The 57,671-nt window shown below is 37.0% G+C and carries 53 protein-coding genes and 1 pseudogene (1 of these 54 only partly in view); 36 read left to right on the top strand and 18 right to left on the bottom strand.

The genetic code is table 11. The features are described 5' to 3' along the window. The 3 genes from CKJ95_RS15540 to coaA all read left to right on the top strand — a co-directional run. On the top strand, positions 1-606 hold the 3' portion of the coding sequence (locus tag CKJ95_RS15540) for an acetyl-CoA C-acyltransferase (protein ID WP_099354473.1). Its footprint begins 552 nt before the window's first position; only the last 606 of its 1,158 coding nucleotides appear in the window; its start codon lies off the left edge, out of view; it ends in the stop codon at positions 604-606. A gap of 171 nt (positions 607-777) precedes the next feature. Next, the gene (locus CKJ95_RS15535; protein ID WP_099354363.1) at positions 778-1,395 is read left to right on the top strand and encodes a YczE/YyaS/YitT family protein; all 618 of its coding nucleotides are present in this window, start codon (positions 778-780) and stop codon (positions 1,393-1,395) included. A 63-nt stretch (positions 1,396-1,458) separates the two neighbouring features. Then, positions 1,459-2,382, top strand: coding sequence for a type I pantothenate kinase (gene coaA / locus CKJ95_RS15530; protein WP_099354362.1), 924 nt, complete (start codon positions 1,459-1,461; stop codon positions 2,380-2,382). Between the two features lie 292 nt (positions 2,383-2,674). Here coaA and CKJ95_RS15525 read toward each other — a convergent pair whose 3' ends face one another. Continuing rightward, positions 2,675-3,865, bottom strand: a complete 1,191-nt coding sequence (locus tag CKJ95_RS15525) for a DUF418 domain-containing protein (protein WP_099354361.1) — start codon at positions 3,863-3,865, stop codon at positions 2,675-2,677. Positions 3,866-4,016: 151 nt separating this feature from the next. Between CKJ95_RS15525 and CKJ95_RS15520 the strand changes: the two genes are divergently transcribed. From CKJ95_RS15520 to CKJ95_RS15495, 6 genes are all read left to right on the top strand, one after another. Further along, a complete protein-coding gene (locus CKJ95_RS15520; RefSeq protein WP_099354360.1) occupies positions 4,017-4,733 on the top strand; it encodes a response regulator transcription factor in 717 nt (238 codons plus the stop codon). Beyond that, on the top strand, positions 4,730-6,499 hold the full coding sequence (locus tag CKJ95_RS15515) for a sensor histidine kinase (RefSeq protein WP_099354359.1): 1,770 nt from the start codon (positions 4,730-4,732) through the stop codon (positions 6,497-6,499). Before CKJ95_RS15520 ends, CKJ95_RS15515 begins: the two co-directional genes overlap by 4 nt. Before the next feature lie 239 nt (positions 6,500-6,738). Beyond that, complete coding sequence (locus tag CKJ95_RS15510) at positions 6,739-7,047, top strand: TIGR04104 family putative zinc finger protein (RefSeq protein WP_306475367.1); 309 nt, start codon at positions 6,739-6,741, stop codon at positions 7,045-7,047. 140 nt (positions 7,048-7,187) lie between these two features. Further along, entirely contained in the window at positions 7,188-7,394 is a 207-nt protein-coding gene (locus CKJ95_RS15505; RefSeq protein WP_099354357.1) for a helix-turn-helix transcriptional regulator, read from the top strand. Positions 7,395-7,435: 41 nt separating this feature from the next. Next, positions 7,436-7,813 (top strand): permease, encoded by a 378-nt coding sequence (locus CKJ95_RS15500; RefSeq protein WP_099354356.1) that lies wholly within the window; start codon positions 7,436-7,438, stop codon positions 7,811-7,813. Positions 7,814-7,960: 147 nt separating this feature from the next. Then, complete coding sequence (locus tag CKJ95_RS15495) at positions 7,961-9,229, top strand: hypothetical protein (RefSeq protein WP_099354355.1); 1,269 nt, start codon at positions 7,961-7,963, stop codon at positions 9,227-9,229. A gap of 70 nt (positions 9,230-9,299) precedes the next feature. Here the strand turns inward: CKJ95_RS15495 and CKJ95_RS15490 are convergent, their stop codons facing one another. Then, positions 9,300-10,496 carry a DUF4085 family protein gene (locus tag CKJ95_RS15490; RefSeq protein WP_099354354.1) on the bottom strand — a complete coding sequence of 399 codons (1,197 nt, stop codon included), beginning with the start codon at positions 10,494-10,496 and terminating at the stop codon, positions 9,300-9,302. Between the two features lie 269 nt (positions 10,497-10,765). On the opposite strand from CKJ95_RS15490, the gene CKJ95_RS15485 reads away from it, so the two are divergent. The 4 genes from CKJ95_RS15485 to CKJ95_RS15470 all read left to right on the top strand — a co-directional run bounded on the left by CKJ95_RS15485 (position 10,766) and on the right by CKJ95_RS15470 (position 14,054). Continuing rightward, complete coding sequence (locus CKJ95_RS15485) at positions 10,766-12,040, top strand: M20/M25/M40 family metallo-hydrolase (protein ID WP_099354353.1); 1,275 nt, start codon at positions 10,766-10,768, stop codon at positions 12,038-12,040. 1 nt (position 12,041) lies between these two features. Beyond that, positions 12,042-12,848, top strand: a complete 807-nt coding sequence (locus tag CKJ95_RS15480) for a DUF3100 domain-containing protein (protein ID WP_099354352.1) — start codon at positions 12,042-12,044, stop codon at positions 12,846-12,848. Beyond that, positions 12,829-13,317, top strand: coding sequence for a hypothetical protein (locus CKJ95_RS15475; protein WP_099354351.1), 489 nt, complete (start codon positions 12,829-12,831; stop codon positions 13,315-13,317). Before CKJ95_RS15480 ends, CKJ95_RS15475 begins: the two co-directional genes overlap by 20 nt. Before the next feature lie 188 nt (positions 13,318-13,505). Next, complete coding sequence (locus tag CKJ95_RS15470; RefSeq protein ID WP_099354350.1) at positions 13,506-14,054, top strand: cupin domain-containing protein; 549 nt, start codon at positions 13,506-13,508, stop codon at positions 14,052-14,054. A 91-nt stretch (positions 14,055-14,145) separates the two neighbouring features. Here the strand turns inward: CKJ95_RS15470 and CKJ95_RS15465 are convergent, their stop codons facing one another. Then, positions 14,146-15,810 carry a BCCT family transporter gene (locus CKJ95_RS15465; RefSeq protein WP_099354349.1) on the bottom strand — a complete coding sequence of 555 codons (1,665 nt, stop codon included), beginning with the start codon at positions 15,808-15,810 and terminating at the stop codon, positions 14,146-14,148. 227 nt (positions 15,811-16,037) lie between these two features. On the opposite strand from CKJ95_RS15465, the gene CKJ95_RS15460 reads away from it, so the two are divergent. Further along, positions 16,038-18,095, top strand: a complete 2,058-nt coding sequence (locus CKJ95_RS15460) for a catalase (RefSeq protein WP_180271543.1) — start codon at positions 16,038-16,040, stop codon at positions 18,093-18,095. A gap of 385 nt (positions 18,096-18,480) precedes the next feature. On the opposite strand, the gene menC is transcribed toward CKJ95_RS15460, so the two are convergent. Together menC and CKJ95_RS15450 are read right to left on the bottom strand one after the other, a co-directional pair. Further along, entirely contained in the window at positions 18,481-19,596 is a 1,116-nt protein-coding gene (gene menC, locus CKJ95_RS15455) for an o-succinylbenzoate synthase (protein WP_099354347.1), read from the bottom strand. Positions 19,597-19,617: 21 nt separating this feature from the next. Then, entirely contained in the window at positions 19,618-20,424 is an 807-nt protein-coding gene (locus CKJ95_RS15450) for a GNAT family N-acetyltransferase (protein ID WP_099354346.1), read from the bottom strand. A gap of 672 nt (positions 20,425-21,096) precedes the next feature. On the opposite strand from CKJ95_RS15450, the gene CKJ95_RS15445 reads away from it, so the two are divergent. From CKJ95_RS15445 to CKJ95_RS23465, 7 genes and pseudogenes are all read left to right on the top strand, one after another. Then, entirely contained in the window at positions 21,097-22,260 is a 1,164-nt protein-coding gene (locus CKJ95_RS15445; RefSeq protein WP_099354345.1) for an ABC transporter substrate-binding protein, read from the top strand. A gap of 79 nt (positions 22,261-22,339) precedes the next feature. After that, entirely contained in the window at positions 22,340-23,221 is an 882-nt protein-coding gene (locus CKJ95_RS15440) for a branched-chain amino acid ABC transporter permease (protein ID WP_099354344.1), read from the top strand. A 12-nt stretch (positions 23,222-23,233) separates the two neighbouring features. Continuing rightward, entirely contained in the window at positions 23,234-24,172 is a 939-nt protein-coding gene (locus tag CKJ95_RS15435; protein WP_257215814.1) for a branched-chain amino acid ABC transporter permease, read from the top strand. Then, positions 24,159-24,690, top strand: a pseudogene (locus tag CKJ95_RS15430) (ABC transporter ATP-binding protein); the annotation flags it as partial. The gene CKJ95_RS15435 and the pseudogene CKJ95_RS15430, both read left to right, overlap by 14 nt. A gap of 5 nt (positions 24,691-24,695) precedes the next feature. Beyond that, the gene (locus CKJ95_RS24115; protein ID WP_445079848.1) at positions 24,696-24,926 is read left to right on the top strand and encodes a hypothetical protein; all 231 of its coding nucleotides are present in this window, start codon (positions 24,696-24,698) and stop codon (positions 24,924-24,926) included. Beyond that, the gene (locus tag CKJ95_RS15425) at positions 24,927-25,631 is read left to right on the top strand and encodes an ABC transporter ATP-binding protein (RefSeq protein ID WP_099354342.1); all 705 of its coding nucleotides are present in this window, start codon (positions 24,927-24,929) and stop codon (positions 25,629-25,631) included. Positions 25,632-25,826: 195 nt separating this feature from the next. Continuing rightward, positions 25,827-25,985 (top strand): hypothetical protein, encoded by a 159-nt coding sequence (locus CKJ95_RS23465; protein ID WP_180271542.1) that lies wholly within the window; start codon positions 25,827-25,829, stop codon positions 25,983-25,985. A gap of 577 nt (positions 25,986-26,562) precedes the next feature. Here the strand turns inward: CKJ95_RS23465 and CKJ95_RS15415 are convergent. Next, positions 26,563-27,990, bottom strand: coding sequence for a YfcC family protein (locus tag CKJ95_RS15415; protein WP_099354340.1), 1,428 nt, complete (start codon positions 27,988-27,990; stop codon positions 26,563-26,565). A gap of 470 nt (positions 27,991-28,460) precedes the next feature. Here CKJ95_RS15415 and CKJ95_RS15410 point away from each other — a divergent pair, with 470 nt between their 5' ends. Next, complete coding sequence (locus CKJ95_RS15410; protein ID WP_099354339.1) at positions 28,461-29,642, top strand: amidohydrolase; 1,182 nt, start codon at positions 28,461-28,463, stop codon at positions 29,640-29,642. Between the two features lie 296 nt (positions 29,643-29,938). On the opposite strand, the gene CKJ95_RS15405 is transcribed toward CKJ95_RS15410, so the two are convergent. Next, on the bottom strand, positions 29,939-30,826 hold the full coding sequence (locus CKJ95_RS15405) for a LysR family transcriptional regulator (protein ID WP_099354338.1): 888 nt from the start codon (positions 30,824-30,826) through the stop codon (positions 29,939-29,941). 241 nt (positions 30,827-31,067) lie between these two features. Here CKJ95_RS15405 and CKJ95_RS15400 point away from each other — a divergent pair, with 241 nt between their 5' ends. The 5 genes from CKJ95_RS15400 to CKJ95_RS15380 all read left to right on the top strand — a co-directional run bounded on the left by CKJ95_RS15400 (position 31,068) and on the right by CKJ95_RS15380 (position 38,585). Then, positions 31,068-32,792 carry a urocanate hydratase gene (locus tag CKJ95_RS15400; protein ID WP_218962754.1) on the top strand — a complete coding sequence of 575 codons (1,725 nt, stop codon included), beginning with the start codon at positions 31,068-31,070 and terminating at the stop codon, positions 32,790-32,792. 90 nt (positions 32,793-32,882) lie between these two features. Further along, positions 32,883-34,136: an imidazolonepropionase gene (hutI, locus tag CKJ95_RS15395; protein WP_099354336.1), complete on the top strand. Its 1,254-nt coding sequence runs from the start codon at positions 32,883-32,885 to the stop codon at positions 34,134-34,136. A 16-nt stretch (positions 34,137-34,152) separates the two neighbouring features. After that, positions 34,153-35,307 carry a M20/M25/M40 family metallo-hydrolase gene (locus CKJ95_RS15390; protein ID WP_099354335.1) on the top strand — a complete coding sequence of 385 codons (1,155 nt, stop codon included), beginning with the start codon at positions 34,153-34,155 and terminating at the stop codon, positions 35,305-35,307. 323 nt (positions 35,308-35,630) lie between these two features. Beyond that, positions 35,631-37,136 carry a histidine ammonia-lyase gene (hutH, locus tag CKJ95_RS15385; RefSeq protein WP_099354334.1) on the top strand — a complete coding sequence of 502 codons (1,506 nt, stop codon included), beginning with the start codon at positions 35,631-35,633 and terminating at the stop codon, positions 37,134-37,136. Between the two features lie 111 nt (positions 37,137-37,247). Further along, the gene (locus CKJ95_RS15380) at positions 37,248-38,585 is read left to right on the top strand and encodes a Na+/H+ antiporter family protein (RefSeq protein ID WP_099354333.1); all 1,338 of its coding nucleotides are present in this window, start codon (positions 37,248-37,250) and stop codon (positions 38,583-38,585) included. Between the two features lie 91 nt (positions 38,586-38,676). Here the strand turns inward: CKJ95_RS15380 and CKJ95_RS15375 are convergent, their stop codons facing one another. From CKJ95_RS15375 to CKJ95_RS15360, 4 genes are all read right to left on the bottom strand, one after another. Beyond that, a complete protein-coding gene (locus CKJ95_RS15375) occupies positions 38,677-39,945 on the bottom strand; it encodes a TRAP transporter large permease (protein WP_099354332.1) in 1,269 nt (422 codons plus the stop codon). Further along, complete coding sequence (locus CKJ95_RS15370) at positions 39,945-40,421, bottom strand: TRAP transporter small permease (protein ID WP_257215812.1); 477 nt, start codon at positions 40,419-40,421, stop codon at positions 39,945-39,947. Before CKJ95_RS15370 ends, CKJ95_RS15375 begins: the two co-directional genes overlap by 1 nt. Before the next feature lie 204 nt (positions 40,422-40,625). Continuing rightward, positions 40,626-41,663 carry a TRAP transporter substrate-binding protein gene (locus tag CKJ95_RS15365; protein ID WP_099354331.1) on the bottom strand — a complete coding sequence of 346 codons (1,038 nt, stop codon included), beginning with the start codon at positions 41,661-41,663 and terminating at the stop codon, positions 40,626-40,628. Positions 41,664-42,358: 695 nt separating this feature from the next. Continuing rightward, entirely contained in the window at positions 42,359-44,575 is a 2,217-nt protein-coding gene (locus tag CKJ95_RS15360) for an outer membrane protein assembly factor BamB family protein (protein WP_099354330.1), read from the bottom strand. A 240-nt stretch (positions 44,576-44,815) separates the two neighbouring features. Here CKJ95_RS15360 and CKJ95_RS15355 point away from each other — a divergent pair, with 240 nt between their 5' ends. Next, positions 44,816-45,382, top strand: a complete 567-nt coding sequence (locus CKJ95_RS15355; protein WP_099354329.1) for a tyrosine-type recombinase/integrase — start codon at positions 44,816-44,818, stop codon at positions 45,380-45,382. Positions 45,383-45,423: 41 nt separating this feature from the next. Here the strand turns inward: CKJ95_RS15355 and CKJ95_RS15350 are convergent, their stop codons facing one another. Further along, positions 45,424-46,116, bottom strand: coding sequence for a universal stress protein (locus tag CKJ95_RS15350; RefSeq protein ID WP_099354328.1), 693 nt, complete (start codon positions 46,114-46,116; stop codon positions 45,424-45,426). A 345-nt stretch (positions 46,117-46,461) separates the two neighbouring features. Between CKJ95_RS15350 and CKJ95_RS15345 the strand changes: the two genes are divergently transcribed. The 7 genes from CKJ95_RS15345 (at position 46,462) to mnhG (ending at position 52,309) form a co-directional block, all read left to right on the top strand. Beyond that, a complete protein-coding gene (locus CKJ95_RS15345; RefSeq protein ID WP_099354327.1) occupies positions 46,462-48,876 on the top strand; it encodes a Na+/H+ antiporter subunit A in 2,415 nt (804 codons plus the stop codon). Further along, positions 48,860-49,285 carry a Na(+)/H(+) antiporter subunit B gene (locus tag CKJ95_RS15340; RefSeq protein WP_099354326.1) on the top strand — a complete coding sequence of 142 codons (426 nt, stop codon included), beginning with the start codon at positions 48,860-48,862 and terminating at the stop codon, positions 49,283-49,285. Before CKJ95_RS15345 ends, CKJ95_RS15340 begins: the two co-directional genes overlap by 17 nt. Next, on the top strand, positions 49,285-49,623 hold the full coding sequence (locus tag CKJ95_RS15335; protein WP_099354325.1) for a Na(+)/H(+) antiporter subunit C: 339 nt from the start codon (positions 49,285-49,287) through the stop codon (positions 49,621-49,623). The genes CKJ95_RS15340 and CKJ95_RS15335 overlap by 1 nt, the downstream gene beginning before the upstream one ends. Beyond that, on the top strand, positions 49,616-51,106 hold the full coding sequence (locus CKJ95_RS15330) for a Na+/H+ antiporter subunit D (RefSeq protein WP_099354324.1): 1,491 nt from the start codon (positions 49,616-49,618) through the stop codon (positions 51,104-51,106). The genes CKJ95_RS15335 and CKJ95_RS15330 overlap by 8 nt, the downstream gene beginning before the upstream one ends. Before the next feature lie 87 nt (positions 51,107-51,193). After that, positions 51,194-51,670: a Na+/H+ antiporter subunit E gene (locus tag CKJ95_RS15325; protein ID WP_099354323.1), complete on the top strand. Its 477-nt coding sequence runs from the start codon at positions 51,194-51,196 to the stop codon at positions 51,668-51,670. After that, on the top strand, positions 51,670-51,957 hold the full coding sequence (locus CKJ95_RS15320; RefSeq protein ID WP_099354322.1) for a Na(+)/H(+) antiporter subunit F1: 288 nt from the start codon (positions 51,670-51,672) through the stop codon (positions 51,955-51,957). Before CKJ95_RS15325 ends, CKJ95_RS15320 begins: the two co-directional genes overlap by 1 nt. Then, the gene (mnhG, locus tag CKJ95_RS15315; RefSeq protein ID WP_099354321.1) at positions 51,932-52,309 is read left to right on the top strand and encodes a monovalent cation/H(+) antiporter subunit G; all 378 of its coding nucleotides are present in this window, start codon (positions 51,932-51,934) and stop codon (positions 52,307-52,309) included. Before CKJ95_RS15320 ends, mnhG begins: the two co-directional genes overlap by 26 nt. Before the next feature lie 53 nt (positions 52,310-52,362). On the opposite strand, the gene CKJ95_RS15310 is transcribed toward mnhG, so the two are convergent. The 6 genes from CKJ95_RS15310 to CKJ95_RS15285 all read right to left on the bottom strand — a co-directional run bounded on the left by CKJ95_RS15310 (position 52,363) and on the right by CKJ95_RS15285 (position 56,601). Further along, positions 52,363-52,824 (bottom strand): hypothetical protein, encoded by a 462-nt coding sequence (locus tag CKJ95_RS15310; RefSeq protein WP_099354320.1) that lies wholly within the window; start codon positions 52,822-52,824, stop codon positions 52,363-52,365. Positions 52,825-52,882: 58 nt separating this feature from the next. Then, the gene (locus tag CKJ95_RS15305; RefSeq protein ID WP_099354319.1) at positions 52,883-53,131 is read right to left on the bottom strand and encodes a hypothetical protein; all 249 of its coding nucleotides are present in this window, start codon (positions 53,129-53,131) and stop codon (positions 52,883-52,885) included. Positions 53,132-53,252: 121 nt separating this feature from the next. After that, positions 53,253-53,864, bottom strand: a complete 612-nt coding sequence (locus CKJ95_RS15300) for a hypothetical protein (RefSeq protein WP_142353957.1) — start codon at positions 53,862-53,864, stop codon at positions 53,253-53,255. A 134-nt stretch (positions 53,865-53,998) separates the two neighbouring features. Beyond that, positions 53,999-54,460 carry a hypothetical protein gene (locus CKJ95_RS15295; RefSeq protein ID WP_099354317.1) on the bottom strand — a complete coding sequence of 154 codons (462 nt, stop codon included), beginning with the start codon at positions 54,458-54,460 and terminating at the stop codon, positions 53,999-54,001. Positions 54,461-54,478: 18 nt separating this feature from the next. After that, positions 54,479-55,807 carry a hypothetical protein gene (locus tag CKJ95_RS23860; protein WP_257215811.1) on the bottom strand — a complete coding sequence of 443 codons (1,329 nt, stop codon included), beginning with the start codon at positions 55,805-55,807 and terminating at the stop codon, positions 54,479-54,481. Positions 55,808-55,830: 23 nt separating this feature from the next. After that, a complete protein-coding gene (locus CKJ95_RS15285; RefSeq protein WP_099354316.1) occupies positions 55,831-56,601 on the bottom strand; it encodes an enhanced serine sensitivity protein SseB C-terminal domain-containing protein in 771 nt (256 codons plus the stop codon). 221 nt (positions 56,602-56,822) lie between these two features. Between CKJ95_RS15285 and CKJ95_RS15280 the strand changes: the two genes are divergently transcribed. Then, positions 56,823-57,359 (top strand): ribonuclease H-like YkuK family protein, encoded by a 537-nt coding sequence (locus CKJ95_RS15280; protein WP_099354315.1) that lies wholly within the window; start codon positions 56,823-56,825, stop codon positions 57,357-57,359. The last annotated feature ends 312 nt before the right edge of the window (positions 57,360-57,671 follow it).

Genomic DNA, 57,671 nt, shown 5'->3' with positions numbered 1-57,671 from the left:
AGTGCACAAAGTAATGGAGTTTTCAAGGATGAAATAGTTGGAGTTCATGTTTCCGGTCAGCTTATTACCGAGGATGAATGTATTCGACCTCAAACCTCCATTGACAAGCTACAAAAGCTTTCCCCAGCATTTGAAGTAGGGGGAACCATTACTCCTGGAAACGCTAGTCCGATGTCAGATGGTGCGAGTGCAGGTCTGATTTCAAGTTTAGACACATGTGAAAAGATTGGTAAGTCACCGCTAGCAACCATTGTTGACTGGTCATTTGTAGCAGGGCCTGATCCATCATTGCACCTCCAGCCGGCAAATGCTATACGGGCTTTATTGGATCGTAGAAATTTACGCCTTTCAGATATTGATTTGTTTGAGATTAATGAGGCTTTTGCAAGTGTTGTGATTGCAAGTCAGCAAGAGCTCGGGCTTCCTTCAGATGTGGTTAACGTAAATGGGGGAGCAATAGCTCTTGGTCATCCTCTAGGTGCTAGCGGATTCCGACTTGTGTTAACACTTGCTCGAGAACTTAAACGACGCGGTGGCGGCCGAGGCATTGCATCTATGTGTGGTGGTGGAGGCCAAGGAGCAGCCGTCTTAATAGAAGTAGAATAAGTATTTCATAATATATCAAAAATACTCAATATGTAAAAATAAGAGTCTAGGAAATGTTTTAAGGCTTCTGTCCTTTTGGTGGCAGATGCCTATTTTTTTGGGTGCAATTTTTCATGAAAGTGTTATAATTGAATAATTATTTTGAAATGTCCATTAATATCGAGGTGCAACATGGGATTACGTATAGGAATTTATTTTGGAGGTCTCGCTCTTACCGCATTAGGAATTGCATTTATTATTAAATCATTGATCGGAGCGGGGCCATGGGATACCGTATCTGTAGGGCTTACAGAGCATTTAGGCTTGACGATTGGAACGTGGTCAATTTTGACACAGTTGACTTTTATATTGATTACATGGATTCTTGAAAAAAAGAGATTGCGTATCGAATCGGTTATCCCAATTTTTATCCGAAGTGTTTTTGTGGATTTTTGGTTTTATATTGTATTAGCGAGTGTTGACTTTACATCAACTTGGGAGTTACAAATTGTCAGTTTCGTTGTTGGTCTTGTTATCGCTGGAATTGGTATTGGCATTTATATGGAGGCAAATTTACCTAAGACACCAATTGATGGAATGATGGTGGCGTTCTGCAATCGGTTCGGTTTGAGCTTTAATATTGTAAGAATGGGTATTGAAGGTACAGGAGCCTGTCTCGGATTTCTTTTAGGAGGACCGGTTGGGCTTGGTACTCTGGTGATTGCGTTGTTTTTAGGTAAAATCATTCAAGTTGTGAATAATAGAATGAAGAAAATCTTGCAAGTGTCGAGCGCAAGTCATTCTTTTTAAAACATATGAATTCAAGTAACAATCTGATAAAATGAACATGAATCTAAAATAGAGGTAAATACTATGAATCCGTTAACAAACTATATTGAATTTAACAGAGAAAAGTGGGCGGAACTGCGCAATAAAACTCCTTTGTTACTGTCAGAAGAAGAACTCGAGAGCATTCGCGGTATAAACGAAGAAATCTCTCTTCAGGAAGTAAAAGAAATTTATTTGCCATTGACCCGTTTGATCAATCTAAAGGTAAAGGCATCACAACAGCTACAGGGAGCAACGAATTCGTTTTTAGACTATAAAGCTAAGAAAATTCCATATATTATCGGAATTGCAGGTAGTGTAGCAGTAGGGAAAAGCACTGCAGCAAGGGTGATCCAAACCCTATTATCACGGTGGGACGAGCATAAAGAAGTAGGGTTAGTTACGACAGATGGATTCTTATATCCAAACGCAACCTTGGAAAGTAAGGGATTGATGAGTCGAAAAGGATTTCCCGAAAGCTATGATACTCAAAGATTAATTGAGTTTATGATGAAGGTGAAGTCTGGTAAATCAAAAGTGGAGGCTCCACTTTACTCTCATTTAACGTACGATGTGCTATCCGACAAGGTAGAGGTTATTAAGCAACCAGATATTTTAATTGTTGAAGGAATTAATGTCCTTCAAGTCAGCAAGTCCCATTCGGTTTTCGTCAGCGACTTTTTTGATTTCTCAATTTATATTGATGCGGACGTAAGAAATATCAAAAAATGGTACATTGAGAGATTTTTGACACTGCAAAAGACGGCGTTCCAGAACCCGATGTCTTATTTTCATCGCTATACTTCGTTATCAAAAGACGAAGCGATCAAAAAGGCAACCGACATCTGGGAGGAAATCAACGCCAAAAACTTACGAGAAAACATTCTCCCTACACGTCGTCGTGCAGACATCGTCTTCAAAAAAGGCCCTGACCACATAATGGAAAAAGTTCACCTTAAGAAATTTTAAAGGGGACAAAACGGGTCGCCGGGCTTTTGTCCCGGCGCATCATGGGACACGCGCGAACAGGTCCCTTGTCCCGGGTGCTTCGCTATATTACGCCGCAGCAGTGCATAGACACTCGCGGCGTTTTTTTATTTATGGCTATTAATTTGCAAATACGGCTGTTACTGAAAATTTATGGCCAATAAATAAAAAATATGGCTGATAAAATATTTTTATGGCTGATAGCCCAAATGTTAAGGTGAAAAACTCATTCGAACGCCATACTCAGCTCATGCCATTTTACAACTAAACCACATTAATGCGTAACTTTTTCATGTAATCTAATTTTTGCCTTTTTGGATTTGGGAATGCCTCGCCATGTCATGTAGGTGCCGATTCTCATGGTTTTTTCAAAAGGTCCCATCTTCCAGATTTTAAGATAAAAATGGCTTAAGATAACCTGGAATAAGTAAATCACGATTGCTAATAAAATTCCGTTAAGAACACCCATCTTTCCGAATAATCCCAAACCGTATCCATAAAAAATAAGAGTACATATCATACTTTGAGCTAAATAATTTGTCATGGATAGACGTCCTACATTTTCAAAAAGAGTTAAAATGACGGATTCTCCTTTTGTATAAAAATATGCAAATAGGAAGATGTAACCGACTGAGAGGATGGGCGCACCAATTGTATAAATCGATTCCGTCCATATATGTTCCTGAAACAGATATGGTAAAGACTTTAACCCTAAACCCATCGGTAGAAATAACCATGCTAACCAACTATATTTCCGTTTTTCCTTTTCAGGAGATGTGAACCATCCACTTTTTGCAGCATACATTCCCAATAGAAATATTGGGCAGATCACAAGTGGCATTAGCATCAACATGATAATGTATACATAGCCAGGATAACCAAATGGATCTTCTCCACTATTACGAAACTCTAAGGCCTCCCAATAATCTCCATTTGAGTAGGCATCATATTCCTTTTGGATATAGGAAGTTAAATTCTTTGGTTCCTCCATTTTTTCATTTGCTCCTATTACACCTATCAATGTAGTTAAAGAAAATAACGTCACAGTCCAAATTAGTATCGTCTTTTTCTTTCGTTTAACAAAGATAATCATAAGTAAGCCAATCAGCCCATAGGAAAATAAAATATCACCTTCCCAAACAAAAATAGAATGTAGCAAGCCGAGTGTAATTAACAAAATAAACCTTCTTACTAAATGACGTTTCACTTTTTTACCATTGCCTACAAGTTTCTCGGATAATTTAACCATAGAATAGCCAAATAAAAACAAAAAGATAGGCATGAAGCTACCTTCTATAAAGATTTTGATCCAAATGTAGGATGATTGATCAGTAGCTAATGTTTGATAGTTTTCCATTTGCTCTTTTCCAAACATCCCATATTGAAAAATTAGTAGATTCGCTATCAATATCCCAATTAAACTAAATCCCCTCAGTCCATCAATCAACCTAACTCGTTGTTTCATCTTCTTCTCCCTTTCATATTGAACTACCTACAGTTTATATGGAGGAGTTTTCTCTAGATTGAACGTTACATTACGAACGCATAAAACTTTATTTGATTTGTTCAACTGTTCGTAAAGTTGCTTTGTTATGATAAGGATGAGGTGGAAACTTATGTATAATGAGACAAAAGTTTTAATAGTTGATGATGAACAAGCTATTGTAAAAATGTTAGAAATGATGCTAAAAAAGGAAGGATTTCAAAATATATATACTGCTTATAAAGGAGAAGATGCGCTTACTATTCTAAAAAAACAACAGGTTGATATTGTTATCCTTGATGTGATGCTCCCAGATGGCAGCGGGTTTGACTTTTGTCCGAAAATCCGTGAAATATCGTCAGCCTATATTTTATTTTTAACCGCTAGAGTATCAGATTTGGACGTACTAACGGGATTTGCAACTGGCGGTGATGATTATGTGACAAAGCCGTTTAATCCATTAGAGGTGGCCGCAAGAATTAAAGCATATTTAAGAAGGAGTTCTAAATTAATGGAGCCTACAATCCAATCGAAGTCTAAGCAGTTTGATTTTGGTCGATTTATGTTAGTTGAAAGCGCAGGAGAATTGTTGGTAAACGGGCAGCCCGTACCATGTCCAACTCAAGTTTATTTGTTGTTGCTTTACTTATGCAAGCATCCGAATATCGTCCATTCTAAGTCTGCACTCCTTGAAGCAGTCTGGGGTTTTGACAATTATGTTGATGAGAATACTGTTTCGGTACATATTAGAAGAATTAGAGAAAGAATCGAGGAGGACCCAAGTAACCCTAAATATTTACTAACAGTAAGAGGTCTTGGATATAAACTTGTAAAAGGAAACCAATCATGAAAAAGCTTAGATGGCGTTTATTTTTGCATTTCTCATTACAGTTTTTGTCAGTAGCTGCCTTAATGGTTATTGTCATTTTTCTAACCCTAATAATAGGTATAGGTATTTATGCAGAAGATGTTTCTCAATCTAATTATTATCAGGCAAAGTTAGAGGCGATTTCAGTAAATACGGGATTTTCGTTTTCAGAATTCAAGATGAACAAGGATTGGGATAAAGATTTAGAAAAGGAACAAATTTGGGTACAAATAATTGATCATGAGGGAACTGTGATTGAATCAGGAAATGTACCAGATGAAATACCAAACAAGTATACATATCAAGAATTGAAAATGATGAAGGAAACAAAGCAATTACAAGATTATTCACTTGCCTTTTACTTAGAAACATTTTACGAGATACCTTACTTATTTGTTTTAGGCTACCAAGATCAAGCACAGCTTTTACTAAAGCAAATTGTTAAGGGGTATGGGGAAAGTGGGACAGTAGCTGATGCAGACCAAGGTGAAGTTGAGAAACTATTAATAAAGCAAAAAGGCACTCTGAAAATATTTCGTACGGATGGGTCATTGCAACAAATGCTTGGGTTACAAAACCGTGAAGAAGAGAAGCCTTTGGATGTTTTTATGAGGGATGTTGCGCCTGATATTTATTCATCAAAAAGAACGACTTATGAAGACCCTAAGAATGGATTGGTTTGGGAGCTTTATACACCAAATGAAACGAACAATGAAGTGAAACTAGAAACGTATCTCGATGTAGCACGAGGATTTCTCATTACTGGGGCAATTGTCCTCCTTATTACTATCGCGATTTCAATATGGAATGGTTTTCGCTATGGAAATCCACTGTTTATTTTTGCGAACTGGCTTGGCAGGATGGGAAATGAAAACTATGGTGAAGTACTAACAGAGCGAGAAAAGAAGAAAGTGTATCGTAAGAATGGAAAGATCCGGTTACGATTTAAGTTATATCAAGAGGTATTTGAGGCATTTTATGATATGGCAGGTAAACTTGAAGCCTCACGGAAAGAACGCGAGCAATTAGAGAAAAACCGTACAGAATGGATGACCGGAATATCTCATGATTTACGCACACCTTTATCAACTATGCAGGGATATGGAAACTTACTAGAAAGTGGACAATATGATTGGACTAAGGATGAGTTAGAAGAAATAGGGAAAACGATACGTGAGAAAAGTGATTATATGCTACATTTGATAGAAGATTTTTCATTAAGTTTCGAGTTGAAAAATGGTGGAAATCGAGTTCAGTTGGAGACAGTTGAAGTAAGTGGGTTTATTAAGGAAATCTTAGGAAAATATAAAAGGGACCGGATAATGAACGACTATCCCATATCCTTTGTCCCTTTACACAATAACAGTTTTCTAAATGTAAACAGACGGTTGTTTGAAAGAATGCTAGATAATCTTATATATAATGCAATGAAACATAATCCGCCTGGCACAAGCGTTGATGTTATTTTGGAGGGAAATAACGACAACGGTGAGATAAAAATAGTCGTCAAGGATAACGGTATTGGGATGGATGAGCCGACTAAGAAACATTTATTTGATAGGTATTATCGTGGAACAAACACAGATGAACGTGTAGAAGGCACAGGGCTTGGCATGAGTATAGCGATGCAAATTGCAAAACTGCATAGCGGAGAAATTAATGTCGAATCGTGGGAAAACCTCGGAACAGAGATTACCGTAACCTTGCCGGGACACAGGGACAGGTCCCGCGTCCCACAACAGGATTAAACTGGGACAAGGAACCTGTCCCTCCGACCCACTTGAACGGGAAATTGTGGAAAGCTGTTTCTCGTTGCCGCAGTTTCTTGGGGAACTATTATGATTTTAAAGGCAGCCTTTGTTGGGCTGCCTTTGTTATACTAAGTTAGAGTAATTAGATTTGTTTTTATAATATACATACCAAAATATGAATCTTTTTTTATAATTATTACGTATTAAGCAATAAGAGGAAAGCTTCTAAAAAGGAGATGATTTTAATGCCTACTTGTATGAATTGTGGAAGAAAATGGTCTTGGTTGAATTCACTGAAAAAAATATTTTCATTCCGTAAAAGTATGAAATGTAGCCACTGTGGGGAAATTCAATACCAAAGCTCAGCCTCAAGAAACGTAACATCACTATTAGTATTGCTCCCAATTATTACGCTCCCAATTTCTGCATTGTTTAACTTAAACCTGATACATATTTTACTATTTAACCTTTCTTTATTCGCTGTAGTTATATTACTCATTCCATATTTTCTAAAATTATCAAACAAAGACGAACCGTTGTGGTGACGCGTGCATACACTTTGTTAATTTTGTAAAAAGGGTTAGTTAAAAGAGACTAACTCTATATTTTTGCCCTTAAATGTAAAGGAAACTTGACGTAAAGGAGGCTTTACATTATGATGAAAATATAAGAGGTGGTGAATGGGTTGCAAAATAAAGTATCAGAGTTTAGGAAAAAACATGGTTTTTCGCAGGATCGACTGGCTGAAAAATTGGGTGTTTCCAGGCAAACAATTATTTCGATTGAAAAGGGCAAATACAACCCATCTCTTCCTTTAGCATTAATTATGGCTGAAGTTTTTGAGACGAAGGTTGAAGACATTTTCACTTTAGAGGAAGAAGACTATAAATAAGGTTTTATGCTACGTGAAAATTTTTAAAAGGAGGAAAAAAGATGGGGAATTCGCGAGTTCCATTTGTCATTTTGGGTATTTTGTTTACCGTGATGTCGGTTTTTTTACTATTTGTAGGGATCATGGCCAAATCATCACCTGCACCTATGGTTTATATGACACTGGCTATGGCAGTCATGAGTTTTTGTTTGGCATACTTGTATCCACAATTTAAGCAAAAAGATGAACGCATGAAACTTATCCGAGAGAAAGGTATTTTCGCTTCGTTTTTTGCGATGATGATTTTTCTTATTTTGTTTAACATTGGTTTGCAATTTAACATCATTGCGTTAACCGCTGCTCAACTAATCAACATCCTCACAACATTACTAATCTCTACAATGTTTATCTCCTTTGTCATTTATTCGAAAATATACTAGGGTCAGATCTACAGTTGTCTAGACTCAAAATTAATACCTGCACTTAAACAAGTGCAGTTTTTTATTGACGAAAAATTGGAAGAATGTGAAACCGTTGGGTGAGTAATTCGTAGTAAGTAGAAAAGCAATATGTTGGAGCTGACAAATATGTTTAAAAGAACTCAGGAGTTAGTTGATTTTACAAAAGAGAAGTTTGGATTACGGGACTATTATTTAGAGACTTATAGTTTCAATCGAAGTGTCAATATTTTTAATGAGACAGTTTATACTATGTCAATGGAATGGTTTCCTACTCATTGTGTGGGACAAGAGTATGAGGATGAAAATCCAGATGGAACGGCAGTAATCACAATAGATGTGAAGAGTCGTAACTTTGAAAGTGTAATTTTCGTGATGGGGCAGACGTTCGCCACAAACGGGGTAAACTTCTCGGATAAAAATGACATTATAAAATGGATTGAGCAGGAAACAGGATTAACGTTTGAGCAGCAATTCCAGTTGCATAAGGAAGAAGAGGGAGAGCTACATTTTAAAGAATGCATGAATGGTGTTGCTGTATCGCCTTCTGGAATGATCGAGGTCAATTTTGATCAAGATGGTAGGCTAACTTTGTTTTCTGCGCATGGCCATTTTCCTGCGAAGGAAATGGTGAAAATAGAACCTTACACATTGACATTTGAAAAAATTGAGGACATAGCAAAGAAACAAGTGAAGTTGATTGAATTTCCGTTAATGGAAGAACAACGACTGGTCTCCGCTTATGCGGTAGAAGAAATCTATGTAAGAAATGACCAAACGGCCACAATCCCTTTTGAAGTTATCGTGGATGTTAGGGGTTATATGAAAATAGATAAAACGTTGGTGTGGGATGAGCCAATTGGGGATTCTTCATTTGAAAGAAAAGAGATAACTTGGCATGAAGAGGTTTCGGCTGAACAAGCATTCTCAGGCGAGCCCTCACCTGATACACTACCAATCACAGAGACAGAGCAAGAAAAATGTATGATCGAGGTCCGAGATTTTTTACGAAGAGTATATCCTAGTGATTCTGGAGTCTGGATATTAAAATCACTTCATCGCGAGTCAGGGTATATTCATGCGATAGTAAGAGCGAACAAGCAGGATAAACGCGTATTTCAGCGGAAAATAAATATCATGATTGATTCTGAAAGTCTTCAGGCTGTGAATTATATGGATAACCAGATGATGTTGGATATGTTTGATGAATATGAAGAACCCGAGAAAGTGATGATAAGCAAAGATAAAGCCTTTGAAAAGATCAAAGGAAAGTTCGAATTAGAGCCTTACTACGTGTATGACTTTGACCAAAACCAATATGTCCTGTGCGGGAAAGTAGATAGCCAATTTGCAGTTCATGCATCAACAGGAGAAGTTCTACCGTTAGATGAATTATAAGGAGGAAAGGTTGCTTCCTCATGGGTAGCAGGTCCCTTGTCCCAAACCAGGACGAGGAACCTGTGTCCCCTTAATTTATCAGTGAACGATATTTTTCAATGACGTCATCTGTTAAAATACCTAATTCAAAAAAGTGGTTCGCATAAACGCTTGCCATCATATCGTTTTCCTCGGTTATCTCCATTTTTGCCATAACACGATTAATGATCTCAGTGAACTCGTGAGGATTGGCATACATCGTATTCCATGCCCGGACTTGTAGTTCCAAATCCTTGCCTAGTGCTGCTGCTTCAATTTCTTCCGCTGCTATAGGTTCACTTAAGTGAGCATATGGATCCTCGTTTACGTCCGTATAAATAAACTGAATTGGATTGTACTCTTCTAGGTCATATGTAAAACGATCATTTCCTACAGTAACGACCATTTCATTTTGAACAAATTCGAGTTCTCCGTTTTCTAGTATGATAGACTCTGATAAAGACTGGATGGCGCACGTCACATTTGGTGTGTTCAGCCAATAGCGATGGTCCGGATTTAGTTGTGCAACATAATCCTCAAAAGAAGTCTCTTCCATTTGTTCTTCATTATTCAATAAAGTATACAAGGCTGGACGATAATAATATTCAGCATCCATATTCTTCATTGAAATCGTCCATTCGGCATCTGGACATTCAAACAACACGCGGAACGCAAAACCCTTAACTGTTTTCTGAAGTTCGTAATAGACGATCCAATGTCCGACCTCTAGCGGCTCATCGGATTCCTCTGTCATCACATTTTCAAAAACAAAATGAATCAGTGCTTTGGATGAAAAACCACCATCTGTATTGATGTAAAGATGAAGTGTATCTCCTTCACGTTCAATACGCTCGATTGTTGAATCATGCAAGCTTTCCTCAAACACATCTTGAACGGCATCTGATAAATAAGTAACAGCATTTTCCGTTTTGGAATCGGCAGCATCTAAAACTTGCTCAAATTCCTTGCTCGCTTCATGTATCCATTGCAAATAATCGTCACGAACAGACTTTGGCAATGTCGGTTGATTTAACGTTCCATTTTCCACATACGGTATGAAGCGACTTGGCAAGATTTGCAGCAATTCCTCTTTTATTTCCTCAAGCTCTTCCTTTAAATGACTAATGAGATCTTCACCTTCTTCTTTTGCCTCTCGTAAAGTAATTTCCCATTCTTCGTCAGTTTCAGGAATCGGTAAAATATTACACTTTGAAAATTTCTCTTTCGCCTTCTTGGTTAGGTTCCACATAGTCTCACCTCAAGATTGTTGATGTAAATAGTATAACAGGATTTTCCTGTTTTGAGAGTCAAATAATTTATCTCTCAGGAATCGTCCCCCTTAACGATGAAAATAAATCCTAAAAACGGTTGATATCGAACAATAATTATATTAGAATAAAAATTGTTCGTGTTTTACTAATATATTAATCAAAAATAATCTTGCCATTATTCGCTAATTACACTAAAAGCAAACGATAATGAGGTTTTAAATAATCAGTTAAAAAAGGAGAATCATATATGATTTTCAAAAATCAATATAAAGAGATAAAAGAGATAGCTGAAGACATCTATTTTCATCCGGAACTAGGGTATAAAGAAGAAAGAACGAAAGGGAAGGTAATGAATTGTCTAAAGCAGATGAATCCTGATATTCAAATAGAGGAATTCAGTACTACCGGTTTTAAGACAACATTGGGTGACCAGGATAAGGATTTACACGTAGCGTTCATTGCAGAATTAGACGCAGTATATGCACCATCACACATGTATGCGAACAAAGAAACCGGGGCTGCTCACAACTGTGGTCATTATACACAAGTTGGGATTGCACTTGCTTTATACAATTATTTTGTTAAGTCGAATAGCTACAAGGATTTTGATTATAAAATATCCTTTGTCTTTGTCCCTGCAGAGGAATACTTGGATCTAGCTTATCGTGATGAGCTTATACAACAGAATAAGATTACTCATTATGGCGGTAAGCCAGAAGCGATGAGACTTGGTGTTTTTGATGATATTGATTTATCTATCTGTGTACATGCTATAGGCGGCGAATTTGAAAAACGTACGATTAATACCAACTGTGATTTAGCTGGATTTTTGTATAAAAAATACAAATTTATTGGTAAAGCAACGCATGCTGGGTTTGATCCATTTTCCTCGAAAAATGCTTATAACATGTCTACTTTGTTTAATGTAGCCGTCGGCTTAAGTAGACAACAACTTAAAGATTCGGAAAAGGTACGGATCAATCCGATTGTGATGGAATCAGATATGTCTACAAATGTGATACCGAATGCTATTACTGTTGGGACGGACCTGCGGACTCTATCGACAGAATATATGAAAGAAGCTGCAGTGAAACTCGATGATGCAGCAAAGGGAAGTGCTTTAGCCTTACAAGGAGATGTAGAAATTTCTACACAGATGGGCTATTTACCTTTCAAACAAGACCGTTATCTATCCGATTTTGTATGGAAAGCATTTGAAGAAAATAATGAAATAGATGTGCTGTACAATGATGATCCAATTAGTGCGGCAGGAGACATAGGCGATTTATCTTACATGATTCCTTGTATTCAAATAGGTTACAGTGGTTTTACAGGAACGATTCATGGAGATGACTTTATCGATATAGATCCTGAGTTTATTTATGAGATTTTTCCTAGATTCGTAGCTCAAGTGTTTGAAAAAATGAATGGAAACATTGATTCTTCAGAATTATATAAAAGAAGTTATGAAGACTATATCAAGTTAATTAATGAAATCATTATGGATAAGAAAGGAAACTAATATGAAGAAAAATTTTATTTATCTCATTTTATTTGCACTAATAGTCATTACAGCTGCTGAAATGATCGGATTTCAAAGTGTTAACCTTGGATCCTTTTCAATTGGCTTATTACCACTTGTATTTGCAATTATCATCACGATGATTTTAGGACTGAATCTTTTCCGCAAAGGTTTTTGGAAAAAAGTCTACAGTAAAGAGAATGTAGACTTTGCCGGAAAATACTTGATTCTTATCATGCTTCCACTTATGGCGAGATATGGTGCAGATGTTGCCCCGAAAATAGGTGAAATTCTTCAAGTTGGCTGGGTATTCCTGTTTCAAGAAATAGGGAACCTTGGAACAGTTCTACTGGGTCTGCCTGTGGCATTACTGCTTGGATTACGACGTGAAGCAATTGGAGCAACTCTAGGAATAGGCCGTGAAGGCGAACTCGCTTATATCTCAGAAAAGTATACATTGAACTCTGATGAAGGAAGAGGCGTTTTATCCTTATATATCATCGGTACATTATTTGGAACGATTTTCTTCAGTATATTCGCACCGATTATGCTTCAATTAGGTTTCCGTGTTGAGGCATTAGCAATGGCATCTGGTATGGGCTCCGGAAGTATGATGAGTGCATCTTCAGCTTCTTTAGTTGCACAAGTTCCGGATATGGAGAGCACGATTTTAGCTTATGCATCTGCGAGTCAGTTACTTACAAGTTTCTTAGGTACCTTTACAATGGTATTCCTTGCGGCTCCATTGCAGCAATTTATGTATAAACTATTTGTACGAGGTGATAAAAATGCAAAACGCGTTGCGTAATTCATATGTGAAGTACGGTTTAATCGTTTTATTAAGTCTTGCACTTATTATGTTTACACAATTTATAAAACACCTGAAAAATCCTGAATCAATGGCTGTCACTGGAATGACAATTGTGGGATTGCTTACACTATGGGTTTTCTCAATGATCGGTATTTTTATTTCGAATAAGTTAAATACATGTTCGATCAAATTTCTAAAGGAGTTTCCAGTATTAGGATGGGTTTCAATTACATCTCTTGTAATGTGTTTAATTTCTGACTTCTTTGTACAGGCCATTCAAGAGGTGGATTTCCTCTCCATCACAACACCGATTCTTACTTTTGCTGGAATTTCAGTAGCAAACCGTTTAGTAGAATTAAAAAATACTTCTTGGAAAGTTGCGATTGTTGCTGTTTTCGTTTTTAGTGGAACGTATATTGGTAGTACATTAGTAGCCGAAATTGGATTATTACTAGCTGGAAAGTAATTCATGCTATTAAGTCCGGTAGAAAATAAATAGTTATGTAAAAAGACACCTAATGCGGGTGTCTTTTTGTGTAAGGGCCACAGGTACATTATCCCAAATGAAGAATAAGAGAATAGTATATTTGGGTTCCGCTCATTATCTCTCTTGCATAGGATATTTTAGCAATTTGAGGAGGGATATTGAGTAAAATGAATTATGTAACATATGGATACCCACATCATTATTATCACCATCATCACCACCACCCATATTACACGCATGTTCCTATGCCTTACTGGAACTATTGGGGATACCATCACCCACATATGGGAAGGGAAATACGACAGTTCACTGATCAAGGTAAGCAGCCATTTGTAATCAATATCAATGAAGCTACAAAGCAAAACAATACGTTTCGCACTGCGATTTGGACAGGAACTTACCTACAGCTAACATTAATGAGTTTGCAACCTGGGGAAGATATCGGTTTAGAAATGCATCCTGATGTGGACCAATTCCTTCGTGTTGAACAAGGTAATGGAATTGTTCAAATGGGGAAAAACAAAAATCAGTTAGACTTTGTAAGACAAATTAGTGACGATTCAGCCATTATTATACCAGCAGGGTATTGGCACAACCTAACAAATACAGGAAATATTCCATTAAAGCTATATTCAATTTATGCACCACCAAATCATCCATTCGGAACCGTCCATAAAACAAAAGCAGATGCGATGGAAGCTGAACACGAACACTAAGCTGTCGACTCTAATGATGGACAAAGTGGGTCAAGGGACCTGTCCCTGCGTCCCAAAAAAGGGCAGAGCCGAAATGGGCTCTGCCTAAAATTTATTTTTTGTCATCTTCAAAATGGGCATCGATTGGCCCCTTTTGGTCTTGTTCGCTAGATGCTTTCCCTTTTGCTTTTTTCTTTCGACGCAAGCGTTCAAGAATTTTACGGTAATTCAGCTCGATCGTTTTCGGCTCATAATAATCGGATGCCATGATATCACGGGTGGATGCTTTCATAAATGACCAACCAAGCATGACCATAATAAAAAGAAGAGGGAATCCACCCACGATACTTGCGGTTTGCAAGGTGCCGAGCCCGCCAATAAACATCAACGTTAAAGGCATTATACAAAGAGCAAATGCCCAAAATAATCGGTTCCACCTTATCGGTTCATCCTTAACTTCCTTTTGCACAACAGATGCTAATACATAAGAGCTAGAATCGAATGTTGTTGCAAGAAAAACGATTGCAAGAACGGTGAATACCAAAATCATAAACCATGAAAACGGAAGGCTCTCGATTACATCTAGTATAGCAGGTGAAGCACCTTCTGTATTTAAAGTGTGAATAATATCCATTTCTCCAGTAAGTTGCAGGTGCATCGCGTAATTTCCTAATACACCGAAAAACAAAATACTTCCGATTGTTCCATAGATCATCGTCCCAAGTACCATCTGTTTAATGGTACGTCCACGTGAAATTTTAGCAACAAAAAGACCGACAAATGGGGCATACACTAGCCACCATGCCCAGTAGAATACCGTCCAAGTTTCTGGGAAAGAAGTCTTTTCAAAAGGACCCAAAGAATTAAACGGCTCTGTCCACGTACTCATATGAAAGAAGTTATCTAGTAAAAGTCCGATACTATTTACTGTTGTTTCTAACATGAAACGGGTTGGCCCGAACACAAAGATAAAAGCCAATAGAAAGAAAGCAAGGTATAGGTTTACATCGGAAAGAACCTTGATGCCTTTCTTTAATCCCGTATAAGAGCTAACCGCAAAGATGACAGTCACAAATAATAAGATAATCGTTTTAACTGTCATGTTCACATCGATTCCTGTTAAGCGATTAATACCTTCAGCAATCATCGGAGTACCTAGAGCAAGCGTCGTTCCAGCACCACCTATTAGACCGAACATAAATAAGATATCGATTATGGTACCAATAGGACCGTCGGCTAACCTACCAATTAATGGCCGTGTCGCTTCACTAATTTTTAGGACAGGTTTTTTTCTTACATAATAAAAATATGCGATAGGTAAGGCGGGAAGTGTATAAATAGCCCATGCAATAGGTCCCCAATGAAAAATCCCATAGGTGGTTGCCCATGCGATGGCTTGCTGTGTGCCTGGTTCTACTCCAAAGGGAGGACCTTGAAGGTAATAAGCCCATTCGATTGTTCCCCAATATAAAATACTAGAGCCAATCCCGGCACAAAATAGCATGCCCGCCCAGGAAAAATCATTAAATTCCGGCTTTTCCCCTTTGTCCCCAAGCAAAATCTGACCATTTGCACTAAACGAAACATAGATAAGAAAAAAGAAAATCATAATTCCAATCAACAAATAGAGAACACCAAAGTTTGTGGTCACATACGTATTTGCAGCATTAACCACCTCTTCACCTTTTTCAGGAAAAAGGACGAGAGGAATCGTAACCAACAACAATAATGAAAACGCGCCAATAAAAGTTGGCCAATCAATCATCCTGTTTTTCATTCACAACCCCCACCTTAATAAACTGTTATTGGTAGTTTTTGCAAATCAAAGGATAATATACTAATGCTTCAATAAGCATTACTTGATGGTGTAGTTTCCACGAATTTTCTAGCCAACTATCAATGGCCAAATGTAAGGGTCATTAGATACCAACATTACAGAACTTCATAAAAGAATAACCCGTTTCGGCTGCTCATATGATGGTACGGGAGAGGAGGCGTTTTAAATTGAGTGATGAGCGTAAGCTAAATGGGAAAGGTAACAGCAAAGATGAGCAGTTAGAACAGTTCCGTGTCGATGACCGAGGAAAAAAACTTACGACCAACCAAGGGCTAAAGGTGTCAAATGATGAATTTTCTTTAAAAGCGGGTGTACGAGGTCCTACCATAATGGAGGATTTTCATTTTCGTGAAAAAATGACCCATTTTGATCATGAACGGATCCCTGAGCGGGTCGTTCATGCCCGAGGGTTTGCAGCTCATGGTGAATTCCAGGTGTACGATGACACCATGAAGCAGTACACAAGAGCAAAGTTCTTGCAGGACCCAACTGTGAAAACCCCGGTTTTTGTGAGATTTTCTACAGTTGTTGGCTCGCGTGGATCTGCTGATACTGTGCGTGATGTACGTGGATTTGCAACCAAGTTTTATACTGATGAGGGGAATTATGATTTGGTGGGTAACAATATCCCAGTCTTTTTTATTCAAGATGCAATTAAGTTTCCGGACATGGTACACGCCATCAAACCGGAACCTCACAATGAGATTCCACAAGCCAGCTCTGCCCATGATACCTTTTGGGACTTTGTCGCGAATAACCAAGAAACTGCTCATATGATTATGTGGTTGATGTCAGACCGAGCGATTCCAAGAAGCTTCCGGATGATGGATGGGTTTGGTGTTCACACTTTCCGACTAGTCAACGAGAACGGTAAATCTCATTTTGTTAAGTTTCATTGGAGATCCACACTTGGGGCACATTCCCTTGTCTGGGATGAAGCTCAAAAGATTTCCGGTGAGGACCCTGATTTCCATCGTCGTGATTTATGGGAAAACATTGAAAAAGGTAACTTCCCAGAGTATGAATTGGTTGTCCAAATCATTAATGAGGAAGATGAATTTAAATTTGATTTTGATATTTTAGATGCAACTAAGATTTGGCCTGAAGAAGATGTTCCAGTAAAAATCATTGGAAAAATGGTTTTGTATCGAAATGTTGATAATGCATTTGCTGAAATTGAGCAAGTTGCTTTTCACCCCGGACATGTAGTCCCAGGTATTGATTTTACAAACGATCCATTATTACAGGGACGTTTATTTTCCTATACAGATACCCAGTTAATTCGCCTTGGTGGTCCCAATTTCCATGAAATCCCAATAAACCGTCCAGTTTGTCCATTTCATAATAATCAGCGGGATGGATATCACCGCCAAACAATTAATGTGGGTAAAGTAAGTTACCATAAAAATTCTTTAGCTGGCAACACACCAGCACCGGCTAGTGTTGAAGAAGGTAGGTTTGCTCACTATCAAGAGAAGGTAGAAGGTCGGAAAATTCAAGCTAGGAGTGATAGTTTTAAAGATCACTTCTCACAAGCAACACTTTTCTGGAACAGCATGAGCAAACCTGAAAAAGAGCATATTATTCATGCCTTTCAGTTTGAATTGGGCAAGGTTGAGAGCCAATCTGTCCAGCAGCAAGTTGTAGATATTTTTGCGAATGTTAACCTTGAAATGGCAAAAGAAATAGCGAACTATCTAGGTGTGAATCCGCCAAAAAGCGGAGGGTCAAACGTAACCAAGAATTCTCCGGCACTAAGTCAACTCAACACAAAGTTTAGCCCTAAGACAAGAAAGGTTGCGGTAATCCTAACCGACAATTTTAATGGGTCAGATGTAAATTTTGTACTCGAGCAAATGAAGGCAAATGGATTACAACCAGAAATTATTAGTGAAAAACTAGGCATGGTTAGAGGCTCGGACGGAATGATGCTAAAGGTTAACCATACCTTTTTAACGACAGAATCGGTATTATTTGATGCGGTTTATATCGTGAGGGGAAGCAGAACGAGCACGAAATTTAATAAAGATGCAGCCCACTTTATTCATGAAGCATTTACACATTATAAACCGATTGGGGCAACAGGTGAAGGGAAAAAGTGGCTAGAAGTGAATGGTATTGAAAACGCATCGGGTGTAGTGACGGCTGAGGATAAAGGGCAGTTTACTAGGGAGTTTATCAACGCTGTGAAAGGGCATCGGTTCTGGCAACGTCAGCTAGTTTAGTCCTTTCATGAAATACATCAAAAGGGAAGAATGCCTCTTAAAGTGGAAGCATTCTTCTCTTCGTTTTTTGAAGTCACTTTTACTAGTTTTTGGATCTTACGAATGCCTTTATACAGCTAATCTAATTAAAAGCATACGCAATTCTTTGTTGCGTATGCTTTTAACTCTTATTTACTAAAAAACGATACACAAATGGATAATTGTTACATCTATTGTCTCTTTTGAAATCGTTTCTACCATTATTTGGATTTTGCGAATGCATGTATACTGGCAATCTATAAAAAAGCATACGCAATTCATTTTTACGTATGCTTTTATCACTTATTCACTTAAAAACGATACACAAGTGGTTGATTTTTACATTTATTGTCTCTTTTGAACTATCTTATTCGTAATTATGAAATGATTCGCTATAGAGCATGAAATCCTCTATTTTTTCTATGTTAGGTTCCAAGCCAATTCCAAGCCCCGTAGGAACCTCGATATACCCATCCCTCATCGTAACTTCTGGAGTAATAATATCCTCTTTCCAGTAATGAGAAGAAGGGGCTGTATCACCTGGTAGAGTGAAGTTTGCTAGACTTGTGATTGCGATATTATGTGCCCGGCCAATCCCGGCTTCGAGCATGCCACCACACCACATCGGAATGTTGTTATCCTCACAAAGCTTATGTATCTTTAAAGATTCTGTGATTCCGCCTACACGACCGATTTTAAGATTGATGATTTTTCCACTTCCAAACTCAATTGCTTTTCGAACATCTTCGGCTGTGTGAATGCACTCATCCAGACAGATTGGGGTATTCAACTCTTTTTGCAGTCTAGCGTGATCAATGAGATCGTCATAGCTTAAGGGCTGCTCAACCATCATTAAGTTGAATTCGTCCAATTGTTTGAGGTAAGGAATATCATTTATGGAATATGCACAGTTTGCATCCGCCATAAGCGGAATCTCCGGAAATTCTTTGCGAATCGCTTTTAAAATATTCATATCCCAACCTGGCTTAATTTTCACCTTAATACGCTTGTAGCCTTTTGTTACAAAGCCTTCGATTTTTTGAAGAAGCTCCTGTTCAGATTTTTGAATTCCAACACTTACTCCAACTTCTATTTTTTCCTTAACGCCGCCAATGGCTTTGGATAATGAAATGCCATTTTCCTTAGAGTATAGATCCCAGATGGCACCATCAAGGGCCGCCTTTGCATTATAGTTTCCGCGCAAATCCTTGAAAGCTTTTGACACATCATCTGGGTGTTTAAGCTCCGTTTTCATGAGCTCGGGAATTAAAATATCCTTAAGCATATGCCAATTCGTTTTAACTGTTTCTTCGTGGTAAATGGGGATTGCATCAGAGACCGTTTCTGCCCAACCAGACAAGCCACTTTTTGACTTGACCTCAACTAAAATAAAGTCTTTATCCGTAATGGTTCCGACACTTGTTTTAAAAGGGTGGAGCAATCGCATTCTCATATATCGTAAAATAATACTCTTAATTTCCAAGCCAATTCTCCTCATAAAATATTATTTTTCCAAAAGGTACATATACTGATTTTTCTTCTCGGGATCCTTTACTAAATCTGTCACAACCCATCCGTGTTTTAAATAGTGCATAAACACCTGTTTTGTTTTTTCTCTCCACAATAAGGCGACATTGAAGTTCTTTCTTTTAATTTCTTGAAAATTACCAGGTACCGGTACCAACAAAGTATCACTTTTTTCCTCTAAGTTAATATCTTCAGGAACAAGGCAACCATCCTCAAATCCCACTTGTATTAAAAGTGGTAACTGGCTTATTTCGTTGTTTCTTCTTTCACGTTCTACCTTATTAACAGACCACTCTACTACGAAACGGTCGGTGGAAAGACCGTCGTTCATGCCATCCTTCATGTCTCCATATGCATTTTCGATATACGCAGTACAGGTGGCGCCTAATTTATGTAGATTCAAATTACCATTCACTGTTTCAAGAGGATCATAGGTCCACGAAATTAAATCATACCCCATCCTCAAGGCCAACTCTCGTTGTTCATGCTTTAGTTTTTCACCAATACCTAACTTGCGATAATCAGGGTGAATCCCTAAACTATGAGAAACGAGGTAGGGCTTAATTCCATCAAAACCTGGGAAACTATATTGAAAACCAATCAGTTGCTCCTCATAGAAAGCACCTAAAATAAACCCACCATTCTTAATCGTTGCTGCAGTATGACTGATAGGAACCGTATCCTCCGGACTCCAAACAGTCGATTCTAATTCATGAACCTGATGTAATTCTTCAATTGATCTTACATTTTTGATAATTATGGAAGATAAAATTTCTTGTTGCATTGTTTACCTCCTGTTGTTTCGAATCGAATATAGGTATTCATACTAATTATTATAAAATGTTTAGAAAGAATTATCGAATTTTTTAGGAGAAGGAGAGTGCTATGGGGCATTCTTATTGAACTCTACTCAATAAGATAGAGGCCTTTCTAGTAGGTGGCTTCTTTACTTTCTTGTAAATTTGCATTCTTTATAGTTTAAGACTATAGAATTATTAATATTATGTATTGGTATTTATTAAACGTATTATCTAAAATTTAAATAGGTATCGAAAAAACTATCCACTAGTAATAGGAGGTGTTTATAACGTATGAAATAACAATTAAAATAAAGTAAGCGCTATCCTTTGTAACTTTGCCTCAATGTATATCACTGATAGTTTTTTGCATAAAACTATGCACTCAATATCCTAGCTCAAATTCCACTAATAATCAATCTTCTATCCCACAAAATGACAGAGCAATAAATTTAGCCACAAATAGAGTAAATAGTTTTTTTCCACAAGAGTGAACATAAATGTTTTATCACCTTTAGAAGTTTTTGATAACTGCTACAAAAAAATAACAGAATATTTTGTGTTTAGTTTTATTACTTAATTTTTTCGTGCAATGGCTAAAGTATTTTTTTATCTTTAGAATAACAAGAATAACAAGAAATTATATGGGGTGAGATTACATGAGAAAAATACTCTTTTTATTATTATTTGTTTTTTCTATGATTTTGGCTGCTTGTAATGCCGAAAATTCGGGTGGAAAGGAAGAATCCGGGGATTTAAAAAGTAATAACCAAGATGTTATAAAAATTGGTTGGTTTGGTCCACTAACAGGTCCAACATCAACTGATGGGCAAATAAGTTTAAATGCTTCACAACTAGCAGTAGATCAAATTAACGAAAATGGTGGAATCAATGGAAAAAATGTAGAAATAATTTCAGTTGATGACCAAGGAAAGCCACAAGAGGCTGCAAAAGGAGTTCAAAAATTAATAAATAGTGACAAGGTAGCTGCAGTAATAAGCGGAGCTTATTCAGGTCCAACTTTGGCAGCGGCATCACTCGTTCAAAAAGAAGGCGTACCAATGATAGTTTCATATGCCAAACACCCAGAAGCCACAAAGGGCGGAGAATATGTGTCCAGAATGATATATACCTCGGACGTACAGGCAAAAGCTCTTGCCGATTATGCTGTTAATGATGAGAAACTAAAAACCTTTGGCATTGTTTATATGAATATAGATTATGGGATTGAAAGCCAGGTCGCTCTTGAGAAAGAAATTAACGAACTAGGCGGGGAAGTATTAGTAAGTAAATCATTTAATATGGGTGATACCGATTTTAATTCAGCTTTATCTGCTGTTAAAGAACAGAAACCTGATGCTTTATTTGTTGTAGCCTACTACAATGAAGGCGCTTCTATAGTAAGTCAAGCAAAACAAATGGGGCTAGAATCTAGGATTATCGGAATTGATGGTTTGGATTCACCTAAATATCTTGAAATTGCAGGAGATCATGCTGAAGGAACTGTCATAACTACCTCATTCTATGCAACAGATGAGCGAGAAGTTGTTCAAAACTTTGTTAAAGCCTATAACGAAAAATTTGATACTGAATTAAGTATTACAGCTTCCCAGAGCTATGACGCGGTTTTAACGATAAAGAGTGCAATTGAACTTTCAAGTACAGATAGAGAAGACATAGCTAAAGCAATTAATTCAACAAAAGATTTAGAAGGTACCTCCGGAAATATTACAATTGATGAAAACCATGAAGTCGTTAAGCCAATTGTATTCATGAAAGTTGAAAATGGAGAATTTAAATACCTACATTCAAAAACATATTAATTATATAAGTGGAAGGAGAGGGATTCAATAGATTATTGTATCCCTTGTTTCCCTTTTAACAGTAAAGGGGTGTAATGACTTGATAATAGAACAGTTAATTAATGGGATAGCATTAGGTTTTGTATATGTATTAATAGCGCTTGGGCTAACAATGGTATATGGAGTTTTAAAAGTTTTGCACTTTGCCCACGGTGTTATATATATGGTTGGGGCATTTTCGGCTATGGTAGGAATATTGTATCTAAATCTTTCTTTTATCACTGCTTTAGTATTTGCCTTAGTAGTTTCTGGGCTGATTGGTGTAGGAATTGAAAAATATGCGTATAGACCCCTTAAAGATGTACATCCAATCACGGTACTTATAAGTGGTGTAGGAATAGCCATTTTACTTCAAAATTTGTTTCAAATTATTTTTACTTCTGATTCTCATGCCTTTCCCAAAACGAATATTGAGGTACACAGTATTGATATTCTTGGAATTGCAACATTAACGAATATAAAACTCTATATGATCATAATCGGTCTTTCTGTTTTGGCTGTGCTTTACGTGTTCTTGAATTTCACCAAAATGGGAATAGCTATTCAAGCAGTTTCTCAGGATAGAAAAGCAGCTGCACTAATGGGTATAAATGTTAATAGAATTGTCATGGTTACTTTTCTGCTAGGTTCCATGCTAGCCGCTTTAGCTGGCATAATTACAGCGTTAAATTATAATTCACTATCACCAGCTATGGGAGATATTCCTGGATTAAAAGCGTTCTGTGTTGTTGTGTTAGGTGGTTTGGGTTCCATACCAGGAACAGTTTTAGGTGGATTAATATTGGGGATAGCAGAGGCATTAAGTACAGGCTATTTAGAAGGCATGCCTATTGATACGAATGCCATCGCATTTATATTATTGGTTGTTATTTTACTTATAAAACCATCAGGATTATTCGGGAAGAATATAGAAAAAGTGTAGGTGATTTCATTGTTGGATTTCATTAACCCATATTATGTAGATATTTTAATCTTTTTAGGAATCTACATCCTTTTAGGCTTAGGATTGAATTTAACAACTGGGTATGCAGGGCAAGTTTCGTTGGGACACGCAGCATTCTATGGAATTGGCGCTTACACATCAGCTATTTTATCTGCTAATTATAGTGTGAATGTTTGGTTATCCATCCTCATTGCTGTTGTTGTAACCTTTATTTTAGGGGCACTATTAGGACTACCTAGTTTACGTTTAAGCGATGATTTTCTTGCAATTACAACATTGGGCTTGGGCCTTGTTGCACACTCATTTTTTAATAACTCCCAATTAACAGGAGGAGCGTATGGAGTAAATTCAATACCTGCCCCCACACTTTTTGGGATAGAAGTGGAGAACATTGGATATCTTATTTTAGTTGTAATTGCAGTAGTCGTTGTTATCTATATTATGAGAAAAATAACTAGATCTAGAATTGGAAGAGCTTGGGTGACTATAAGAGAAGATGAAACTGTAGCCCAATCGATGGGAATCAACACCATGTATTATAAAGTGTTAGCATTTGCTATTGGAGCAGCCTTTGCAGGAGTTGCAGGTGCCTTATTTGCTCATAAAATATATTTTATCAATGCTGACTCTTTTACATTTACAACTTCAGCAACTATTTTAAGTATGATAGTTATAGGTGGCTTGGGTAGTATACGGGGAACCTTACTAGGCGTAACACTTTTATACACGATACCAGAACTATTTCATATATTTGATGTAGGAAATTTGTTGAATTTAAATTATCTTGATAATTATAAAATGATTCTTTATGGATTACTCATGGTTTTGGTTATGAGATATAGTCCTAAAGGATTAATAGACATAAAAAATATAAAAGCTAGAAATCCAAAACCAGCTGTGAAAAGTGGTGATCAGAATGTTGGAAGTTAAAAATGTTTCAAAGTATTTTGGTGGATTAACAGCTATAAATAATGTAAGTCTGAAGATCCAAAAAGGTGATATTTTTGGTTTGATTGGACCAAATGGTGCAGGTAAAACAACATTGTTTAATATGTTAACAGGAATTTATAGTCCTAACAATGGAGAAATAGTATTAGAAGATACTATGATCCAAAAGTTAAAGCCATTCCAAATAGCTAGATTAGGTGTTTCAAGGACATTCCAAAATATAAGGTTACTAGGTAATGAGACTGTAACAGAAAATATAAAAATAGGAATGTTTCGAAAGACAAAATCGGGTTTGATTTCCGCTATAGTGAATTCTAAATCACAACGGAAGGAAGAGGAATTTGTTGAACAAAAAGTAAAACAAACATTATTGGAGGTTGGTTTAGAAGAATATATGGATTTACTTGCAGGTAATTTATCTTATGGAAATCAACGTAAGGTAGAAATTGCCCGCGCACTTGTATCTGAGCCAAAACTATTATTATTAGATGAACCTTGTGCGGGTATGAATGATACGGAAGTTGAAGAAATAAATTTATTAGTAAAAAGAATACGGGACAATGGGACAACAGTGATTATCATTGAACATAATGTTCCCATGCTAGTCAGATTGTGTGACAATATGGCTGTATTAAATCACGGAGAGAAGATTGCCGATGGTTCCCCTGAAAAAGTTACTTCCGATAGTGCTGTAGTAAAAGCTTACATTGGAAGTGAAGAAGAGGAAGTGATTTAATTGCTATCAATAGAAAATCTTAATGTCTTTTATAACCAAATACACGCAGTAAAAGATCTTAATATAGAATTAAATAAAGGAGAAATCGTAACATTAATGGGATCAAATGGTGCCGGAAAATCATCATGTTTAAATGCGATTTCTGGATTGATAAAATCATCCGGCACAATATTTTTTAGTGGTGAAGACCTTCAAAAATTAAACCCGGACCAGATTGTACAAAAAGGAATTGTTATGGTCCCTGAGGGTAGAAGGATTTTCCCTAGATTAACTGTTCTAGAAAACCTACAGATTGGTGCATATACTAGAAAGGTTACTAGTAGCGTAATAAATAGGGATTTAGAAGAAATATTTGAATTATTCCCAAGGCTTGAAGAAAGAAAAAAACAATTAGGTGGTACAATGAGTGGTGGGGAACAACAAATGTTAGCTATTGGTAGAGCATTAATGGCCAAACCAAAAGTTTTAATGCTCGATGAACCGTCAATGGGTTTAGCGCCTATCGTTGTAAAAGATATATATGAAACTATTAAGAAAATTAAAGGTCGTGGATTAACGATTTTATTGGTTGAACAAAATGCAAAAAAGGCATTATCGGTTGCTGATAGAGCATACATCATTGAAAACGGACAAATTAAATATCACGATGTTGCACGTAATTTACTGGAACAAGACGTAATCCAGAAAGCCTATCTTGGAGGATAAATTACTTTCTAAGTATTAGATGAAGTGCCTGAACACTTTTCAGGCACTTTTACAATTGTTTTTCTTTTTCTGTGACCATGAATTGTGGAGGCTTGAAATAAGACAAACTACCAACTAACTAGACCATTTGAAATTGCTATTTTTACTGATGAGGAAGGCGCAAGATTTAATATGGGTTTTACGTGTAGTAAAACGATGGTGGATGATGTTGAGAAAATTTTTTTAACCTCATTAAGTTATAAGGAAGGAGTGCCTTTTGGGAAGGTAATTAGTATGAATGGGCTTTCCGCCAGCACTTTTTTAGAAGCTAAAAGAGATATAAAGGCAAAAGATTCGTTTGCCAGAAAAAGATAATTCGAAAAGTAATTAGCACCTGTTCTTGGTACTTAATAAAAATTAATAAATAGGTTATAATTTAGGGGTACAACTTGTCACTTCCTTATTAGGTTGGTGTTTGGTCTGGTAACCTCACTATTTCCTAAAATTCAGGGGAGGGCAATTTTTTTGCTCGAAAATCCCTCAATCAAGGTATTTTATAACCTATTTAATATAAAAGTTTTGACAATACGTCTTTTCAAGAGGAGGGACAGGTATAACCACCGTCGGGAACGGTTCGAGATGAGAGCCAGACTTAACTGAATGCAAAAACATCCTGTAGTCCAGCAAGACTTCTAATGACATTACCCGCGTCATCTTCTGTAACCTTAAGTCCAGCATCCCTCATCCATTGGCTTACAAGTTGTTTTGCCTGTTATTCTTCATTAGAAAAACCAATTCTACATGAACCACCATTATTTAAAAATCCAATATTAGCTATGTCTACCAATCTTGGTGCTAATCTTCTACTATTGACACCATCATAATCCTAATTATCATCATAGCTTTCCAAAATATAAAATAGTGCTATCCAATTTCAACTTCCTTTAATCTATTATGCCGGCCATACAAATAAATGTACGATAGTAATAATGATGGCACCTAATATGTATTGCATGATAATTAACGGTAAGATAAACTTTGCCCATTTTAACCAAGGCACACCTGCGAGAGCTAATCCAGCTATTAACCATCCGGCTGTAGGAGTAAAAGCATTGGATATTCCATCACCAAACTGAAAGGCAAGTACTGCGGTTTGTCGACTTACATCAACTAAGTCGGACAACGGAGTAAGGATTGGCATTGTTAAAGCTGCCTGACCGCTTCCGGATGCTACAATATAATTGATTAAACCTTGTACACCATACATTCCTAGTGCAGCGAACGTACTTGGCAAGTTTTCAACTGTGCTAGATAATCCATAAATAATAGTGTCTAATACATTGCTTTCTGTAAAAATTACAACGATACTATATGCAAAACCGACAGCCAAGGCTCCTTCCATCATGTCCTTGCAACCTTGTGTGAAGGATTCTGCAATTTTATTAGCATTCATTCTGGCAATGATGCCTATTAATATCCCCATGAGCAAAAAGAGTCCTGAAATTTCTTTTATATACCAACCTAGCGAACTAACACCTACAACAATCGAAATTAGAATCATTCCAAAAATTGTTAAAATTAGGATATGTTGCTTCGTTAAATGGGCTTTTTGTAGTTGACTAGAGTTTATATCTCTTTTTTTATCAATATCATACATTAAACTCTTTGAGGGATCCTTTTTTATTTTTTTAGCATAGAGCATAATATACCCTATACCTAAAATTAAAAATAGAAGAAAACACACAATTCTTACTGCCATTCCTGAAAAGAGAGGTAATTCTGCAATGCCTTGGGCAACTCCAATATTAAAGGGATTTAAAAATGATCCTGTATATCCAATAGCAGTCCCCAATAGCGGTATAGATGCAGCAACAATTGAATCAAAGCCCATTTTTAATAATAATGGAAGTAATATGACTATATACACGATACTATCTTCAGCACTCCCATAGGTTGCACCACATAGTGCAAAAAAAGTAATAAAAATTGGGATGATATAAATTTCTTTCCCTGACGACTTTTCTAAAATATATGAAATCAACCCATCTAACGCTTTCGTTTTTTGTAAAATACCAAAGCTTCCACCGATAATAAACAGTAAAAATATTATGTTTGCTCCATTAGACATTCCTTGAAAGATTGCTTGAAAAAACTCCAAAAACCCTGTTGGTGTTGCAGAAATCTCCTGATATGTTCCGCTTACAATAATAGTCCTGCCATTTGCATCAACCTCCCGGTCAAACTGGCCTGAGGGGATAAGATAAGTGGAAATGGATGCAATTACCGCTATAATTACTAAAATAACAAAAACATGAGGTACTTTAGTTTGTTTCATATTTTTTTCTTGCAAATCACTTTTTGTAGTCGCTGGTAAACCCATTGAATTTTTAACCTCCATTGTTTATATCGCAATTATGACCAAAAAATAATATTGGCATTGACGAGGAGCCCGACGATAAAACTACTTATGCTATTAATATATTTTCAATTTTATACCTCCTTAGTGATGCCTTTAATTTCTAAAGTGAAAGACAGCGTTTCCAATTCTTTGTTGAACAAAGTAATAATTAAACTGTTTACTTTGTTTGTTATTTATTAGAATATTATAACTAAATAAAATTTTAAATAATATATACCACGTTTACAAATATATATTATTAATAGTTTTATAGTTTTCAGCTATAAGGGAGGCGATTATAAAGTTGAAATTTACAAAAATGAAAAAATTATTAGATTAGAATTTTATTAATTCAAGAGAATTAGAAAGTAATTTAGAAAGAGGTAAATAATCACTTGTTAGGAATGATAGTTATTTCTTATCTTTTAAAAATATAAATGGGAGACAAAAAAATGCTAAAAATAAAAGATATTAATGAACAAATTGAATCTATTAAGAGTGATGTAGTTAAGTGGAGAAGATACCTACACCAAAATCCTGAACTATCGTATCAGGAGGAAAAAACTTCACAATTTGTGTTCGACACCCTTTTGTCCATTTCTAGTTTGGAGGTAACTAGGCCAACCAAAACGAGTGTCTTGGCACGATTAATCGGTAATCGACCAGGAAAAGTCCTTGCACTACGAGCAGATATGGATGCTTTACCAATAAATGAGGAAAGCGATGTTCCTTTTGCATCAGCAAATACAGGAGTCATGCATGCATGTGGTCATGATGGGCATACAGCCATGTTACTGGGAGCAGCCAAAGTTCTTTCCCAATTCCAAAATCAAATCAACGGAGAAATAAGATTCATTTTTCAACATTCTGAAGAAATGTTTCCCGGGGGAGCCCAGGAGTTAGTTGAGGTCGGGGTAATTGATGGGGTTGATGAAATAATCGGGCTTCATTTATTCCCGATGTTACCAACAGGAAAAATTGCTATCACTCCCGGATATGTTTCAGCAAATTCCGATACATTTGAAATTAAGATAATTGGCAAAGGAGGCCATGCATCTGAGCCTAATCAAACTATAGATCCGATTATTATTAGTGCTGAGATAATTAGCAATATTCAGTATATAGTCTCGAGAAAAATTAGTTCAACTGAACAAGCTGTCATCTCCATCACAGAAATTCATGGCGGATCTGCCAAGAATGTTATCCCTGATACAGTCACTATCGGTGGGGGAGTTAGAAGTTTCGATGAAGAAACACGAAATAGTATACCTAAATATTTGGAGAATATAGTTAAAGGGATTACGCAAGCACATTCAGCGAAATATAAACTAGAATATACCCTTGGTTATGGAGCTGTACATAATAATGAAAAGGTAACCTCGAGAATAAAAAATGGGCTTTTAGAAAGTTTAGGCAGCGACTGTATAATAGATATGCCCCATTTTATGGGGGGAGAGGATTTTTCAGCATATTTAAATAGAATTCCAGGGTGTTTTATTGGGATAGGATCTGCACCATCTAATAAGGAGGATATTTATCCACTTCATCATCCTAAATTCAATATTGACGAAAGGTCGTTAGAGTTTGGATTGAAAGTTTTACTAAATGCTCCTATGGAACTATTAAATTCTTGAAATATTGAACGATTTCCATTGGTAATTGTTCGTGAAATCTGAAACACTCCGCCATTGAATGCACTCATCAAGATAGATGGGTGTGTTCATTTTTTTGTATTCGGGTATATTCAATAAAATCGAAATTACTTTAAGTTGGTATGCGATTATCCTCTTAGTGAAGTGCCTGATATATTTGTCAGGCACTTCAGTTTTTGCTTTAAATTTCCCATGTTATGGAACTACTCATCTTACTGTGTAAAATGAAATCTTAATGCCCTTTATTTTGTAATTATTCTTTTATAAAAGAAATAAATTCATACTTTGTTAAAATATTTTTTGACTAATGTTATAAATGTATTCACTAATGGTGGCAGGTACCTATTTTTATCAAGCGCAAGGTAAACTTTTCTCGAGGTAAGTCCATCGTGAATTCTTTTAAAATGAAAATTAGGATTATTAATATACTTTATGTAGTTCTCAGGTGCTACTGTAACTCCTAATCCTTCTTCGACAAGGTTACAAGCGGTTTCGAATCTCTCAATCTCAAACTGTATTTTCGGTTTAATCCCTGCCTTTTTAAAAGAGTTGAGAATATCCGTACGAGATTGAAACCCTTCCTTAGAGATAATAAAGTTTTCATCCTTTAAGTCTAATATCGTAATAAAGTTTTTATACCCCAAAGAATGCTGAAGTGGAAGAAGAGCAACGAGTCGTTCATCATATAAAGGAATTGACTCTATATATTTAGTATTTATATATTGGTTGGTTATTGCTAAATGTATTTCGAAGTTGTCTAAGGATTTTTCAACGTCTTGTAAACTTGGGAGATCTAATAATCGTATAAATACATCTGGATATTCTGTTTTGAATTCGGTAAGTACCTTTGAAACCCAAAATTTAGAAGACTCTATGATTCCTATTGATAATTCTAGTGGACCGTTGTCTTTTAAGCGGACCATTTCATCATAGACGCGATCATAATGGAGGATTAATCTTTTTGCTTCATGATAAAGAATTTTCCCCTCAGTTGTTAATCTTAATTCTCCTTTGCTTCGATCCAAAAGTAAGAAACCCAATTCCTGTTCTAGCTGTTTAATAGAAGTACTTAAAGATGGCTGGGAAATATGTAGTTTTTGTGCAGCAGCTGTGAAAGTTGAACAATCAATTACCGTAGTGAAGTATAGTAAGCGCTGTAATTTCAAAAGATCCCTCCTCTGCTATAGGTATAAACTATAGACTTATTGTAATTATGTATTAGAAATTATAACATAAACCAATTAGAATATTAATTATAGTAATACAATTCGGTAAATAATGAAAACTAATTTTATTATTTACTGAGATAGATAGATTTATTGTCATCTAGAAATTTTGAAAACGGATACACTTAATCTTTTCTATCATTTTAAAAAATTACTTACAATTTAAAAGGAGGATTTTATGATGATCGAGCAAAATATTAAGGAAAAACCAGAAATTCTTTATTCTGTAAAGGCGCAAAGGGGAGATACTTTACGCTGTAAAGGATGGAGACAAGAAACAATTCTTAGAATGCTTGAAAACAACATGGAAAATGCTGAGAAACCCGAAGAGCTTGTTGTTTACGGTGGAATTGGTAAAGCTGCACGTAACTGGGAATCCTACCATGCTATTGTTAAATCCTTAAAAGAATTGGAGGATGATGAAACGTTAGTAGTACAGTCAGGAATGCCTGTAGCTGTATTTAAAACTCATAGATACGCACCAGTCGTAGTTATGGCGACAACAAATATTATGAAACCTTCATGGGAAACATTCTATGAACTACAAGATAAAAACTTAACAATCTTCGCGCAATATACTGCTGCACCTTGGGAATACATTGGTACGCAAGGAGTTATCCAAGGTACTTTCGAAACACTTTCAGCAATTGCACGTAAACATTACAATGATTCACTTGTTGGGAAAATCATGCTAACAGCTGGCGCTGGAGGTATGGGAGGTAACCAAACAAGAGCAATGGCAATGCACGGTGGTGTTGCAATTCTAGCAGATTCAAATATTGAAATTATTAAACGTCGTATGGAAGTTGGTTATATTGATGTCTTAGCTGACAACCTTGACGAGGCTATTGCTTTAGCCGAAAAACATGCAACAGAAGGAACTTCGATTGGAATTGCAGTTGTAGGAAATTCGGCTGATATTTTTGAAGAAGCTTATGAAAAGGGATTCAAACCAGACATTCTTACTTCAATGACTCCAGCACATGATCCAATTTCATATTTACCTTCTGGATATACAGTCCAAGAAGCTGAAGAATTAAGAAAGACTGATAGACAGCTTTACTTAAAAAAGGCACAAGAAACGATGATTCGTGAACTACGCGTTACAAACAAATTCTTTGATGATGGGGTTCACGCTTTCGAATATGGAACTAGCCTGCGTAAAGAGTGTCGTGATGGTGGTATGCCTGAAGAAGAAGCAATGAAAATCCCAGGATTCGTTGCAGAATACATTCGTCCACTCTTCTGTGAAGGCCGCGGACCTTTCCGCTGGATTTGTATGTCTGGTGATCCAACAGATTTAGAGAAGATTGACAATATGGTACTTGAAAAATTCAAAGATGATTTACTTGTGACAAGATGGATTAACTTAGCGAAAGAGCATATTCCAATTGAAGGTTTACCAGCTCGTATTTGCTACTTAGGATTCGGACAACGTAAAGAATTTGCCCTTGAAGTTAATAGAATGGTTAAGAGTGGCGAGTTAAAAGGACCTGTTGCATTCTCTCGTGACAACCTTGACTCAGGTTCAATCGTTAACCCAACATTTGAATCTGAAAATATGCCTGATGGCGGAGACTTAATCTCTGACTGGCCTGTACTAAATGGACTACTTAATGCTGTAGGTATGTGTGATCTGATCGCATTACAAGCAAACTACTCGATGGGTGAAGCTGTTCATACAGGGGTTACAATGATCGCTGATGGAACTGATGAGGCTGATATGCGTCTAGAAGTTTGTATGACAGTAGACTCTGGTATTGGTGTCATTCGTCATGCACAAGCTGGTTATCAGAGTGCGAAAGATGTTGCTAATGGTAAAGGTAAGCTTACTAATGAAAGCATTAAAGTCCCACTTTGGTGGACACCGACAGCAACATTTGGTCCAGACGATTTAGATAAATAATATATTGCAAAAAGAAGGGGGTTAGCAATGATTGCATATCCCCTTTCCTTTTAATAGATTATTGTATTTTTCGTACAGGAGGTAAAACGATTGGTAAACCATAAAGAAAAAGCAGACTTAGTGATTATTAACGCAAATGAAGTTTTAACCTGTACAGGTGATGAAGCAGATTCGATTGGAATAATAATAAATGGTTGGGTCGCAGTCCGTGGAGAAAAAATTATTGCTGTAGGTACAAAAGAAGAAGTGAATCAACAAATTAATTATGAGCAAGCAGAGATAATTGATGCCACAGGTAAAGTGGTCGCCCCTGGATTCGTTGATAGTCATACACATACCGTATTTGGTGGTTCACGTGTGAAAGAGTATGCAGCAAAAATGACCACTTCAGATCCAGCAGAGTTGAAACGGAGAGGAATCGAAACCGGGGTTATGGTTTCTGTCAATAAAACGAGGAATGCAACTGTAGAAGAACTCTATGCATCTACCGAACAAAAAGTAAGACGTATGCTTGAGGCGGGGACGACCACAGTTGAAGTGAAAAGTGGATACGGTTTACGTACAGAAGATGAATTAAGAATCTTAGAAGTTGCCGCAGAAGTGAATGCAAACTCGGATATTGATATAGTAAATACATTTTTGGGCGCTCATGGATGGCCGACCGATATGACAAAAGAGCAGTATATTGACTTGATTATAGAAGAAATGATTCCTGAAGTACAAAGACGTAATCTCGCAACTTTTCATGATGTTTGGATAGAAGATTCTCATTTTGATGTGGAAGATACGATCCGTTTACTTGAAGCTGGGGAAAAAGCTGGACTCAAATCAAAAGTTCATACAGATGCCTATTCTTATATTGGTGGGTCAGATCTTGCCGCAGAAATGAAAGTTGTCTCAGCTGATCACCTTAATTACACGCCACCCCATGTAATGAAAAAAATGGCGGAAGCCGGCGTAATTGGTGTTCTTATGCCAACATTGGATTTTGCAGTTGCTCATAAACGCCCTTTTGATGCAAGAACGATGATAGATTCTGGTTTAACAGTGGCATTAGCTACGAATTTAAATCCGGGTAACTGGACTGAGTCCATGCAATTTGTAATGGTCCTCGCAAGTAGATTATATGGTATGTCTCCAGAGGAAGCTATTCGCGCGGCTACAATTAATGGTGCCAAATCGTTATTACTTGATATTGATCGTGGATCCATTGAAAAAGGAAAACTAGCAGATATTCAAATATGGGATATTCCAACATTTGAACATGTAATTTATCGTCTTGGAAGTAACGTCGTTGATCGTGTCATAAAAAGAGGAAAGACTGTCGTAAGTCGAAAGTATTAAAGAAAGGGTGAAGACGTTGGCAAGTGGAAATAAAACGGCAATCAAAATAAATGAAAAACGTTTATTAGATAGTTTTCTAGAGTTAGCAAAGATTAATGCTCCAAGTGGGCAAGAAAAACCAATGGCTGAAGTTTTGATTCCCTTACTAGAAGAATTAGGTTTTTCAATAAAGTTTGATGAAGCTCATAAAGAATTTGGTGGAAACTGCGGAAATTTAATTGCTTGGTGGGAAGGTACAGATCCAAATGCTGAGCCACTATTTTTATCGACACATATGGATACAGTGTTGCCGACAGAAGGGTTAAAGCCAATCATTAAAGATGGGGTTATTTATTCCGACGGAACCACCATTCTTGGGGCAGATGACCGTGCAGCTTTAGCAGCTTACATTGAAGGGATAAGAGTTATTCAGGAAACGGGTACTCCATGTGGCCCAATTGAGTTGATTTTAACAGTAAATGAACAACCAGGACTTGTCGGTGCAAAATATATGGATTATTCGTTGGTGAAAAGTAAAAAAGGCTTTATTTTTGATAGCACAGGTGATATTGGTCAAATCATTTTGCAAGGCCCGTTTAGCAGTAGAATTTACTGTGAAATAAAAGGAAGGGACTCTCATATCGGCTTAAATCCAGAAGATGGAATCAATGCTTTTCTTATTGCTGCAGATGCATTAAAAAATATGAAGCTTGGTAAGGTCAATGACCAGGTATTAGCTAATATTGGGGTTATTAAGGGCGGTACGATGTCTTCTATTATTCCAGGTGAAGTCGAACTAATAGGAGAAGTTCGAAGTTTTGATAAAGAAGGACTAGATAATCAGTTGGAGCATATGAAGGAAGCTGTTGAAATAGCAGCAGAACAACATAAAGGAAGTGCATCGGTAAAATTCGAAAAGAAATATCTAGGTTTTAATATTCCACTAGAACATGAAATCGCAAAAACAGCTCTCGTTGCAGCAGATGAAATTGGGGTTAATAAATATACAACGCAAACACTTGGCGGCGCTGATACAAATGTTCTAAACGAGAATGGATTGGAATGTCTAACGTTAGGTAACGGATTTAAGAATCTTCATACTTTCCAAGAACATATTAGTGTGGAAAACCTAATGAATGGTGGAAGATATGCTGCAGCTCTTATAAAAGAATGGTATGAATCGCACAAATAAAACTTTGGTGTGTGTTCACAAGTTTTAATTTTTTTGATAACGGATTAGGGTAATAGAATTTATTAGAGACATGGTCATTCACACAAACTTCCAAACCCGAACAAACAACTACTAGTATAAACTAGGATTTTGGTTTGTTTAAAATTAGCCAAAATCCTAGGCCTCTACCAAGAGTTATCTGTTATAATTGAAAAGTATGAAAATTGGATATATGTATCTGTTAGTTAAAGGTAGAGTCTATTTTAACCAAAGGATATGATATATCTAAAATTCGCATTCGTACTTATATTAAGTCTATTACTAGCTTGAGGGGGGAGACATAAATGTCATTAGATCACGTAATTTACTTAGATGGGGAAACCTTAGGTCGTACAGAAATTGAACAGATTGCTAATAGAAATGCTAAGGTTGAAATTGCAGAAAAGAGCTTAGAAAAAGTAATAGCAAGTCGCTCTCGAATTGAAAAACAGATTAATGACGGTAAGGTTATATATGGAGTAAACACAGGGTTCGGTAAACTAAGTGATATTGAAATTAAGAAGAGTGATATTGAAAAATTACAATTGAATCTTCTGCGTGCAGATGCAGTAGGTGTTGGTGAACCTTTACCTACAGAAGTGGTAAGAGCAATTATGACCTTGCGTTCAAATGCATTAATTAAGGGATTTTCAGGAATAAGGGTGGATACATTAAATTTATTAATCAACATGATAAACAAAGGTGTTCACCCAGTTATACCTTGTAAAGGTTCAGTTGGTGCAAGTGGAGATCTGGCTCCATTAGCACATATGGCAATCGTGTTAATCGGAGAAGGAAAAGCTGAATATGAGGGAAAAGTGTATCCGGGTGCAGAAGCATTAAAAATGGCTGGCCTAGAACCTGTTAGACTTCAGGCTAAGGAAGGTCTTGCTTTAATTAATGGGACCCAGGTGATGACTGGTGTTGGAGCAATTGCTCTTAATGAAGCAGAACGTTTAGGTATGGCTGCAGATATGTCAGCATGCTTAACGATTGAAGCTTTACAAGGGGTTATTTCAGCTTTTGATCCTGCTCTAATAGCAGTTCGTCCTCATCCAGAACTTGAAAACGTAGCTTCTAGGATACGTTCATGGCTAGAGGGGAGTAAGCGTACTACCGTTCAGGGAGAAATTAGAATGCAAGATGCCTACTCTATCCGTTGTATTCCACAGGTACATGGGGCATCGTGGCAAACATTTAAACATGTTGATCAAGTCCTTGCGATAGAATTTAACTCAACCACTGATAATCCAATCGTACTTGAGGATGGCAGAGTTCTTTCAGGTGGTCATTTTCATGGACAGCCGATTGCATTAGCAATGGATCACTTGAAGATTGCAGCAGCTGAGTGGGCAAACATAGCTGAACGAAGAATAGAGAGACTTGTAAATCCACAATTAAGTGGTATCTCTCCGTTTCTAGCAAATGATCCAGGTTTAGAATGTGGATTGATGGTAGCTCAATATGCCGCAGCAGCCCTAGTATCTGAAAATAAAGTTTTAGCACACCCTTCTAGTGTTGATTCAATTCCTACATCTGCAAACCAAGAAGACCACGTCAGCATGGGTACAATTGGTTCAAGACAGGCACGTGAAATGATTCATAATTCAGCTAGGGTCATCGCAATTGAAATGATTTGTGCTTCCCAAGCTATATATTTACAAAAGGTTGAAGATCAATTAGCTCCTACAACTAAAGAATACCTTGAGAAGATCCGTCAGATTTGTCCGCCACTTGAAAGTGACCGTGACATTTCAGACCAAATTCAAGAACTGGCTACATTTATTTTAACGGACCAGAGTTTTCAGTAGGTTTTTATGAATGAAGTATGGGATTTTCCATACTTCCCCCTTCAAACTCAACCTGAAATACTTCACTTAAGAGGAGGGTTTAGTTTTTAAAACTAAAAGGTGGGTGAATATATGATTCTCTTAAATCCTGTTGTTGTTTCCGTTTTAGTATTAGCAGTTTTATGTCTATTCAGAGTCCATGTTATTTTTGCTTTAATCATTTCTGCAATTGTTGCTGGGTTATTGGGAAAACTCTCAATAACTGAAACGGTTAGTACACTGATTGGAGGTATGGGCGGACAATCCGAGACGGCGCTTAGTTATATTTTACTTGGAGTATTCGCTGTAATGATAGCGCTTTCAGGTATATTGGAAAAGTTGGTAAAGTTAATTCTTACCAAGATTAAAGGAAAAACACTGTTGCTGTTGTTCTTAATTGCCGGTTTAACTAACATCTCAGGTAATTTAATTCCTGTACACATAGCATTTATTCCAATTTTAATTCCACCTCTTTTGATTCTATTTAATCGACTTAAGATTGACCGTCGTGCTGTAGCATCTGCATTAACATTTGGATTGAAATTTAATTATTTAATTATTCCAGCAGGATATGGGCTTATTTTTCACGGTATAATAGCAACTGAAATGACGAATAATGGTATGCCAATTTCTGTAGGACAAATACCTATAGCAATGTTAATACCTGCATTAGGTATGGTTGTTGGTGTCATTATCGCAATTTTATTTAGCTATAGAAAACAACGGAATTATAAGGATGCAGTAATTGTGGAGAAGGAAGAACATAAAACTGAAGAAAGTGCAGCAACTATAGAGCAATCGGAAAGCAAGTTCGAAAAGAAACATATTTTCACCTTATTAGCAATTGTTGCAGCATTTGTATGTCAACTTATATTTGGTTCAATGGTTGCAGGGGCAATAGCGGGTATTGCTATCATGTTTATCTCACGTGTTGTATTATTAAAAGATGGAGAAAAAGTAGTTCAAGATGGAATGCATATGATGGGGGCAATTGCATTTGTAATGCTTATTGCATCAGGCTATGCAACGGTATTAAAAGAAACTGGTTCAGTAGAACAACTAGTAAATGGAGTAAGTTCATGGTTTGATGGAGGTAGTCAAATGATAGCAGCATTTATGTTGCTATTAGTGGGACTTTTCATCACGATGGGGATAGGAACTTCATTTGGTACAGTACCAATTATTGCAGCTGTATTTGTACCTTTATGTGCTGCTCTGGGATTCAGTCCGCTTGCAACAGCAGCCCTTATCGGAACCGCAGGCGCACTTGGAGATGCTGGGTCTCCTGCATCTGATAGTACTCTTGGACCAACAGCGGGTCTGAATGCGGACGGACAACACGATCATATTTGGGATACGTGTGTGCCTACATTTATTCACTTTAATATACCATTACTTATTTTCGGAACGATAGCCGCTGTGGTACTATAATACTTCATACTCTATTCGTTTGCTTTTACTACTTTCTATTATAAAATTACTCTAAATTAACAGGGTGTCCAAACTGGACACCCTTAATTTATTATTTATCCAAGAAGAACAAACTCAATTCTGGTACGAAACTAATTATGATGATGTCGATAATTAGTATAATCAAGAATGGAATAATTGCTCGAACGATTTTTTCTAATCGTAGGTTTGCGATATTGGACGCTACGAATAGGTTAATACCAACTGGTGGTGTAATGAAACCAATAGCAAGGTTTACAACCATGATGATCCCGAAGTGAACAGGGTCAATGCCAACAGCTGTAGTAACTGGAAGCAAGATTGGTGCCATGATGATAATCGCAGCAGATGTTTCCAAGAATGTACCTACAATTAATAGGATTACGTTAATGATAATTAAAACAATAATTGGATTATCTGAGATTGCGAGTAGCGCATTTGTAATTGACAGTGGGATTTGTTCCCTTGTTAAAATAAATCCAAAGATCGATGCACATGAAATGATAAACATAATAACCGCCGATGTAACAGCTGATTGAATAAAAACCTCAGGAAGGTCCTTCCACTTAATTTCCTTGTAGATAAACAGACCAACAATTAATCCATAAACAACAGCGACAACGGAGGCTTCGGTTGGAGTAAACACTCCACCATAAATACCGCCAAGAATGATAACCGGCATCAAAATCGCAAGAATGGCTCTGTTAAAGGATGTGAAAATCTCTTTAGCTGAACTTTTTTCTTCTTTACCGTACCCGCGTTTTCTAGAAATAAAGTACGCAACTAGAATTAAAGAAATACCAACAAAAATACCAGGCAAGATTCCAGCGATGAATAAATCACTGATTGATGCCCCAGCGATAACACCAAATAAGATCATTGGTACGCTTGGAGGAATCATAACACCGATTGTTCCACCTGCTGCTTGAATCGCAGTAGAGAAGCTTTTATCATAGCCTTTTTGAACCATTGCTGGAATCATGATAGCTCCAACTGCTGCTGTTGTTGCCGCACCAGATCCTGAAATAGCTGCAAAGAACATACATGTTACAACGGAAACCATTGCTAAGCCACCATGCATTCTTCCAACGATCGTCATTGCAAAATCTACGAGTCTTTTAGAAATCCCTCCAACCTCCATTAACTTACCTGCAAGGATAAAGAAGGGAACTGCCATCAATGTAAACGAGTCTGTTGATGTAAACATTTTTTGAACAACAACCATTAATGGAACATTATCTTGAACCATGAGCACAATCATAGAAGCGAGTCCCAGAGCAACTGCGATTGGTACATTAATGAAGAAAAGGACGATTAATATCCCAAATAATAACCAAGCCATTAGTTCTTCGCCTCCTTTTTCCATTCAGTAATTACGACATAAAGTAGATTGATAATAAAAAGAACACTTGATATCGGAATTACTGTATAGATATATCCCATCGGTATTTGAAGAACAGGAGACTTCTGAATCATGCTTCGGCCGATAAAGTCGAAACTGTGGACGATAATCTGCCAAAAGAAAAAGATAACAAGAATTGAAATAACTACATTTAGTATTTTTTTTACGGTTGGTCCGAAAGCGTCATAGAGAATTTCAACCCCAGGGTGTGCTTTTACACTCATTCCATAACCTGCTCCAAGGAACGTCGTCCACACGAGTAAATAACGTCCTAATTCCTCTGTCCATGCTAGGGGCTGTTCAAGAACGAACCGGAAGAGAACTTGTAAGAAGACAACGACGACCAATAAAAAAAATAGAATGATCAGTATCCATTTAAAAAATCCATTTATGAAGTCTACTATTTTTTTAATCACCTTTATTTCCCCTTATTATCTAATCAAATACGCCTTGGCGTATTTGCGCCCAGATTTTATTCGAGCCTGCTCGAATAGCTTCCTTTGAAAATCTGTGGCATCCGCCGGAGGCTTTTAACTTTATTCAGTCGGGGTTCAAACCCCGCCTGAATAAAGTTAAAAACTTGGATTGTGCTAGGCACTCACCAAGTTTTTTTATTTAGATTAATTTCCGTTTAAGATTGCTTCGATGTTTTCTTTACCAAAGTCTTTTTCGTACTTTTTATATACAGACTGAATTGCGTCACGGAATGGTTGTACATCAACATCTTCGATAACTTCCATACCCGCATCTTTTACTACCTGTAAAGAATCAGTGTCAGCTTTTGTGCTAAGTTCACGAACTTTATCACCCGCAATTTTTGCTTCTTCCTTAAGAATATCTTGGTAATCAGCTGGAAGTGTATCAAAAACAGATTTACTGAACAATACAACTGCCGGTGAGTAAATATGTCCTGTTAATGTCATGTATGTTTGGTTAGCATCATAAAGCTTGTACGTATCTGCAATGATTAATGGATTTTCTTGTGCATCAACAACGCCTTGTTGTAGAGCCGTTAAAGCTTCGTTCCATGCCATTGGTGTTGGTTGAGCACCAAGAGCATTGAACGCATCTAAGTGAATTTGGTTTTCTTGTGTACGGATCTTTAATCCTTTTAAATCTTCAGGCTTTGTGATTGGGTGTTTGCTGTTTGTGATATGGCGGAAACCATTTTCAGCCCAAGCAAGACCCACAAGCCCAACATCTTCCATACCAGCTAATAGATCTTGACCAACTTGTCCATCAAGTACGCTGTATGCATGTTCTCTTGATTCAAATAAGAATGGTAAATCAACGATACCAATTTGTGGATAGAAGTTTGCAATTGGCGCTGTTGATGAAATTGACATATCAGCAGTTCCGAGTGTAAGTGCTTCTGTTAGTTCTCTCTCTGCACCTAATTGGTTAAGTGGGAAAATTTCGATTGTAACTTTTCCATCAGTACGTTCTTTCACATTTTCAGCTAAATCAAGTAATGCAAGATGATAAGGGTGTTCTTCTGTTTGAGAATGCCCTGCTTTAATTGTGTATGTTTTTCCTTCGTCTTTAGCGCCATCAGATGATGATTCGCCTTCGCTACTGGATTCATTACCTCCACATGCTGCTAAAACTAAAGCAAACACGAGGAAGAGTACCATCCAGGAAAGTTTTTTTCCTTTCATGATAAAGCCCCCTATTTTCAGAAAATTTTATACGATATTGAACATTATAACATCTTTTTATCATTTTTCTACAATATTTTGTGTTTTTTGATAATTTTTTTAATGAAAGCGTTAAAGGACGACAGAATTCCTACATTTTTTTAAAAACAAAATAGCTTCCAAGAATTTCAATAGCTTCAATAATAGTTAATGCTTTTAACCTTTCACAACGAGTAATTATGTCTATATAATCTCTCCTTAGATTTGGCTAAATAGTGTAATTGGGAGTTCAAAAAATTATAGGACTAAATTACTGAATTTATTGAAATTTTAATTCGGGATATTATACTTGTATATCTTTTTCAAGGCTTATTTAGGGATACGGTGGATTGTCGGTGGGATTGGTTAGTTGGGGCTCTGAAGGCCTGAGCGAGGAGGAGGAGCAGGTTAAAGTCCTTCATCCGATCTATGAAGGCCTGAACGTGGAGGAGGAAGCAAGCTAAAGTCCTTCATGCGGTCGATGAAGTTCCCATGCGAGGAGGAGGAAGCAAGCTAAAGTCCTTCATGTGGTCGATGAAGTCCCGAGCGTAGAGGAGGGAGCAAGCTAAAGTCCTTCATGTGGTCGATGAAGTCCCGAGCGAGGAGGAGGGGAGTGAAGTCCATCATCTCCAAACACCAAAAAAAAAGGAATCGTCGCCAAACGATTCCCTTACCTGTTACTTACCAAGGCTTTGTAGATATTCAACTAATGCATCGATTTGATTATCGTCCAAGGTGTCCTTAAATGGAGGCATTCCAGCGCTACCATTTTTAATTTGATTAATCAAAGCTTCTCTATCTTGGAGCATTTCACTCTTCTGTAAGTTTGGTCCATTGTGACCGCCTTCACCGTTGTCGCCGTGACATGCCAAGCAGTTGTTTTTGTAAATGTCTGCGCCTTCATGTGCAGTTGATTTGTCTCCTTCTTCTGCATCTTGTTTCTTATCAGTAGCTTCAGGTTCATTTGCTGTTGGTGAAACGTTGATTTTATCTTCAGGTATATCTTCTAGGGATGCATATGCACCTTCTAGTGAGAAGGTATAGATTTTATCACCATGTGTTGTTCCTGCAAGTGAGTTACCTGCAGCAAAAATTGTAATATATTGCTTACCATCAATTTCATAAGTGATAGGAGGGGCGTTTGCTCCCGCATCCATTTTAAACTCCCATAATTCGTTCCCGTTAGTTGCGTCGAATGCAATTATTCTTCCATCGTTATGACCTGCAAATAAGAGATCACCTTTTGTAGTCAATAGGCCACTATAGGCAATCGTATCCCAATGTTTCTGCCAAACAATTTTGTTCGTTTTAATATCCATTGCAGTTACGACACCACGGCCAGGAGCCCCGTTTACCGGTTGCCATACACTACCAAGCCAAACTTCGCCTTCTTTGTAATTGTTCGCTTCATCACCTTCACGATGTGAATATGAGAAATACGTATCATTTGCTAATAAATAGAAAAGCTCAGTATTTGGGTTGTAAGCTGATGGTGGCCAGTTTGCTCCACCTTGTGGTGACGGTTTTAATGTAACAAACTCATCCCAGAACGGTGTGAAAATTGGACCGATTTTACCTTTCCAATCGCTAGGGAAATCCTTTTTAACATCTTCTTCAGTAACTCCTTGAGGAATAAAATTATCTCCAACCGGGAACGGCTGAGTTGCCGCTGTTTTTTGTCTTTCATCCTGTGGTACTGGTTTTTCTTCGATACCGACAAGTGGTTCACCGTTAGTTCGGTCCAATATGTAGAGCCAGCCAGTTTTTCCAGCTTGTGCAATACCTTTTCTCATTTTGCCTTCCATTTCCACATCAAATAAAACGACAGGGTTTGGTGCATCGTAATCCCAAATATCATGATGTACTTCCTGGAAATGCCATTTGTATTCACCGGATTTCGCATCTAGTGCGAGAACGGAATCGGCAAATAAATTGTCACCTTCGCGAGTGCTTCCATCAAGGTCAGCAGATGGATTACCAGTTGAGAGATAGAGAAGTCCTAACTCTGGGTCAATTGCTGGGGTTTGCCATACAGCTGCCCCGCCTCTTTTCCATGCATCAGTGTCTTGCGGCCATGTATCGTGTCCAACCTCATCTGGTCCAGGAACCGTATGGGTTCTCCAAATTTCTTTACCCTTATCAGCATCAAATGCAGCAACGAAACCGCGGATCCCATATTCACCTCCAGCAGCCCCTGTATATACCATTCCATCAAAATAAAGAGGGGCACTAGTGATGGTATATCCTTTTTCCCAATCCTCAACTTTCGTTTCCCAAACAAGTTCGCCTGTTTTTTGATCTAATGCAACTAGTCTTGCATCTAAAAGTCCGACAAAGACTTTTCCGTCTCCTAATCCGACACCACGACTTGTCCATCCACAGCAGACCGTGTCTAAGTTCGCTGCTAATTCAGGGCGGTATTCCCAAATTAATTCACCAGTTCTTGCGTCAATTGCTTGAACATCGTCAGCACCGGTAATGGTGAACATAACCCCGTCATAGACAATTGGAGTTGCTTCACCTGAATATTTAAATTCATAACCTGAGCCGAGACTTGTCACCCATTCAGCTTTTAAGCCCTTTACATTGGATTTGTTGATTTTGTCTAGCGGAGAGTACCTGCCATTGAAGATATTTCCACCATGTGTAATCCAATCTCCTGTTGGTGCAGCCGTTAAATCTTCTGCTGAAAATTTTGGCGCAATTTTTCCAGGGTAATCCTTGTGTTGTACTGAAAAATGCTTATCTTTGTCTACTTTCTGATATTCTTTTTCTTGGTTTTCTACGCCTTGTTCAGCTTGTTCTTCCTCGCCGATATTATTTGAAATCATGACACCAGCTCCGATGGCAATTACAACAAGCAGGACAATAATAATCCATCCATACCTTTTCATCTCGTAAAACTCCTTTCCATTGTGATAATGGTGATAATTGCTAAAAAGTTTCTTATAATTTGCCCTGCATCAAAAAAAATAATCCAATTTATTAGCTGAAAATTTGAGATTTTAGCAGTACATGGTGTTATTCAATACTAAGTGAAAGGCATTTCTCTAAAAATTTTGTAAGCATGATTCTTGTCATGTTACTTAATGTATGTTAGTTTTGAGTTATGTAACATTGGCAGGGGGATATCGATGGAATTTGTCGATCCAATTAAAGACGTAAATAAAATAAATGAAATTAAGGAAGTGCTTAAAAAGCAATCCCAACGAGACTTATTATTTTTTGTATTTGGGATTAACACAGGATTAAAGGTCAGTGATTTACTTTCATTACGTGTTGAAGACGTATGGGATGAATCTGGAATGAAGGATTTCCTCTATATAAATGACATTACAAGTGGGGAAGTAAAAGCTTTCTATTTAAATAATATGATAAAAAATGAACTGACTGATTATTTACGCTCACAAGAAGAATATGAAGGCAGTGATTTTTTATTTAAATCAAAGAAGGATAATCTACCAATCTCTAGACAGCAGGCTTACCGGATTATAAATCATGCTGCTAAAGAGGTGGGGGTTTCTGGGAAGGTTGGAACGCATACTCTCCGGAAAACATTTGGCTATCATGCCTACCTGAAAGGAATTGCAATTTCGATATTGATGGATATCTACAATCATCATTCGCCTTCTGAAACATTCAAATATATCGGAATCAATAACGAAGAGAAGCAATTAGTAAAAGTGGACGTAAACCTATAAGTCTTATCACAATAAAAAAACTCCGCTTAATAGCGGAGTGGTCATAAAAAGTCATCATCGTCGTCTAAGTTTGTGTTCATTTCTACATTTGTAAAATCGGAAACGATATCCTCTTTCACTTGGACCTGTAGTGTCTTCTGGTCTTTCATGAATTTAAAAATTCCATTATTAAAGTCTGTGCCAAATTCTTTAAAGAAGATACCTTCAAAAAGGACGTCTCTTGTATGTTTAAAGATGAGGCGGTATTCGTTACCCTCTTGAACTAGATATGCACGAACCCCCTTGTCGAAATGGCCTTCAGTGTTTTTTAGGTAACGGGCAACAGATATAATATGAAGATCTACAAAAGGAATTTCTCTTAACAATGAATTTATAATTGAACCTTTTGCGATTTGTTCCCAACGACTTTGTGCGGTTTGGCCAAGAATTATTTGGGTAACATTTTTCTCTCTCGCTACATCTGCGATTACTTTTGAAATTGGTCTTTTTTCATTGTCCTTGATAATAAACGCATCCGCACTATGTTGGTCTGCTAACTCTTTCCATCTTTCAATGTAGCTAACCTTTTCAGGGTCGAGATCATCGAAAGGCTTTGGATCAACAGTTAAGATATAAAGTGGACAATCAAGCATGTTTGCAATCTTGCAACCACGTTGGATGAGACGTTCACCATTTGGGCCATAATATACACAGACAAGGATACTCTCGTCCATTCGCTCTTTTATTAATTTCATTATTACTCACCTCGAAGTTGATGTGAAATCATTGGCCTAGCCAACTTCCGTTTCATAAATAACAAGTAAATAAGGAACTACTAAAGGATAAACCCTTTATTTAGCTGGGCTTACATTTATCACACCACCTATTAAAATTCACTTTGCTAGTTGATCCAATTTTTGAATAAATCGAGGCAACAGCTAAGCTATATTTCAGTAGGAATTTAAACAGCTACTGATTGCAAAAGTTAGTAAAAAATGTTCTTTAATTTATAAACTATGTATGACTATATCGCATGCTACAAAATCAGTCAATCTATTCAGCTATTTTGTAAAAATCATCCACTTAAGGAGGCGATTCCAATGTATTGGTTCCATTTTTTAATCATGCTACCATTTATTTTCGCCGTGTTTGTTCCTATATTATATAAGAAGTTTTGTACTCACATTCATACGGGCTGGTTCGTGTTCTTGGTGCCACTCCTGATTTTTGTTTATCTTATTACATTTATTCCCGATATTGCAAATGGGAATACCATTATTACAAGCCTTCCTTGGATACCTTCCTATGATATTAATTTTACTACCTATATCGATGGATTAGGGTTAATGTTTGGATTATTAATTACGGGTATTGGTGCATTGGTTATTTTATATTCCATTTTTTACTTATCAAAAGAACGTGAAGCACTTCATAACTTTTACGTGTATTTACTGATGTTCATGGGAGCCATGCTTGGCTTAGTATTTTCTGATAATATCTTTGTTCTGTACGTATTTTGGGAATTAACAAGTGTATCTTCTTTCCTATTAATTGCGTATTGGTATGAACGTGAGAAATCACGCTATGGTGCGCAAAAATCTATGCTAATTACGATATTTGGTGGATTAGCGATGCTTGCGGGTCTTGTTATGATTTCAAGTAGCTCGGGAACCTATAGCATTCGTGAAATGTTATTGAATGCTGATGCGATATCAACGAGCGCCTTATTCGTACCAGCGATGGTATTAATTTTACTAGGTGCTTTTACAAAATCTGCTCAATTTCCGTTTAGTATTTGGCTCCCAGATGCAATGGAAGCTCCGACTCCCATTAGTGCCTATTTACATTCAGCCACAATGGTTAAAGCAGGTATCTATTTAGTTGCACGATTAACACCTATTTTTGGCGGTTCATCTGAATGGTTTTGCCTTGTTACGGGTGTAGGTTTAATTACATTGCTGTATGGATCCGTTAATGCGGTACGACAGACAGATTTAAAAGCATTATTGGCATATTCAACGATTAGCCAATTAGGCTTGATCATGAGTCTTCTTGGTCTCGGGTCGGCTGCGATGTATTTCGGTTTGGGGGATGAAACAGCTATTTACGGCACAGCCGTCTTTGCAGCTCTGTTTCATTTGCTGAATCACTCGACTTTTAAAGGGAGTCTCTTTATGGTAGTAGGGATAATTGACCATGAAACGGGGACTCGTGATATTCGAAGGTTGGGTGGTCTAATTCATCTTATGCCTATATCCTTTACGCTAATGGTGATAGGTGCCTTTTCAATGGCTGGACTGCCTCCATTTAATGGTTTCTTAAGTAAGGAAATGTTTTTTGCAGCGGTTAATAATGCAGCAAAAATGGACTTTTTCAACATGGCGACGATTGGTGTACTTATTCCTATTATCGCTTGGATCGCAAGTGTCTTTACATTTATTTACTGTATGATTCTTGTATTTAAAACGTTTAGAGGGAAATATAAGCTCGACAATGACCGTGTTGTTCATGAAGCACCACTTGGAATGTTACTATCACCGATTATTTTAGGTTCGCTTGTGATCCTTGGTTTCTTTTTCCCGAATCTGGTTTCACAGTATTTATTAAAGCCGGCGTTAACTTCTGTATTGCCGATGCTTGCTGAGGCAGATGTGGTGAAGTTAAAAATAACTGCTTGGCACGGTTGGAATCAGGAACTCTGGATGACGATTGGGGTAGTTGTTCTTGGAACAATTCTTTATCTCAATATTAGAAAATGGTACCGGGTGTACAAGTTGTACCCACAGTCACTAACAATCAACCATCTATATAATCTTGCTTTAAATAAAATGGAACAAATATATGGTTCAATTACAAACTTTTATATGACAGGTTTTATTCGTGATTATCTAGTTTATATCTTTGGCTTCATGATTATTGTTGTCGGTGGATCAATCTGGTTATTCGATGGGATTTCCTTTGATTCATCGAATGATAACCCGGCAACACTATTTGAAATAGCGATTATGATTGTTTCGGTAGTTTCAGCTGTTACCGTTCTATTTTCAAAATCAAGAATTACCTCGATTGTTGCAGTGGGGGCACTAGGATACTTAGTAGCATTTTTCTTTGTCTTATTCCGCGCACCAGATCTGGCTTTGACTCAACTGGTTGTGGAAACCGTCACGACAGCTCTTTTCCTATTATGTTTCTATCACTTACCGCAATTGCGAAAAGAAATTAGTCGAGTCCCGTTCAAGGTAACGAATGCGGTCATAGCTATTGGGTCAGGGGTAGTCGTAACAATAGTGGCATTATCAGTGAACGGAAATCGCTTATTTGATTCGATTTCAAGCTACTATGAAAATGCCTATGAACTTGCAGGAGCCAAGAATATCGTCAATGCCATTCTTGTTGATTTCCGTGGGATTGATACAATGCTCGAGATTCTCGTGTTAACCATTGCAGGTTTAGGTGTTTATTCATTAATTAAGCTACGTTTAGCAAAGGAGGGTTCAGATGAAAGAGCCGAATGATGTCATTATAAGAAGTATCACTAAGATTGCGGTTATTATTATTTTTACATTTGCAATCAACTTGTTTATTTCTGGTCATCACCATCCCGGCGGTGGCTTCATCGGAGGTTTAACCTTTTCAGCCGGATTGGTCCTTCTGTTCCTAACCTTTGATATAGAGACGGTCCGTAAAAATTTGCCCCTTGATTTTAAAGTGGTTGCTGCGGTCGGTGTATTAATTGCAGTTGGCACAGGCGTTGGTAGCATGCTATTTGATGAGCCGTTTTTAACCCAAACATTTGGATACATTGAGCTCCCTGTTTTCGGAGAAACGGAGCTTGCTTCAGCGGTTTTGTTTGATGTAGGTGTCGCCTTGGCGGTCATTGGAACATCACTCACAATTATTATGAGTATAGGTGATGATCGATAATGGAAACATTAATGTCTATTCTTGTCGGGATTTTATTTTCAATCGGAGTTTATCTCATCTTAACGAAAACTTTATTACGAATCATATTAGGAACATCTATAATCGGACATAGTGTGAACCTACTTATAATTACAATGGGAGGCCTCGAAAAGGGTGGACCTCCGTTGCTGGGAATAAAGGGATTATCCTATGTAGATTCATTACCACAGGCACTTCTTTTAACCGCAATCGTCATCAACTTTGCGACAACAGCATTATTCTTAGTGCTAAGTTACCGTGCGTATAAGGTTTTAGGCACGGACGATACTAGAAGCTTGAGAGGTAAAAACGATGGGTAATTTAGTCATTTTGCCAATAATCATCCCTATTATTATTGGGATGATCATGGTTATTTTTCGAAAAAATATCGTGCTGCAGAGGGCGCTCAGTCTTGTTGCAGTCGTAAGTATATTTGTGGTTTCTTTAATGCTTATGCAACAAATAAAAATAGATGGAATTCAGGTTCTCCAGCTAGGTGGATGGGAAGCGCCATTTGGTGTAAGTATGGTTGCAGACATGCTAGCTGTTATCTTGGTGATGGTCACAAGCATTGTGGCATTCTGCTGTCTCATTTATGCCTTTTACACAATAGGGAAGGACCGGGAACTATTTTATTTTTATCCGCTCTTTTTATTTTTAATTACAGGTGTTAATGGTTCCTTCCTTACGGGAGATATTTTTAACTTATTCGTATGTTTTGAAGTCATGCTTGTGTCATCCTATGTCTTGATTTCCTTGGGAGGCACGAAAATACAGCTTAGGGAATCTATCAAATATATATTAGTGAACCTGATTTCTTCCTTCTTATTTTTAGTGGCAGTTGCCTACTTATATGCGATGACAGGTACATTGAATATGGCACATCTTTCTGTTCGCATTGCTGAGGTCGGCCAGGACGGTGTCATGACGACAGTCGCGATTTTATTTTTGATTGTGTTTAGTTTAAAAGCCGGTCTGTTCCTATTCTTTTGGTTACCGGGTTCATACAGTGCACCACCAACAGCAATTGCTGCCATTTTTGCAGCACTGTTAACGAAGGTTGGTATTTATTCGATTATGAGAGTATTCACGCTTGTGTTTTACCATGAGCCAGAGGTGACACATCTATTAATCGGTATTTTAGCAGCTATTACGATGTTGCTTGGAGCCTTCGGGGCGGTGGCCTTTTGGGATATTAAAAGGATCATAACGTACAATGTGGTCGTGGGGGTTGGCTTTATTTTAGCAGGGGTCGCATCGTTAACTGCTGAAGGGATTACAGGGTCTATTTACTACTTAATCCACGATATGATTGTAAAGGCACTTATCTTTCTTTTAGGCGGAACAATTATTTATCTGACAGGGACTAGTAATTTAAGAGAATTCAGTGGTCTAATGCGACTACAGCCAAAATTCGGTTGGATGTTCTTCATTGCGGCTTTGTCGCTTGGCGGATTACCACCCCTTAGTGGATTTTTAGGAAAAATATTTATTACAGAGGGGACCTTCGCAACAGGTTATTTCTGGCTTGGCGGAATTGGCTTACTCACGAGTTTAATGGTTCTTTACTCAGTTATGAAAATTTTTATGAACGGGTTTTGGGGTTATACTGACGTACCAGAAGAAAGCGAAACAAAGTCTTTAAAAGGATTGTTATTACCGATGGGCATTCTTACAGGCTTGACGATTGCACTTGGATTAGGGACGCAAGGGATTAGTGAGTATGTTGATCTTGCGGTTGAAGTGATTATGAATCCAACTATCTATATTGAGGCGGTTTTGGGTAGTGCCTTTATAGAGTAAGTTTTTTTGAGTGTGAAAAGGTAACGGATAGAAGTATGTTTTGAAAAATCCCGTGGTTATTCTTTATATAAGAAAGGGGTGGTATCAATGCCCATGCAGGTTCTAATTAATTTGTTAATCGGTTTTATTTGGATGTTCCTTCAGGATAGTTGGTCGGTGTTAACCTTTTTTAGTGGTTATTTATTTGGTCTGATCGTGCTATTTATACTACGGAGGTATTTCCCTCATCAATTCTATGTTGTGACCTTGCTTGCTATTATACGATTATTTTTTATTTTCATCCAAGAATTATTTACGTCAAGTGTGTTAGTCGTGAAGCAGGTTATGCGTCCAAAAATTAATATCACACCGGGCATTTTTACCTTAGAGACGGAATTAGAAGGGGACTTGGAGATAACCTTGCTTGCGATGTTATTAACGTTAACACCAGGTTCGGTAGTTGTTGAAGTATCACATGATGAGAAAAGGTTTTATATACATGCGATGGATATCCCGGAATCAAGCGATGCTGTTATACGTTCAACGGAAAAATTTGAAGCGGCAATAAAGAGGGTGACGCGTTAATGATTAGAATCATTTTAATAATTTCATTAGTTTTTTTAACATTCGCTATTTTTGCGACGATTTATCGGTTAGTAAAGGGCCCCTCAGCCTCTGATAGAGTCCAAGCGCTTGATGTATTAGGGATTAATATCATTTCGGGAGTAGCTATTTTTTCTGTATTTTTAAGGAATACTGGTTTTTTTGAAGTGATTTTATTAATTGGGATCCTTTCCTTCATTGGAACAATTTCCTTCGCGAGATTCATTGAAAGAGGTGTTGTCATTGAGCGGCGTAAGCAATCCGATTGAGGTAATAGAAATACTTGCAGTTTTATCGATTTTAGTGGGGACGGTCTTTAGTTTCTTAAGTGCCGTTGGTTTAATTCGATTACCTGATTTATATTCCCGTGCTCATGCAGCATCAAAAAGCTCAACAATGGGAGTATTGTTTATCCTTGTAGGAACGTTTCTATTTTTTATCATGGAAGGTACTTTTAGCATTCGCTTATTTCTAGGAATCTTCTTCGTATTCCTTACCGCTCCAGTCGCAGCACACGTTATTGTGCGCTCGGCTTATCGCTCTAAAGTTCCTCTTGCAGAGCAAAGTGTCCAGGATGATTTGAAAGGCGTGATTGAGATTGAAGGGGAGAGGGAGCAGTAGGCTTCAAAATAAAAATGCCTAGCCCTTTTAGAGGGTTAGGCATTTTTTGTTGTTCAACTTAAATATTCTTGAATCTTGTTGCTGGGAATTGTTTTCCGAGATTCAGGCTGGTTCTCCCACTTTAAGATTGGTTTTTTTATTTCAACTAATGAATCGATGTCTTCTAGTTTAACCTCTTTTTGGTAAACAAATTGTTCATGTTTTATGAAACCGTAGTTATTTACATCTTCAAAATCCTTGCTAAATAGTAGAATGTAATTATTTACTAAAGTAGAGGAATTAACCCCATAGGTTTCATATTCCCTTCCGTTATAAACTGCGTTAATCTTTAACTCATAAACTAATTCAACATCATCAAGGGTAACCTCTTTAATAAAAATATCATCGTGTTTGTTTCCTGCTATATCAATAAGTTCTTGAAAGCCGTTATTTTTATATTTACTAATTATATGAAGTACTTGCCCCCGAATATTTACAGGGTAGTTCTTGTTTTGATAAATGGCGTATATGCTCATAATTGTTACCTCATTATTAATTAAAGATCTATTGTGCGAAATCTCAGGGGAAATTTCTCTATTTAGAAAGATTATGAAACTTGTTCAATCCTCTTACTCTTTTAATGAAATTTTCTAATGCTCTCTCCTCGGTGTCGAATTCTTTTTCTGAGATAGCATTTGCGCGTTCGTCTGTTGTGGAAACCTGCCAGGTGTTCCCCTGTTGACTGATTAACACTTCGTTCGGACTAATATCATGATCGTTAAACCAATTAAAGAACTGTAGATTTTCAACTTTGATTATTTGCATTGCCTGTTCTTTTGTCATTATGAACACATCACCTCTATGAAGGAATAATTAGTAAGTAGAGCGCAATTTCTAGTTTTTAGAACTGCTTATCAACAATCATTCCTTAACTGCAATTTATATTTATCATAGATATATTCTTCTATTTTATAAATAACTCTATATCTTCATCATAAAATTTTTCATTAAGTAGTAGCCCCTGCTGGGTTAGTTGTTGTTCAAGTTCTTTAATTAAATACAAAGAATAAGTCAAACGATACATGACAAATATGCCTCTATCGATACTCAACGGCATAGTGGTGAAGCTTTTTTGACTGTTAGTATCAATATAGCTGATTAGCATGTTATTACTACTATCTATCTCACAGTGGATGGTCTGTGAACTTATCGTATTGAAATAATAGTAACTGTTCGAAACTCCAAGTTTTTGAAAATAGGTAATTAGCTCATTAGTGTTTTTTAAATCATGAACTGGATTATCGGACGGGAAAATTTTATAAGAATACAATTTCTTTAATAATTTTATTAAGAAATATTTGGTTGCTTTTGCTTCATCATTAAACATAAGAATGTTTTCTTTTTCTGGACTAGGCAGTCTTTCAAAGTTTATTTCAGAATACTCATATTTACCATTGCTAAACTCAAGTTGAGCATAATTTTCGTAAGGTGATTTTGCTTCCAGTAGGACTCCGTTATTGAAGGTTACTGGGATGCCAAGATATTTACATATCTTGATTAACTTAGTTCTATTCATTCTATCAATCCTTTTAATTGTAATTACTAATCCTGCTATTGGATTTATAATTTCAACCAAATGCATAAAATGTAAAACTTCATATAATAAAAAATGCCCAACTTACAATACAGGGGTTAGGCATTTTGTGATATTTAACTTAAATATTCTTGAATCTTGTTGTTGGGAATCGTTTTCCGAGATTCAGGCTGGTTTTCCCACTTTAAGATTGGCTTTTTTATTTCAACTAATGAATCGATGTCTACAAGTTTAACCTCTTTTTGGTAAACAAATTGTTCATGTTTTACGAAACCGTAGTTATTTACATCTTCATAATCCATGCTAAATAAAAGGATATAATTTTTTTCTAAAGTAGAGGAATCAACCCCATTGGTTTCAAATTCCTTTCCTTGATAAATTGCGTTAATCTTTAACTCATAAACTAGTTCAACATCTTCAAGGGAAACCTCTTTTATAAAAATATCATCGTGCTTGTTTCCTGCTAAATCCACTAATTCGCTAAATCCACTTTCTTTAATATTACTTCTTAGTCGTAAGACATTATTTCTGATATTTAGGGAATAGTCCTTATTCTTATAGACAGCATATTTACTCATAATATTAGTTTCCTCACTTTACTTTAATGGTATCCAATTTCCTACATCAGCATCATAAATAAATTGTGTTGTAGTAGTACCGTTATTCGCATCAACAATCTTTAAAATATCGCCATCCACGAAACTTCGCGCTTCCTGATAGTATTCTGGTAGAACAACTTCCTTACTTCCAGTAAAACCTCTTCCTGTATATGGATAGCTGTCAGGCTTCGGGGCCCAGTCTGGAATTGAAAGTTGTTTCGGGTCATCTAATCGATATTCTATAATACCGAAAAATTTATCCGGTGCTCCAGTAGATTGAGATATTCCATCAACACCATGAGTTAGCTTAAAAGCTGAATTATTATAATCTAGCCTTGCTCCCTCGTAATTATCCTCTAATGTTTTAAGATTTGATGAGTGTTCCTCCACGGCTGTAAATCCTCTAACACCTTTATAATCATTATACAAATAATTGTAAATGTCCGATTGCGGAATCACCTTTGCCATTGTGGTACCACTTGGTGGAATTCCAATTTGGTCCCTAATCGATTTAACTGCATTCATTTCTGTTGTAGTTAATTGTCTATCGGGATCCAGTAATTTAACAAAAGTATCTGGGGTATAGTCATTTTCATTTAGTACAGTTTTTATCGAATCACTTGTTTTGTGATTGACTATTTCATCAACTATCCTAACTCCACCAACCTCATCAACAGCTTTCGCCCCTTTAGTTAATTTTACCGCTTTATCCACACCTTTTGTACCTACAACTGCGAGGGCAATTTCTCCAAAAGCGCGACCGAACCAATTTCCTCGGCTTTCTGCATCGCCATTAATAACATCCTCGTTCCATGAGGTTTTGATTGCATCCCATATTCCTTTTGCCGTTTCCACTGGGTGTTGGATGACATGAACGAGACCTTTAAAGGTTTCAACTGGATGAGTGATGATGTTCCAGATTCCTTCCACAGTGGATACAACTACGTCCCAAAGTCCAGTTCCAAATCCTTTTATGGAGTCGCCAACAACCCCAAAAAAATCTCCAACCGACTCCCAAAATGACTTTTTAGGAGGCTCGGTTAATTTTTGTGACTGGGAGTTTACTTGTTTATCAGCTTGTTCATATTGAGTTACACTATTATCCACAAAATTATGTAGTTGATTAAGACGTTTTTCTATCTCATTGATTGAAGAAGCCATACTGCTTAAATTTGCACCAATACCTTGCCTACTAGTAATTTGACTGTCTATCGCATGGCGTAGACTTGAGATCCGACTCTGTGTATCTGTCAAATCGGAGGTGATTCCTTTTAACCGACTGTTTGAGGAGCGGACACTATTCACTTTTATGTCTATTTGAGCCATTTCGTTACCTCCTTTCGTGAATCTTATCGGAACATAGATTTCAAATCATCTATTGATGTACGAGTATAAAAGGGTTTTGTCTGATCAACAATTGAATTAGTTAGTGGTAGTTTCTCGGGTAAAATGACAATTTCGATCTGCTGATTAGTAAGTTTATCTACTGTTTTAAACACATCTAATACTAGTTGCTTTGAACTGTTCTCGTCTTGGTTGTCTACCGTTAGTCCAATGAAGGGAATCGGCCTACTTGGACTAGCGGGATTGTAAATATGTGTAAAGTATGCGTTCTTGATAGTAGGAAAATTTTTTAAATTGTCGGAAATAACATTAAGAACGAAATGAGGGATTTCTTCCATTTGGTTTGTTAGGAAACTCTGTTTTTCTTCAAAAGCTAACTCCTCAAAAAAGTAATGAAGAATTCTTCCGTCACGTAGTGTTTCGAGTTCCTGTTGGATAATCTTTTTACTAACATCAAAACCAGGGTTAAGAACCCACGGGGTATCTGGTTCAATCAGTTTTAGTAGCATACGTGTTGAAATTTTTACATATTTATAGTTTTCCTTATAGATGGAGTTGAATTTCTCAACACTTGAATACACAGGAAGAACAAGCTCATTATTCATTTCTATATACTTTAAATTCAGAATGGGCTCTCCACTCGTGCTGGAGGAAACAGTGCCGATTGTAACAACCTCTAAATCCAGAAAAGCTTTATAAAAGTGATAGCGCTTCTCAGGATGATTTATGGCATCTGACAGAATGGAATCAAATGGGTCAATTGTTTGTTTTTTCATTTTTTTTACATGCACGCTCCAATTTAGGATTATGGTAATATTATACAATCAAAAAGCGGGTAAAAGTAGGTAGTAAAGTACTAGGAAAAATGGCACGATTTTTATTATTGAACTCCAATTTTTGTACCAAATCATCATTTAGCACACATTATTCTGTTTCCGGTCATAAAATGTATAAAAGCAGGTCAACAAAGAGACCGGGAAAGTTGTGATATGAATTTATGAAAAACAATTCAATCAATCACTTCTTATTTAAAAATCTATTAGAAAAACGGATGTCATTTGATCGAGTTTTTGAGCATATTACTGACTTCATGCGCACCCAACCTAGTGGGAAATTCAGACTCATTATTGGGACAGATTCTCAAGTGCATCCAAGACAAACTACCTTTATAACAGGTGTTGTCATACTTAATGAAGGAAAAGGTGTGTGGGCATGTATCCGAAAAGTGGTTGTTCCGAGGAGAATGGAACATTTGCATGAGCGAATTTCCTATGAATTATCATTATCAGAGGAAGTTGTTTCATTGTTTACCGAAGAGAAGAAAAATCAACTCATCGATATTGTGCTACCGCATATTTATGATGGCGCTTCTTTTACAATGGAGGGGCACATTGACATCGGAGCAGGAAAGAGAAACAAAACACGTGAATTTGTGAAAGAAATGGTGACACGAATGGAAGCAATTGGTGTGGAACCGAAAATAAAACCAAATGCATTCGTGGCCTCATGCTACGCGAACCGTTATACCAAATAGAGTGTTAGAGTTAGATTGTCACTTAATTAAGGTAAAACGGAATCGGTGCCTGGCCCCCAGTGAGTAATCTAATCTTGAATCTCGCTGGGAATCAGGCACCGATTTTTTATGTGGATTCAGCAGAGTTGGAGAATGAGGGAGGTGAAGGGGAAACGGAGATAGAATTTTGAGTTGAATCCTCTTCATAGGCGGGATGAAGGGGAAATGTGATATAAAATTTGAGTTGAATCCTCTTCATAGACGGGATGAAGGGGAAAGGGAGACAGAATCTCGGGTTGAATCCTCTTCATAGATGGGATGAAGAGGAAAAGG

Source organism: Fredinandcohnia onubensis, assembly GCF_002734285.1.
In the GTDB taxonomy this organism is placed as follows: Bacteria; Bacillota; Bacilli; order Bacillales; family Bacillaceae_L; genus Ferdinandcohnia; species Ferdinandcohnia onubensis_A.
Note: the sequence above shows the minus strand (reverse complement) of the source record. Positions and strands in the feature narration are given on the sequence as shown.

What these genes read in the sequence shown, in the direction of transcription:
- CKJ95_RS15535 (WP_099354363.1), top strand. Translation starts at nt 778, where the DNA reads ATGGGATTACGTATAGGAATTTATTTTGGAGGTCTCGCTCTTACCGCA.
- coaA (WP_099354362.1), top strand. Translation starts at nt 1,459, where the DNA reads ATGAATCCGTTAACAAACTATATTGAATTTAACAGAGAAAAGTGGGCG.
- CKJ95_RS15525 (WP_099354361.1), bottom strand. Translation starts at nt 3,865, where the DNA reads ATGAAACAACGAGTTAGGTTGATTGATGGACTGAGGGGATTTAGTTTA.
- CKJ95_RS15520 (WP_099354360.1), top strand. Translation starts at nt 4,017, where the DNA reads ATGTATAATGAGACAAAAGTTTTAATAGTTGATGATGAACAAGCTATT.
- CKJ95_RS15515 (WP_099354359.1), top strand. Translation starts at nt 4,730, where the DNA reads ATGAAAAAGCTTAGATGGCGTTTATTTTTGCATTTCTCATTACAGTTT.
- CKJ95_RS15510 (WP_306475367.1), top strand. Translation starts at nt 6,739, where the DNA reads ATGATTTTAATGCCTACTTGTATGAATTGTGGAAGAAAATGGTCTTGG.
- CKJ95_RS15500 (WP_099354356.1), top strand. Translation starts at nt 7,436, where the DNA reads ATGGGGAATTCGCGAGTTCCATTTGTCATTTTGGGTATTTTGTTTACC.
- CKJ95_RS15495 (WP_099354355.1), top strand. Translation starts at nt 7,961, where the DNA reads ATGTTTAAAAGAACTCAGGAGTTAGTTGATTTTACAAAAGAGAAGTTT.
- CKJ95_RS15490 (WP_099354354.1), bottom strand. Translation starts at nt 10,496, where the DNA reads ATGTGGAACCTAACCAAGAAGGCGAAAGAGAAATTTTCAAAGTGTAAT.
- CKJ95_RS15485 (WP_099354353.1), top strand. Translation starts at nt 10,766, where the DNA reads ATGATTTTCAAAAATCAATATAAAGAGATAAAAGAGATAGCTGAAGAC.
- CKJ95_RS15480 (WP_099354352.1), top strand. Translation starts at nt 12,042, where the DNA reads ATGAAGAAAAATTTTATTTATCTCATTTTATTTGCACTAATAGTCATT.
- CKJ95_RS15475 (WP_099354351.1), top strand. Translation starts at nt 12,829, where the DNA reads ATGCAAAACGCGTTGCGTAATTCATATGTGAAGTACGGTTTAATCGTT.
- CKJ95_RS15470 (WP_099354350.1), top strand. Translation starts at nt 13,506, where the DNA reads ATGAATTATGTAACATATGGATACCCACATCATTATTATCACCATCAT.
- CKJ95_RS15465 (WP_099354349.1), bottom strand. Translation starts at nt 15,810, where the DNA reads ATGAAAAACAGGATGATTGATTGGCCAACTTTTATTGGCGCGTTTTCA.
- CKJ95_RS15450 (WP_099354346.1), bottom strand. Translation starts at nt 20,424, where the DNA reads ATGCAACAAGAAATTTTATCTTCCATAATTATCAAAAATGTAAGATCA.
- CKJ95_RS15445 (WP_099354345.1), top strand. Translation starts at nt 21,097, where the DNA reads ATGAGAAAAATACTCTTTTTATTATTATTTGTTTTTTCTATGATTTTG.
- CKJ95_RS24115 (WP_445079848.1), top strand. Translation starts at nt 24,696, where the DNA reads ATGAATGATACGGAAGTTGAAGAAATAAATTTATTAGTAAAAAGAATA.
- CKJ95_RS23465 (WP_180271542.1), top strand. Translation starts at nt 25,827, where the DNA reads ATGGTGGATGATGTTGAGAAAATTTTTTTAACCTCATTAAGTTATAAG.
- CKJ95_RS15415 (WP_099354340.1), bottom strand. Translation starts at nt 27,990, where the DNA reads ATGGGTTTACCAGCGACTACAAAAAGTGATTTGCAAGAAAAAAATATG.
- CKJ95_RS15410 (WP_099354339.1), top strand. Translation starts at nt 28,461, where the DNA reads ATGCTAAAAATAAAAGATATTAATGAACAAATTGAATCTATTAAGAGT.
- CKJ95_RS15400 (WP_218962754.1), top strand. Translation starts at nt 31,068, where the DNA reads ATGATCGAGCAAAATATTAAGGAAAAACCAGAAATTCTTTATTCTGTA.
- hutH (WP_099354334.1), top strand. Translation starts at nt 35,631, where the DNA reads ATGTCATTAGATCACGTAATTTACTTAGATGGGGAAACCTTAGGTCGT.
- CKJ95_RS15380 (WP_099354333.1), top strand. Translation starts at nt 37,248, where the DNA reads ATGATTCTCTTAAATCCTGTTGTTGTTTCCGTTTTAGTATTAGCAGTT.
- CKJ95_RS15375 (WP_099354332.1), bottom strand. Translation starts at nt 39,945, where the DNA reads ATGGCTTGGTTATTATTTGGGATATTAATCGTCCTTTTCTTCATTAAT.
- CKJ95_RS15365 (WP_099354331.1), bottom strand. Translation starts at nt 41,663, where the DNA reads ATGAAAGGAAAAAAACTTTCCTGGATGGTACTCTTCCTCGTGTTTGCT.
- CKJ95_RS15360 (WP_099354330.1), bottom strand. Translation starts at nt 44,575, where the DNA reads ATGAAAAGGTATGGATGGATTATTATTGTCCTGCTTGTTGTAATTGCC.
- CKJ95_RS15355 (WP_099354329.1), top strand. Translation starts at nt 44,816, where the DNA reads ATGGAATTTGTCGATCCAATTAAAGACGTAAATAAAATAAATGAAATT.
- CKJ95_RS15350 (WP_099354328.1), bottom strand. Translation starts at nt 46,116, where the DNA reads ATGAAATTAATAAAAGAGCGAATGGACGAGAGTATCCTTGTCTGTGTA.
- CKJ95_RS15345 (WP_099354327.1), top strand. Translation starts at nt 46,462, where the DNA reads ATGTATTGGTTCCATTTTTTAATCATGCTACCATTTATTTTCGCCGTG.
- CKJ95_RS15340 (WP_099354326.1), top strand. Translation starts at nt 48,860, where the DNA reads ATGAAAGAGCCGAATGATGTCATTATAAGAAGTATCACTAAGATTGCG.
- CKJ95_RS15335 (WP_099354325.1), top strand. Translation starts at nt 49,285, where the DNA reads ATGGAAACATTAATGTCTATTCTTGTCGGGATTTTATTTTCAATCGGA.
- CKJ95_RS15330 (WP_099354324.1), top strand. Translation starts at nt 49,616, where the DNA reads ATGGGTAATTTAGTCATTTTGCCAATAATCATCCCTATTATTATTGGG.
- CKJ95_RS15325 (WP_099354323.1), top strand. Translation starts at nt 51,194, where the DNA reads ATGCCCATGCAGGTTCTAATTAATTTGTTAATCGGTTTTATTTGGATG.
- CKJ95_RS15320 (WP_099354322.1), top strand. Translation starts at nt 51,670, where the DNA reads ATGATTAGAATCATTTTAATAATTTCATTAGTTTTTTTAACATTCGCT.
- CKJ95_RS15310 (WP_099354320.1), bottom strand. Translation starts at nt 52,824, where the DNA reads ATGAGCATATACGCCATTTATCAAAACAAGAACTACCCTGTAAATATT.
- CKJ95_RS15305 (WP_099354319.1), bottom strand. Translation starts at nt 53,131, where the DNA reads ATGACAAAAGAACAGGCAATGCAAATAATCAAAGTTGAAAATCTACAG.
- CKJ95_RS15300 (WP_142353957.1), bottom strand. Translation starts at nt 53,864, where the DNA reads ATGAATAGAACTAAGTTAATCAAGATATGTAAATATCTTGGCATCCCA.
- CKJ95_RS15295 (WP_099354317.1), bottom strand. Translation starts at nt 54,460, where the DNA reads ATGAGTAAATATGCTGTCTATAAGAATAAGGACTATTCCCTAAATATC.
- CKJ95_RS23860 (WP_257215811.1), bottom strand. Translation starts at nt 55,807, where the DNA reads ATGGCTCAAATAGACATAAAAGTGAATAGTGTCCGCTCCTCAAACAGT.
- CKJ95_RS15285 (WP_099354316.1), bottom strand. Translation starts at nt 56,601, where the DNA reads ATGAAAAAACAAACAATTGACCCATTTGATTCCATTCTGTCAGATGCC.
- CKJ95_RS15280 (WP_099354315.1), top strand. Translation starts at nt 56,823, where the DNA reads ATGAAAAACAATTCAATCAATCACTTCTTATTTAAAAATCTATTAGAA.